Genomic DNA, 57671 nt, shown 5'->3' with positions numbered 1-57671 from the left:
CTTCCCATGCGTCGCATCCTGTTCGCCCTGGCACTGGGCCTGACCACCACCTCCACCGCGCTGGCCGCGCCGGCGATGCACTACGACGGCCAGCCGGCGACACCGGCCAGCAGTGCCGAGCGCGAGATCGCCGGCCTGTTCGACCGCTGGAACGCGGCGCTGGCCACCGGCAACCCGCAGCGCGTGGCCGACCTGTACGCCCGCGACGGCGTGCTGCTGCCCACGGTGTCCAACCAGGTGCGCGCCAGCCGCGCCGAGATCGAGGACTACTTCAGCCACTTCCTCGCCGCCAAGCCGCGCGGTGCCATCAACTATCGCCAGGTGCGGCTGCTCGACGACGACAGCGCGGTCGACGCCGGCGTCTACACCTTCACCCTGAACAATCCCGACGGCAGCACCCGCCAAGTGCAGGCGCGCTACACCTTCGTGTACGAAAAGCGCGACGGGCGCTGGCTGATCATCAACCACCATAGCTCGGCGATGCCCGAGCCGGTCGCCGCCGCGACGGCCAGCGCCGCCGTGAAGTGAGCGTCGCGGCTGGTGCCGCCGCGTTGGTGCGGCGCACTTGAAAGCGGACTCCGGCAGCGCCATCCACAAGGCATCGCCGTCGTTGCCAGGAGTCCGTGCCATGTTGGGAATCGGTGCCTTCAAGCAGCGCCTGCCGCGCCCGGGCGAGAGCCTGCCGGGACGCGCGCAGCCGCTGCCGCTGCACAACCGCCACTTCGTCAACGGCCATCCGTTGCGCGATGCCTTCGCCGGCCTGGAGCAGGTGCAGTTCGGCCTGGGCTGCTTCTGGGGCGCCGAACGCAAGTTCTGGTCGCTGCCGGGCGTGTTCAGCACCGCGGTCGGCTACGCCGGCGGCGAGACGCCCAATGCCACCTATCGCGAGGTCTGCTCGGGCCAGACCGGCCACACCGAGGCGGTGCTGGTGGCGTTCGACCCGCAGGCCGTGCGCTTCGAGCAGTTGCTGCAGACCTTCTGGGAAAGCCACGACCCGACCCAGGGCATGCGCCAGGGCAACGACACCGGCACCCAGTACCGCTCGGCGATCTACTGCACCACCCAGGCCCAGCACGAGGCCGCGCTGGCCAGCCGCGATGCCTACCAGCAGCGCCTGGACGCCGCCGGCTACGGCCCCATCACCACCGAGATCCGCTTCCCGGCGCCGCCGTTCTACTACGCCGAGGACGAACACCAGCAGTATCTGGCCAAGAACCCGGGCGGCTACTGCGGCCTGGGCGGGACCGGGGTGAGTTGTCCGATCGGGCTGGAGGCCTGAGCGAGCGCATCTGCGCATGGTGTGCGCAGGATGCTGTCGCCATCGAGGGTCACGGCGACCGCGGGTGACGTATGGCCGCGAGCCCGTTACTTCGCGGCTCGCGAATCGCGCGTGCTCGCGGCGGCCGGCCGCAGCCGCGCCGCATAGCCGGAAAGCTGCAGCGCCTTGCGCGGCGACAGGTCGGCCTTGAGGCGCTCGATCGCCGCGTCGCCGTCGCGGCTGCTGCCGAGCGCGTAGTCAGTGCGTGCCAGTTCCAGCGTCGCGCGCTGGCGGACCGTCAGGTTGCCGAAGGGATCGAAGAAGGAATCCACCCGTGTGCGGTCCTGCACGCCGGTCCAGCCGAACGCCAGTTCGACCGGCGTGTCCTCGGCGAGCCGTGCGTAGCGCCGCCGCGCCTCGGCCGGTGCGATGCGGCCGCTCAGCAGTGCCAGGCGCGTCTGCAACAGCGCCGTTTCGGCGGCTGGCGCGTCGGCCGCGTAGGCATCCAGGACGCGGTCCATCCACGCCCAATCGATGTTGCCGGTGTCGGCCTGGGTGCCGAGCAGGTTGAAGGCGAGGATCGCGGCGCGCTGCGTCGCGGTGGTGGCGCGCGCGACCGCGTCTGCGGTGGGGCGCCCCAGCGTCGACGGCTGCACCAGCGCGATCGCCGGGTCGTGCGCGAGGATCGCTTCCAGGTCCGGCTTGTGGAAATAGCCGACCACGACCAGCACGGTCTTGCCCGGGTGCGCCAGCGCCGCTGCGCGGATGCGCTGGGCCTGCAGGAAGGTGCGGTACAGGTACAGGCGTCGCGGCAGGTCCTGGTCGGCACGGGCCGCCGGCGTCTGCGCCCACTTCTGCACCACGGCCACGTTCTCGGCCGCATCCGCCGCGAAGAAGTCGCGCTGCAGGGCGGCCTTGTCGGGGAACGACAGGAAGCCCTGGAAGCCCTGTTCGCGGCGCAGTTCCAGCGGGGTGTCCAGGTCTACGCCGAAGCCGAGCCTGGCGTCCTCCACCGGCGGCATCCAGTCGATCGGACAGAGGGCGACCGGATGCGCCGCGGCGTACGGCAGGATCACGCCCTGCACCTCGTAGGTGTACTCGTAATAGTCGCCGCGCGCCGCCTGCTCCGGCGGTCGCTCGAGACAGATCGCATCCGGCGCGAGGTGCTCCAGGAACGCGGCAAGCACGCCCGGCTGGTCGCGCTCGGAGACCAGTTGCGCGGCGTGCTCCACGCCCAGGATCGCGACCCGGGTCGGTGCCGGCGTGGCGGCCATGCCGCTGGCACTGGCGGCAGCCAGCGTCAGCGAAAAAAAACAACGCGCCATCCATCCGCGCATGCACTCTCTCCTGTCCAAGCGGTGGAAGCACCCTGCCGGCGCGCTGCTGTGCGTGACCGCCGTTACATCACGCCCGCCGCGGATCGACCGCGACGCCGCGCGCAGCCGCCGATGGCGGATTGCAGGGCGTGGCGACAAGTGTAGTCATGGCGTGCCGCCGCCGTCTGCATGACAGGTGGCACTGGTCGCGCTAGACGAACTCGGCCGCGAACATCTGCCGCATCTGCGTGATCTGCTCCTCGCGTTCGGGGTGCAGCAGGCGCAGGCATTCCTCGGCGAAGCTGACCGGGCTGGTGCCCGGTGCGGTGATCAGGCCGCCGGCGCTGACAACGCGGCGTTCCTGGTAATGCGCGCTGCCGGCATAGACGCCGGCGTGCTCGCGCAGGAAGACTTCGGAGTTGCTTGTGTGCGGGCGGGTATCGAGCAGGCCCGCGTAGGCCAGCGCCAGGGTCGCGCCGCAGATCGCCGCCACGCCGCGGCCGGCCTCCAGGCGCTGCTGCAGCAATGCGCTCAGTCCGGGAATCTCGCCGGCCTGCCAGCGGTCGCTGCCGGGCAGCAGCCACAGGTCGGCGTCCAGTGGCGCCAGGTCCGACAGCGCATGGGTGGGGTGCAGGTCGAGTCCGCCGATCGAGGTGATGGGCTTGCCGTCGATGCTGGCGATCTGGAGCGTATCGCCGAACCAGGCCCGCGCCGCCGGCAGGATGGTGCCGATCTCCCAGTCCGCCACGCCGTCCACCATCACCACTGTGATCGTTGCCATTGCCTTGCCTCTGCACTCGGGCGCGCAGCATAGCCCGGGAAAAGTTGCGGCCGCGCCAACGGGGTGTCGAAAGCGCCGCAGGTGATATGTGCCGCACCTACGTCTATTTTCGGCGTTCGTTGGGGCGTGCACCTTCGCGCTCGCGCAGTGCGACCGCGTGCAGACGTCATCGAATCGATCGGGAGACGGCAGCGAGACGGGGACTCGCTCTTCCCGATTCCCCAGTCCCGTTTCCCTATTCCCGGCACCCAAGCGCAGCATCACCGCGCTTGGGGTGCAGGCAACACTCAGCCGACCAGCTTCTGCCGGATCGTGTCGCGCAGGGTCTGCAGGTCCTTGGCGAAGGTGTCGATGCCGCCGGCCAGCTTCTCGGTGGCCATCGGATCGGCCGCCAGGTCGGCGGCGAAGCGCTTGGCGTCGATCGGCTCGATCTTGGCGCCGTCGGCCTGGCCGGGCGAGAGCTTGCGCGGCAGCGGGCCGTGGTCGGCGTCGAGCTTCTCCAGCAGGTCCGGCGAGATGGTCAGGCGGTCGCAGCCGGCCAGCGCCTCGATCTGCGCGGTGGAACGGAACGAGGCGCCCATGACCACGGTCGCCGAACCGCGCCGCTTGAACTCGTCGTACACGCCGCGCACGAACTGCACGCCCGGGTCTTCGTCGATGGTCGCCGGGGTCTGGCCCTTGGCCACGTACCAGTCGAGGATGCGGCCGACGAAGGGCGAGATCAGGAACACACCGGCCTCGGCGCAGGCCAGGGCCTGGGTGCGGTTGAAGATCAGGGTCAGGTTGCAGTCGATGCCGTCCTTCTGCAGCTGCCGCGCGGCCTCGATGCCTTCCCAGGTCGCGGCGACCTTGATCAGGATCCGGTCCTTGGGGATGCCGCGCTCGGCGTACATGGCGATGAACTTGTGCGCCTTGGCGATGGTGGCGGCGGTGTCGTGGGCCAGGTCGGCGTCCACTTCGGTGGACACGCGGCCGGGCACCAGCGCGCTGAGCTTGGCGCCGACGCCGATGGTCAGGCGGTCGGCGATCTCGTCGACCAGGGCGGCGTGGTCGCCGTCCTGGCCGCGCGCCCAGGCCAGCGCCTCGTCGATCAGGTCGGCATAGACCGGCAGGTCCAGCGCCTTCTTCACCAGGGTCGGGTTGGTGGTGCAGTCCACCGGCTTGAGCCGCTTGATCGCGTCGTAGTCGCCGGTATCGGCCACGACCACGGACAACTCGCGCAACTGGGCGAGCTTGGAGGGGGCGGAAGAGGTCATCGGTATCTCTCGGGAACGAGTGGGAACAAGGATAGGGCCGCGCACGTTAACGCGCTGCGCGCGCGTTGTCGTCGTCGGCGCGCTGCACCGCGGTCACGCGCAGGCGCAGCGGGCGTCCGCCGGGCGCCTGCCAGTCGATCGACTGGCCCACGGCCAGGCCGAGCAGGGCGCTGCCGACCGGGGCCAGCACCGAGATGCGCGCATGCGCGGCATCGGCTTCGTGCGGATAGACCAGGGTCAGCTGGTGGCGTTCGCCGTGCAGTTCGTCTTCGCATTCCACACGCGTATGCATGGCGACGATGCCGGGAGGAAGTTGCTCCGGCGCCACGACGGTGGCGCGGTCGAGCTCTGCGCCCAGCGCGAGCGCGGCCGGGTGCTGGTGCAAGGCAGGGGAATCGAGCAGGGCTTCCAGGCGCGCGAAATCGCGGCTGGAGACGATCAACGAGGGCGGCAGGCCGCTGTGGTGTTGCGAGGTCATGGACAGACTCCGTTTGGATGGCACAACGCACGGGGGCGGCACCGTGCCGCCCCCTGTTGCCATTGTGCAAGCAAGCCGGCGCCGATGCGACGCCGTGGCCGGGTCTGCCCCGCTCAGGCCACCTGGCGCGGCGCCTGGTTTGGCAGCGGCGCCTGCGCCGGCAGAGTGAACAGCTCTTCGGGCAGCGCGCCGAACAGGTGCGCCAGTTGCTGCAGGAATGCGCCCATCGCCGAGCTGCGCCGCCACAGCATGGCGATGCGCCGGCTCGGCCCGCCGTCGGCCGCGAACGCCAGCAGCCGCAGGTTGGGCGGGTTGGCCACCGGCGGCTGCACCGCCAGCAGCGGCAACAGGGTCACGCCGACGTTGGCGGCGACCATCTGCCGCAGCGTCTCCAGGCTGGTGGCCTGGAACTCGGCCTTTTCCAGCGCGCCGGACAGATGGCACACGTCCAGCGCCTGGTCGCGCAGGCAGTGCCCGTCCTCGAGCAGCAGCAGGCGCTGCGCGTGCAGTTCCTCCAGGGTCAGCGGGGTCGGCCGCCGCGCCAGCGGATGCTGCTCGGGCACCGCCAGCACGAACGGTTCCTCGAACAGGAATTCGGCGTGCAACTGCTCGTCGTGCAGCGGCAGCGCCAGCAGCGCCGCGTCCAGCCGGCCTTCGCGCAGGCGGGTCAGCAGCACGTCGCTCTTCTCTTCGATCAGCAGCAGTTCCAGCTGCGGGAAGCGCTCGCGGATGCGCGGGATCACGTGCGGCAGCAGGTACGGACCCAGCGTGGGAAAGATGCCCAGGCGCACGGTGCCGGCTTCCGGATCCTGGCTGCGCCGCGCCGCCTCCTTCATCTGCTCGATCTCGGCGACGATGCCGCGCGCGCGGCTGGCGGCCTCGCGCCCGGCCGGGGTCAGCATGACCTTGCGCGGGGCGCGTTCGACCAGCGGTACGCCCAGTTCGTCCTCGAGTTTCTTGATCTGCGTGGACAGCGTCGGCTGGCTGACGAAGCAGGCCGCGGCGGCGCGCCCGAAATGCTTGTGATCGGCCAGCGCCACCAGGTATTTCAGATCACGCAGGTTCATCGACGGGGTCCTCGGGACGCAGCGGCGGGAGGTGTCGCAGGGTCACAGCATAGAGCGTCTGGCGCAGATGGCGGCGAGACAGATGGCGTGCGCGGTGCAGGCCGCGCGCGCCCTGTCCCGCGCCGACAGTGCGGCGCGGGATGGGGGCGTATCAGGCCGCTTCGGCGACGCTGCCGCTGGCGACCGGGGCGCTGTGGCGGATCAGGTGGTCGAACGCGCTCAGCGCCGCCTTGGAGCCTTCGCCCATGGCGATGATGATCTGCTTGTACGGCACCGTGGTCGCATCGCCGGCGGCGAACACGCCCGGCAGCGAGGTCTGGCCGCGGTCGTCGACCACGATCTCGCCGCGCGGCGACAGCGCCACCGTGCCCTGCAGCCATTCGGTGTTCGGCAGCAGCCCGATCTGCACGAAGATGCCTTCCAGCGCCACGCGATGCACATCGCCGCCGACGCGGTCCTTGTAGACCAGGCCGGTGACCTTCTGGCCGTCGCCCAGCACCTCGGTGCTCTGCGCGTTGACCAGGATGTCGACGTTGCCCAGGCTGCGCAGCTTGCGCTGCAGGACTTCGTCGGCGCGCAGCTTGCTGTCGAACTCGACCAGGGTGACGTGGCTGACGATGCCGGCCAGGTCGATCGCCGCTTCCACGCCGGAGTTGCCGCCGCCGATCACCGCCACGCGCTTGCCCTTGAACAGCGGGCCGTCGCAGTGCGGGCAGTAGGCCACGCCCTTGTTGCGGTACTGGTCTTCGCCGGGCACGTTCATCTGCCGCCAGCGCGCGCCGGTGGACAGGATCACCGTGCGGCTCTTCAGCGAGGCGCCGTTGGCCAGCTTGACCTCGACCAGGCCGTCGGCGCCGGCCGGCACCAACTGTTCGGCACGTTGCAGGTTCATGATGTCCACGTCGTACTGGCGCACGTGCTGCTCCAGCGCCGCGGCCATCTTCGGGCCTTCGGTCTCCTGCACGGAGATGAAGTTCTCGATCGCCATGGTGTCCAGCACCTGACCGCCGAAGCGCTCGGCCGCCACGCCGGTGCGGATGCCCTTGCGCGCGGCGTAGATCGCCGCGGCCGCGCCGGCCGGGCCGCCGCCGACCACCAGCACATCGAACGGCGCCTTGGCCGCGATCGCCGCCGCATCGCGCTTGGCCGCGCCGGTGTCGAGCCTGGCCACGATCTGCTCCAGGGTCATGCGGCCCTGGTCGAACACTTCGCCGTTGAGGTAGACGGTGGGCACCGACATGATCTGCCGCGCCTCGACCTCGTCCTGGAACAGCGCGCCGTCGATCGCCACGTGCTGGATGTTCGGATTCAACACCGCGGCCAGATTCAGCGCCTGCACCACGTCCGGGCAGTTCTGGCAGGACAGCGAGAAATAGGTTTCGAAGCGGTACTCGCCGGGCAGGTTGCGCACCTGCTCGATGAGCTCGGCGGTGGCCTTGGACGGATGGCCGCCGACCTGCAGCAGCGCCAGCACCAGCGAGGTGAACTCGTGGCCCATCGGCAGGCCGGCGAAGCGCAGGTGGATGTCATGGCCCGGGCTGTTCAGCGCGAACGACGGGGTGCGCTCGCCGCTGTCGCGGTGCACGTCCAGGGTGATCCTGTCCGACAGCAGCACCAGATCCTCGAGCAGGTCGAGCATCTCGCGCGACTTGGCGCCATCGTCCACCGACGCGGTGATGTGGATGGGCCGGACGACCCGCTCCAGGTAGGCCTTCAACTGGGTTTTCAGATCGGCATCCAACATGGCGGACTCCTGACGTTGGGCAAAGCGAGGGGGAGGCGAGCTGCCGGAGCAGCGCGCCGCGAACAATGGGAGGAGGGATGAACCGCAGCCGGCGCCGGCGCGCGATGCCGGCTGCGGTTCACCCCCACCCCCGCCGCGAGGCGGAGATGGGAGCGCGGGCGGCTTAGATCTTGCCGACCAGGTCCAGCGACGGCTTCAGGGTCTTCTCGCCTTCCTTCCACTTGGCCGGGCACACCTCGCCCGGGTGGGCGGCGACGAACTGCGCGGCCTTGAGCTTGCGCAGGGTCTCGGTGACGTCGCGGGCGATGGCGTTGTCGTGGATCTCGAGGGTCTTGATCACGCCTTCCGGGTTGATCACGAAGGTGCCGCGCAGGGCCAGGCCTTCTTCCTCGATGTGCACGCCGAAGGCGCGGGTCAGCTGGTGGGTCGGGTCGCCGACCAGCGGGAACTGGGCCTTGCCCACCGCCGGCGAGGTCTCGTGCCACACCTTGTGCGAGAAATGGGTGTCGGTGGTGACGATGTAGACCTCGGCGCCGATCTTCTGGAACTCGGCGTAATGCTCGGCGGCGTCTTCCACTTCGGTCGGGCAGTTGAAGGTGAAGGCGGCCGGCATGAAGATCAGCACCGACCACTTGCCCTTCAGGTCCGCGTCGGTGACTTCGATGAATTCGCCGTTGCGGTAGGCGTTGGCCTTGAACGGCTGGACCTGGGTGTTGATCAAAGACGACATGGAGTTTCCTCGTGGTTGCAATAGGGGCGGGGGATGGAACGAGGCTCATGATAGGGGGCGCCGATAGATCCCTCAAATCGATTGATGGAATTGAATAGATAGGTTTCCTCTATCGATTCCCAAGCCTGGCTCTTTGCTGCACTGCCGCGCGATGGCGCCAGCCGCCCATGGCGCATAGGCGTGGTGTCCTTCTACCACGTTGGCTTTTCCAGGCTCGCTGCGTCATCGTGACAGCGATGAATGCGCCCACCCCCGAGTCCCTGCTGCGCGCGGCCTGCACCCAGGTCGAGCGCGGCGACGCCGAAGCCCTGCTGCTGCACGCCCTGCAACGCGACCGCGCGTGGCTGTTCGCCCATGCCCGCGAGCCGCTGCCCGGCGATGTGGTCGCCGGGTTCCAGGCCTTGCTGGCGCGGCGTGCGCAGGGCGAGCCGGTGGCCTACCTGACCGGCCGGCGCGGCTTCTGGACCCTGGACCTGGCGGTCGGGCCGGCCACGTTGATCCCGCGCGCGGACACCGAGCGGCTGGTGGAGCTGGCGCTGGAGCGGCTGGATGGGGCGCCGGGCCGGCGTGTCGCCGACCTCGGCACCGGCAGCGGTGCCATCGCCCTGGCCCTGGCCAGCGAGCGCCCGCAGGCGCAGGTGACGGCCACCGACCTCAGCGCAGCCGCCCTGGCGGTGGCGCAGGCCAATGCGCAGGCGCACGGCCTGGGCAACGTCGCCTTCGTCCACGGTGCCTGGCTGGCGCCGCTGGCCGGCCAGCGCTTCGACCTGATCGCCAGCAACCCGCCGTACATCGCCGATGGCGATCCGCACCTGCAGCAGGGCGACCTGCGCTACGAACCGGCCAGCGCGCTGGCGTCCGGCCCGGACGGCCTGGACGATATGCGCCGGATCGTCGCCGCGGCACCGGCGCATCTGCTGCCCGGCGGCTGGCTGCTGCTGGAACACGGCTGGGACCAGGGCGTGGCGGTGCGCGCACTGCTGGACGCGGCCGGCTTCGCGCAAGTGGCGACCCACCAAGATCTGGAAGCGCGCGAACGGGTCACGCTGGGGCAGTGGCCGACCAGTTGAGCGACAGGGTCTGTGGGGCGCGCGACCGTTGCCGATGGCGGGCACGCGATGCGCGCCGTGCCGGGAAGCGCCCCCGCGCTGCGCCGAGCGGTCGTGTCGACTCGCCCCAGGCTCCCAGGGAGCGCGGTGCATTCGTCTGCGAGTCCAGGCCACGCGCTGGGTAGAATCGGGGGTTTCCCTGCAGGAGGCGCCATGCGCACGCTGTATCCCGAGATCGAGCCGTTCGACAGCGGCATGTTGCCGGTGGACGCACGGCATACCCTGTCCTACGAACAGTGCGGCAATCCGCACGGCAAGCCGGTGGTGCTGCTGCATGGTGGTCCGGGCGGCGGCTGCAACGCCAAGATGCGCCGCTTCCACGATCCGGCCAAGTACCGCATCGTGCTGTTCGACCAGCGCGGTTCCGGCCGCTCCACGCCGCATGCCGACCTGGTCGACAACACCACCTGGGACCTGGTCGCCGACATCGAGCGGTTGCGCACGCACCTGGGCATCGATCGCTGGCAGGTGTTTGGCGGCAGTTGGGGCTCGACCCTGGCGCTGGCCTACGCGCAGACGCATCCGCAGCGCGTCACCGAACTGGTGCTGCGCGGCATCTTCATGCTGCGTCGCTGGGAGCTGGAGTGGTTCTACCAGGAAGGCGCCAGCCGCCTGTTCCCGGACGCGTGGGAGCACTACGTCGCGGCGATCCCGCCGGTGGAGCGTGCCGACCTGATCTCCGCCTTCCACCGGCGCCTGACCAGCGACGACGAGGCCACCCGCCTGGCCGCGGCCAAGGCCTGGAGCGTGTGGGAGGGTGCCACCAGCTTCCTGCACGTGGATGCCGATTTCGTCGACAGCCACGAAGATCCGCACTTCGCGCTGGCGTTCGCGCGCATCGAGAACCACTACTTCGTCAATGGCGGCTTCTTCGAGGTCGAGGACCAGTTGCTGCGCGACGCGCACCGCATCGCCGACATCCCCGGGGTGATCGTGCATGGCCGCTACGACGTGGTCTGCCCGCTGGCCAATGCCTGGGACCTGGCCAAGGCCTGGCCGAAGGTGTCGCTGCAGATCACGCCGGCGTCCGGCCACTCGGCGTTCGAGGCCGAGAACGTCGACGCGCTGGTGCGCGCCACCGACGGCTTCGCCGCCTGAGCCCGGGGCCGCGCGTGCCGCGGGGAGCTTGCGCTGGGCCGGCCGCCTTGGCCTGCCGGGCGCCGACGCGCTAGGGCTGCAGCGCGTCGGCGTGCGCCGCCAGTGGCATGCCGGGCGGCGGCGCATCCAGTCGCGCGTGTTCGGTCTGTTCGGTCCACACCACGAACGATTCCAGCACGTTGTGGCCGAAGGTGTTGCTGATCGCCACGTCGGCGGCATCGCGGCCGCGTGCGATCAGCACCCGGCCGATGCGCGGCAGGTTGTGGCGCGCATCGAAGGTGTACCAGCGGCCGTCGAGGAAGGCCTCGAACCAGCCGGAGAAATCCATCGGTGCGTCCGAAGCGGGCACGCCGATGTCGCCGAGATAGCCGGTGCAATAGCGTGCCGGGATGTTCATGCAGCGGCACAGGGCGATCGCCGCATGGGCGAAATCGCGGCACACCCCGCGGCCCTCCTGCAGCGCCTGCGCCGCGCTCTTGGTGGAGCGCGCATGCGCGTAGCCGAAGGCGATCTGCGCGTGCACGTAGTCGCAGATCGCCTGCACCCGCGCCCAACCGGTCGGCGCGCTGCCGAACAGGTCCCAGGCCATGCCGCTGAGCAGGTCGGTCTCGCAATAGCGGCTGCCGAGCAGGTACACCAGGGCATCGTCGGGCAACTGCTCCACCGGCGTCTGCGCCGCGTCGTAGCGGTACTGGTCCGGCAGCCCGCTGTCGCGCACCACCGCATCGGCACGCAGGGTCAGCGTGCCGGCGGGCGCGTGCAGGCGCGTGCAGCGGTTGCCGAAGCTGTCGCGATAGGTATGCAACGGCACTGCCGGCACGCTGTGCAAGGCGGTGGCGGCGACGATGTCCTCGCGCCGGCTGTCGTGGATGTCCAGCATCGCCAGCATCGGCGTCGCCTGCGCGAAACGGTAGCGGATCTCGTAGCCGAGGCGGATGAGCATGGGGAGTCCGGTGCGGGGCGGGGTGCCGGCGCGGACCGGTCAAGCCTGAGGGTGCGCAGGACGCGCTCAGCTTGGTGTGAAGGCCGGTGGCCGCCGCTTCAGCATGCTGAGCGGCGCGGCGCCCAGTGCCTGTCGAACGGCCGTCGTGGCGATCGCAGCGTGGTGGAGCGAGGGGGCGACTGCACTGGGTACGCATCGTGGCGGCGGCGCTGCCCGGCGCGAACGGCATGGGGGCGGGCGGCGGTCGACGCTCGGGGGCCGCGCAGTGCAAGGCGAGGTGACGTCAGCGGCGTCGTGCTGGGCCTCGCAGGTTGCAACGTCGGCACCTGGCGTAGACTGCGCTGCCGCACGCTGCCTGCCCGACGCCGCATGATCCCGCTGTTGACCCTGGGCGAGACGCTGGACGCCTTTGCCGCCTGCAACGACGAGGGCCACGTACACGAGGCGTTCGGCTGGGTACATGCCACCGGCGAGGATCCGCTGCAGGCGCGCTTCTGGTTGCCGCCCGACGAAGCCACTGCCTTCGGTGACGATGGCGCACCGCCCGCGGCGGCGCGCGCGCTGGGCCTGGCGCCCTACCTGGAACCGGCGACGTTCGCCGATGTGCTCGACGTGCAGAAGCGGCAAGGCCCGCTGTCGACGCTGCAGGACTACGCGCAGGCGTTGGCCCACTACGCCGAGTACGACGCGTTCCTGCAGGTCGAGGGCGTGGACGAGGCCCTCGGCGAGGCGGACGAAAGCGCATGGCAGCAGGCGCGCGCGGCGGGTGTCGGTACAGGCATCTTTGCCTCGTTCGACCTGGTGCTGTCGCGCTGTCCGCCCGACCGCGTCAAGCCGGTGGCGCAGCGGATCGCACGCCTGCTGGACTGGCCGATCGGCCAGGCGCTGGCCGCCTGCCGCGCTGGGCCGCTGACGCTGGGCGAGGCACTGGACCGTCGCCGTGCCGCGGCGATCGCGGCCGATTTCGCTGGGCTCGGCGTTCCGCTGCAGGTGCAGGGCTACAAGGCGTTTCCGTGGATGCCGGTGCCGACGCTGGCATAGTGCATCGTCTCTGCTGCGCATTGCCGTGTCATCGGCGGTGCAGCGGATTCACCAGCTCCCGGCCAGCAGCGCTTCCGTCAACACATGCAGCTTGGCCGAGCGCTGTCGTGACGGCGGATAGATCATCGACAGCGTGCGGCTGCGGCCTTCGAATGCCTGCAGCACACGTTGCAGGCGTCCGTCGGCCAATGCATCGGCCACTGCGAAATCCATCACCTGCACGATGCCCATGCCGGCGATGGCGCCTTCCACCAGCGGATCGCCGTGGTCGAACACCATCCGTGCCGGCGGCGCGAATCCGCAGCGTTGCCCGTCCTGCAGGAATTGCCAGTTCACCAGGCGCCCGCTGCGCGGATTGCGGATCGCCAGGCAGGCGTGATCGCGCAGCGTCTCGAGATCGGCGGGCGCGCCGCGTGCGGCCAGGTAGGCGGGACTGGCGACGGTCACCCAGCGTAGCGGCCGCAGCGGCCGTGCGACGATGCGCCTGTCGGCGATGGGGCCGGTGCGCAGTGCCGCGTCGAAGCCTTCCTCGACCAGATCGACCAGGCGGTCGCTGAGCACGGTCTCCACGCGCAGCTGCGGATACCGCGCCAGCAATGGGGCCAGCAGCGGCACCAGCACCTTGCGGCCGAACATCGACGGCGCGCTGATCCTGAGCGTGCCGGACGGCGTGCAGGAGCGGTCCGCCAGTTGCCGCTCGGCCTCGTCCAGGCCGCCCAGCAGCGGCGCAACCTGCTCGACGAACTGGCGCCCGTCCGGGGTCAGCCCGACGTTGCGGGTCGTGCGTTGCAGCAGCTTGACCCCCAGTGTCGCTTCCAGCCTGCCGATCGCGCGGGACAGGCCCGATTGACTGACGCCGAGTTGGCCGGCGGCGACAGTGAAACTGCGCGCTTCGGCCACGCGCACCAGCATGCGCACCGCGTTGAGATCCATGCCTTTGCTATTCATGCAAAAAAGCATGACACATATGAAGAAAACAGGATTTATCGTTGATTTCGCATCAATGAGACTGACGGCTCCTCCCCATGTCCCGATGCCGATGCACTCTGTTTCCCATCCGCGCAGGGCGTTAGCGCTGCTCGCCATCGCGCAACTGCTGATCGCCCTGGACGCCACCATCATCTTCGTCGCCCTGCACGACATGGGCCGGGCGCTGCAGATCGACGCGCAGCGCCTGCAATGGGTGGTCAGCGCCTACACCGTGGCGTTCGGCGGTTGCCTGCTGCTCGGCGGCCGCGCAGCCGATCTGTTGGGGCGGCGCCGCTTCTACCGGCTGGGCATGCTGTTGTTCGCGCTGGCCTCGTTGCTGGGCGCGCTGGCACCCGACGCAGCGCTGCTGATCGCCGCGCGGGCCGCGCAAGGCGTGGGCGCGGCATTGTTGTTTCCGGCGACGCTGGCCTTGATCAACACCCTCTATGCCGAGGGCGCGGCGCGCAATCGCGCGTTGGCGATCTGGAGCACGGCCAGCGCGGTGGGGCTGGCGCTGGGCACCTTGCTGGGCGGCGCGCTGACGCAGGCTTTCGGGTGGCCGGCGGTACTGGCGGTCATCGTGCCGCCGGCCATCGCCTGCGCGGCGGCGGCAGGGCGGTGGTTGCCGGCCGACGGCCTGCGCGCGCATGGCCGCACCTTCGACCTGGCCGGATGCGCCACCGTGACCGCCGGCGGCAGCCTGCTGGTCGCCACCCTGGTGCAGGGTCCGGAATGGGGCTGGAGCGCACCGGCCACGCTGTGCTGCCTGCTGGCATCGGCGCTGCTGCTGGCGGGGTTCGTATGGATCGAGCAACGCAGTCGCGATCCGCTGATGCGCTTGGCGCTGCTGCGTCTTCCCGGTCTGCGCGCCGTGCTGGGCCTGACCTTCGCTTTCATGAGCAGCTACGGCGTCCAGTACTACTTCCTGGCGCTGTACTTTCAGGACGGCTATGGCTGGAGTCCGCTGCAGGCCGGGATGGCGTTCCTGCCGCCGACGCTGGTCTGCGCCTTCGGCATCCGCATCGCCGAGCGCTTGCTGCAGCGGCGTTCGCCGCGGCAGGTGCTTGCCTGGGGATTTACCGCGGGCGCGCTGGGCATCGCCGCAGCGACCGCCGCCTTGCCGCATGGCGCGGGCTATTGGCCGTTGCTGCCGGGCATTGTCCTGCTCAGTGTGGGGCAGGGCATGAGCTGGACAGCGATGTGGGTGGTGGCCGGACAGGGCGTGCCGGCGCCGCAGCAGGGCGTGGCCTCGGGCATGGCCGCCACGGCGCAGCAGATCGGCGGCGCCGTGGGCCTGGCGGTGCTGGTGATGGTGGCCAATGCGGCGCGCGGCGCGCAACCGGCCGCCAGTGCGGCGGCGCTGCACGGGTTGGTGCAGGCGCAGTACGGCGCGGCCCTGTTCGCGCTCCTCGGCGTGGCCATCGCGTTGTGCCTGCGCTGCCCGCACGGCGAGTGCGGTGCAGCGCCCCGCCTGTCGCGCGAGGCATGACCGATCGGCCGGGTCTGCCTCCGCCTCGGCTCAGCCCAACGCCAGCAGCTGCGGCTGCAGCGCGCTGAAGATCCGCGCCAGGCGCTGCGCCCAGGCCTGCTGGCCGGCGGCGTCGGCGATCAGGTCCTGGCGGATCTCCAGTTCCACGTGCGGCAGGCCGCGGCCTTCGCCGTGCACGGGGACCGCGTAGTCGCTGCTGTCGCTGACCGCGTACGGCGCGTTGTCGCCGACCAGCAGGTCGTCTTCCTCGCGCAGCGCCTGCAGCAGCGCGTGGGCGAAACGCGTGTCGCGGTGGTAGAGCACGCCGGCATGCCAGGGCCGCGGCACGCCGTCCATCACCGGGGTGAAGCTGTGCATCATCACCAGCACGGTGGGGCGGGCGGCGGCGCGGCGTGCGTCCAGTTCGGCGGCGATGCGCGCGTGGTAGGGCGCATGCACGGCGTCGATGCGCTGCTGCCGCTGCGCCGCCGTGAGCCCGGCATTGCCCGGCACCACGGTGTGGTCGCTGACCGGCGGAATCAGCGTCGGCGAGGCCAGTGGGCGATTGCAGTCGATCAGCAGCCGCGAGTAGGTCTGTTCGATCGCCCAGGCGTCGAGCAGCGCGGACAGCGCGCGGGTGGTGCCGGCGATGCCGATGTCCCAGCCGATATGCCGGTCCAGGTGCGCCTGCGCCAGGCCGAGACCGTGCAGCGCGTGCGGGACCGCCTGGCCGGCGTGGTCGGCCAGCAGCACGAACGGCGAAGCGCCGTGCGCGCGGTGGATGCGGAACACCGCCGGGTCGTCGGCGCCCAGCAGCGGCGGCAGATCGGAACGGGGTGCCTCAGCCACGCGGCGTCCCGTCTAGTTCGTGTTCGATCATCCACAGGCCGGCCCACAGCTTCGCGTCCAGTGCGTAGCCTTCGCCCATCTTCTGCACCAGCCACGCGGCGGCGCGCGCGCGCGGCACCGAATGCACGGTGATGTCCTCGCTGGCGTCGCCGCCGCCGTTGCCGACCTTGCGCAGGCCGGTAGCACGCACGAAGGCGATCTTCTCGTTGCTGGCGCCGGCCGAGGTCGGGCCGATCAACAGCACCTCGGCGTGGTCGGCGGTCCAGCCGGTCTCCTCTTCCAGTTCGCGCACCGCCGACACTTCGATCGATTCGCCGGCATCGATGTCGCCGACCAGGCCGGCCGGCATCTCGATGGTGCGCGCCTGCAGCGGCACGCGGAACTGTTCGACGAACAGCACTTCGTCGTCCGGCGTGACCGCCACGATGATCGCGGCCAGGCCGCCGGCGTGCACGCGCTCGGAATACTCCCAGGTGCCGCGCACGACCATGCGCTGGTATTTGCCTTCGTAGACGACGCGGGGCGGGGAATCGTGGCGGGGCATGGGCAGCTCGCAAGATGGCGGAGGAAGAAGGCGCGGTCGCGCGCGGCGCGGTCCGGCGATGCGGTGCAGTGTAGAGCGTGCACTGTGTTTTTTTGATGCGTGCCCTGCGGTCAGCGCGGTGGGCGGGCGCGACGCGGCGCCGGCGCTCAGCCGGCCACGAACTCCAGGCCCGTCGCCTGCAGCAGCCGGCGTCGGGTCAGCGGCCCGAAGCGCAGCGCCTCGCACAGGCCGTGCAGCATGTCGGCATCGGCCGCGCCGCGCGCGAAATCCGCGGTGGCGGTGTGCAGCGGCGCGTCCAGGGCGATGGTGGTCAGTTGCCGCCACAGCAGCGCGTGTTCGCGTTGCTCGCGCAGGCGCACGGCCATCTGCGCGGCGCCGCGCAGGCGCAGGAACGCCACTTCGTCGACCCGTGCCAGCAGCGTGTCCAGGTCGCCGAAATGCGCCAGCAGGATCGCCGCCGACTTGGCGCCGATGCCGGTGACGCCGGGGATGTTGTCGATCGCATCGCCGGTCAGCGCCAGGTAGTCGGCGATCTGGTGCGCATGCACGCCGTGGCGCGCCTTGACCCCGGCCGCGCCCCAGCGCTGGCCGCGGCCGTAGTCCCATTGTTCGTCGAACTCCAGCAGCAACTGCGACAGGTCCTTGTCGGCGGAGACGATCACGCCGTGGAAGCCGTTGCCGCGGGCGCTGTGCAGGGCGCTGCCGATCAGGTCGTCGGCCTCGTAGTCGTGGTGCGCCAGCACGCCCAGGCCGAGGGCCGCGCACAGCGCCTTGCAGTGCGCGAACTGGCGGCGCAGCGCGTCCGGTGCCGGCGCGCGGTTGGCCTTGTACGCGGTGTACAGCCGATGCCGGAAGCAGCTGTCCAGCGCCTCGTCGAAGGCGATCACGATGTGCTGCGGTCGCTCGCGCTCGAGCAGGTCGAGCAGGAAGCGGGCGAAGCCGTGCACCGCATTGGTCGGCCAGCCCTGCGCGTCCTGGAACTCGTCGGGAATCGAATGCCAGGCGCGGAACACGTACAGGCTGGCGTCGACCAGGTACAGCGGCCGCGACACGGGCAGGCCTGCGTTCACGGCGTCCAGTCGCTGAGCAGCGCGCGCGGGTCCGGCCGCTCGCGCTCCGGCACGTCGAGGCGGGCGGTGCCGATATGGATGAAGCCGGCGACATGCTCGTGCTCGGCCAGGCCCAGTCGCGCGGTCACCGTTTCGTCATACGCCATCCAGCCGGTCAGCCACTGCGCGCCGAAGCCGTAGGCCTGCGCCGCCTGCAGCAGCGCGAAGCACACCGATCCGGCGGTCATCCACTGTTCGATCTCCGGCACCTTGTGCCCGGGCTGCAGGCACGCGATGACCGCGATCACCAGCGGCGCGTGGGCGAAGCGTTCGCGGTCCTTCTCCACCGCCGCCGGCGCCGCGCCGGGATCGCGCTGCAGGGTGCGCGCGGCGAGGATGTCGCCCAACGCCTGACGCGCCGGGCCGGCGATGCGCAGGAAGCGGAACGGCACCAGCTTTCCGTGATCGGGGACACGCACTGCCGACTGCAGCATCGCCAGCAGCGTCTCCGCGTCCGGTCCCGGCTCGCCCAGCTGCTTGGATGGCACCGAACGGCGCGCATCCAGCGCTTGCAGCGAATGAATTGTGCGCATAGTCTCGATTCCGTGGGGCGGGCGCGGAATTATAGTCGGGCGCTCGCAGGCGGCAGCGGATGCCGCGGTTACACGGACAATCACGTTGCGTTGCTGATCTGCCGCTAGCTTCCGAATTGACGTCGGTCTCACTGCCGCCTGCGTATCACACTGCCATGACCCTTGCTGAATACGCTGAAGAGTTGTCGCCCAGCCGCAATGCGGATCTGCTCGAGCAGGTCCGCGACGTGGTGTCGGTTCCGCTCGCCGGCGCGTTCGGCGAGGTGCTGGATGTGCTCGCCGAGGCGCTGTTCCGCATGGCCGAGCGCGCCGGGCCGGCGCAGAACGACTATTTCGAGGCGATCCAGTTGTTGCGCCAGCAGCGCGAGCCGATCGCCGCGCGTTTCCGCGCGCATCTGGCCCAGGCCTGGCAGGCGCTGGAAGCCGGGCGCCCGTTGTCGGTGGAGCGCAGCCTGGCGCGCGAGCGCGGCGACCTCAGCCTGGTCTCGGAACAGGAGTTGGACGTGCGCCTGGCGGTGCGCAACCTGGCCGGCGCGATCCAGCACCGCTGGCGGCCGGAGCTGATGCGGCTGAACCGGTTCCTCGGCTTCATCGCCGGCGGCCAGCGCATCGATGCCGACAACAACCCGTTCGGCCCCGAGCACGTGGGCGCGGCGGTGTACGCGGCGCTGCACGGACTGGTGCTGGCGCCGCAGGTGCAACTGGCGATCGTCAAGATCTGCGAACAGGAACTGCAGGAGCGCGTCGGCGAGCTGTATGCGCAACTGGAGCAGCGCCTGAACGAGGTCGCGCGCGCCCGCGCGCTGCCCAGCGGGCGTCCGCGCCGTCGTGCCATCCCGCGCCTGGGCGCGAGCGAGGACGAGGCGGCGCCGGACTGGATCAGCCGCTTCTTCGAGAACTGGGACACCGCCGCGCCGTTGTCGGCGGCGCAGCGCCGTGCCGCGCGCGCGCTGGACGCGCACGCGCGCAACGAGCAGGAAGTACTGCCGCCGGCGCTGCGCGCGCTGCTGCACGAGGCGCAGCCGGAGGCGGGCCCGGGCGACGGCCGGCGCTGCCTGTCGCCGCGCGAGGTGCTGTCTGTGCTGTCGCTGCTGCAGACCATGCCGTTGGCCGGATTCGCCGCGGTCTGCGAACACGGCGGCCCGCTGGCGCAGGGCCTGCGCCGGCAGATCGCCGGGGTCGGCGCCTCGCTCGGCCTGGACCCGGCCAGCACCTGCCTGGACCCGGCCGATGCCGACACCCTGGATCTGGTCGGCCTTCTGTTCGACGTGATGCTCGAGGAATGCGTGCTGCAGCCGGCGCAGCGCGAACTGCTGGGGCAGATGCTGGTGCCGATGGCCAAGGTGGCGCTGATCGACGGCCGCCTGTTCGTGCGCGACGGCCATCCGGCGCGGCGCCTGCTCAACCTGCTGGCCGACGCCTGCGACGGCAATGCCGGCAACACCGGCCCGGAGCAGGCGCTGCTGGCGCAGGCGCAGGCGGCGGTGGAGCGGGTGGTGCGCGATTTCGACGAGCACCTGGCGGTGTTCCTGGCGCTGGAGGCCGAGTTCGGCAGCGCCTACGAGCAGTACCGGCGCCGGGTGGAGATCGCCGAGCGCCGCGCGGCCGAACTGCAGCGGGCCGAGGAGCGCCGCGAGGTCGCCCGGCAGCGCGCCGCGCAGGCCCTGCACGAGCTGCTGCAGCAGGCCGGCGACGACCTGACCCTGCCGCTGCCCATCGAGGCGTTCCTGCGCCAGTCCTGGTGCCAGTACGTGCAGCAGTCGGCCTTGCGCGACGATGGCCAGGGCAGCGCGCTCGCCGCGGCGCTGGCGCTGGGCGATGCGGTGCTGGCGCAGTGCCGCCAGGCCCAGGCCGGCGTGGCGCCGGCGGAAGGTTGGCTGCAGCCGCAGCATGCCGAGCTGACCCGGCTGTGGACCAGCGTCGGCCTGGACGCCGCGGCGGCCGAAGCCGCCTGGCAGGCCCTGCACACGGCGCTGGACGACCTGGCGCATGCGCGGCCGCTGCAGGCCGCGCTGCCCGCGACGGGCGTGGACGTGCCCGAGCCGCCCGCCGCCGAGACCGTGCCGGCGCTGCCGGAACCGGCCCAGGCCACCGATTTCGACCACATCACCGCCGATTACTTCCGCAACCTGCCGTTGGGGACCTGGCTGGACTTCGTCGACCGCGAAGGCCGCGTGCAACCCGGCAAGCTGACCTGGGTGAGTCCGATCTCGGCGCGCCTGCTGTTCGTCAACCGTCGCGGCGGGCGACTGTGCGTCGCCTCGGCCGAGGCGCTGGCGGTGATGGCGCGGCTGGACCGGCTGCGCCTGCATCGCGACGACGATGCCTTCTACAGCGCCATGCAGGGCGTGGTCGACCGCCTGGAACGGGTGGCGGTCGCGGCCTGAGCGGTTGCGCATTCAGGCCGCGCTGCACACGCGGTTACGCTGCCGACCGCTACGATTCTGCTCGGGGTCACGTTCTGGAGCGAGAAATGCGTAGCCCGTCACGGTCGATATTCAGCTACCTTGCCTACCATGCAGGAGCGGAAACAGGGGCCGCGTCTGTTTGTCCTCCACCATTCCTCCATCTGGCGCCGTCCATGGCGCGGAGCCGTCGCGCATGAGTTTCAGCCCCAGCCCGCACGCACACCCGGCGCGTGACCCGCGCCTGTTGACGCAGGCGCGCGAGGGCATGCTGCCGGTGCTGGGCCAGGCCTTCGCCGAGGCGCTGGCGCACTTCGACGACGTGCTGTTCGACCGCGCCGAGAGCGCGGGTGCGTCGCAGCTGCTGTTCCTGGACGGGATGCGCGAGTTGCGGCGCCGCCGCGACGAGATCGCTGCGCGCTTCCGCGCGCAACTGCATACCGCCTGGGAGGCGCTGGAGGCCGGCGCGCCGTTGTCGGCCGAAGTCGCCCTGGCCGGCTATGGGCAGGGCCTGAGCCTGATCTCCGAACACGAACTGGAATCGCGGCTGGCGGTGCGCAACCTGGCCAGCGTGCTGCTGCGCGAGTGGAAGCCGGTGCTGACCCGCATCGACCGGCGCCTGGGCTGGATCGCTGGCGGCCTGGAACTGGATGCGGACACCAACCCGATCGGCCCCGAACACATCGGCGTGGCGGTGCATGCCGCGTTCTCCACCAGCGACCTGGCCCCGGAAGTGCGGCTGGTGCTGATCAAGCTGTGCGAGCGCGACTTCACCGCCGGGGTCGGCAAGCTCTACCAGGACCTGGACGACAGCCTCGCCCAGGCCGGGGTGATGCCGGAGATCTCGCGGCCACGCACGCCGCCGCCGCGCCGCGCGCCGCCGCCGGAGCAGCGCCCGCCGCGCGACACCGGGGCTGCGGCCGATGCCGGCATCGGCGCCGAGCTGGGCGAGGACGAGGAACACTACGCGCCGGCCTGGGCCAATCGCTTCGTCAACCGGTGGGCCGAGCGCCGCGGCAGCCTGCAGGCCGGCGAGCGCTACGAGGACTCCGAGGCGCGCCTGCCCGGCGGCAGCCAGGGCGTGTTGCTGGAGGCGCTGCACGAACTGCTGCAGCAGACCCGCAACGCGCGCGAGAGCGCCACCTCCGCGGCGACCGCGGCGGTCGGCCAGCAACGGCCGCTGAGCCAGCGCGAGATGATGTCGGTGCTGTCGCTGCTGCAAGCCACGCCCAGCGCCACCCTGCGCGCGGCGATCGGCGACGACAGCGAGTCATTGGCGCAGCGGCTCAAGAGCGAGGTGCTGTCCAACGCCACCCAGTTCGGCGTGGACCCGGCGCATGCACGGCTGGATCCGGTCGACGAGGATGCGATCGACCTGGTCGGCATGCTGTTCGACGTGATGCTCGACGAGCGCGACCTGGAAGGCCGTTCGCGCGAACTGATCGGCCGGCTGGTGGTGCCGTTCGTCAAGGTCGCGCTGCTGGACCGGCGCATGTTCGTGCAGAAGACCCATCCGGCGCGGCGCCTGCTCAACTCGCTGGCCGAGGCCTGCGAGGGCAACACCGGCGAGAGCCAGGCCGAGCGCGTGCTGATGGGCAAGGTCGAGGAGATCATCGACCGGCTGGTGGCCGACTTCAACGAGAACCTGGCGATCTTCCTGACCCTGGAAGAGGAATTCCGCGATTTCCTGGTGCAGCACCGCCGCCGCATCGAGATCGCCGAGCGTCGCGCCGCCGAGACCCAGCGCGGCCAGGAAAAGCTGGAACTGGCGCGGCAGCGCGCCGAGGCCGAACTGCAGCTACGCCTGCAGGGGCGACAGTTGCCGCAGGCGCTGCAGGATTTCCTGCGCCAGCCGTGGCAGCACCACCTGACCATGGCGATGCTGCGCGAAGGCGAGGGCGGCCCCGGCGTGCGCGATGCGCTGGCGCTGGCCGACGGCCTGCTCGAGGAAGCTGCCGAGGCGCAGCGGCACATCGTCGGCAAGCCCTGGCTGCAGGCCTGGCAGGGCGCGCTGCAGCGGGTCTTCGCCAGCGTCGGCCTGCACGCCGAGGCGGCCGCGGCGGCGATCGATGCGCTGCACGACACGCTGCAGGCGGTGGCCGAACTGCGCCCGGAACTGGAGCGGCCGCTGCCGGAACTGCCGCAGGTGGCGCTGCCGCAACCGCCGGTGCAGGAGGCGCAGCCGGTGGAGGTGGCGCCGCCGCAGACCATGGACGATTTCGACAATGCCGACGCCGACCGCTTCCGCGCGATGCCGATCGGCACCTGGCTGGATTTCGTCGACCGCGACGGCAAGATGCAGGCCGGCAAGCTGTCGTGGGTGAGCCCGATCTCGTCGCGCCTGCTGTTCGTCAACCGCCGCGGCGTGCGCTTCTGCGTGGCCTCGCCGGAAGAACTGGCGGTGATGGTGCGGCTGGGCCGGCTGCGCGCGCATGTGGACGACGGCGCCTTCGACAGCGCCATGCAGGGCGTCATCGACCGGCTGGATCCGCACAGCCCGACCTTGCACTGAGGCGCGCTGGCGCCGTCCGCCTGCGCTGCGACGGCGTGGCGCCTTTTCTCTCCTAGGCGGTGCGGTGGCAGCGCAAGCGCGTCATCGGCGGCCAGTAGCGGTCGCCAACGCAACATATACCGCGTGCGACCGCATGCAGCGGCGAACTCAATACAGCGGCGTGCCCGCCTTGTACGCGGCCACGAACGACTGCCAATCCAACTGCACCTGCGCGGCGTAGTCGAACGCGAACTGGCGCAGTTCCGATTTCAGCCCGCTCTTGCTGGTGGCCGCCTGGTCGATCTGCTTGTCGATGCTGTAGGGCACCACGTTCGGGTCGTAGTCCTGGTCGGCCAGGGCGTGCGCCGAGGCCAGGGCCTGGCCCAGGTAGGTGGCGGCGGTGGCGAGCTTGCCGGCGCTGTCCAGCGCGGTCGGGTCCAGGTCCTGCTGGAACGGCGACTTCTCGTGCACGTAGAACGGGGTGCCGTTGACGCTGGCGTAGCCGACCAGCACGTCGGCGTCGATGGTCTGCGCCTTGGCGGTGCGCGCCACCCGCGCGCCCTCGTTGTTGTCGTAGGTGGAGGCCGGCATCTGCGACGGCGCCGCCACCGCGACCACGCTGGCCGCTTCCTGCTTCCACTCCAGGATCACGTCGTCGCTGGTCGACGCGCTCGGGCCTTCGATGAGCACGTACAGGCGCAGGCGGCCGAGGCTGCCGGTGCCCGAACCCAGCTTCTGGTGAACGTCCTTGATGGTGTAGTAGCTGGCCGCATAGCGCTTGGACGCGGCGATCGAGCCGATGTAGCCGTTCATCGCCGCGGCCACCGCCGAGGCGGTGCCGGTATCCACCGCGACCAGGTTGTCCAGGTCCTGGAACTGGCGCTTGCCGCCGCTGACCACCGTGTATTTGGACAGCAGGCTGCTGCGGCTCTTGCCGTCGGCGCTGTCGATGGCCTTGGCGACGGCGCCGCTGGTGTTGCGCTTGCTCAACTGGAAGCTTTCCTCGGCGTCACTGCCGCGGAAATCGGCGATCTTGTCCAGGTAGGCGCCGACCATGGTGTCGATGGCGTCGCCGATGTCGCTGTCGGACAGGCCGTTGTCGCGGCCGGCCAGGACCATGCTCGCGGCCAGCCGGCGCAGGTCCCACACGTACTGGCCGAGGTGGCCTTCGTCGAAGTCGGCGACCTTGAACACCGCCTTGCCGCTGCTGTCGCGCGCCGCATCGAAGTTGCCGAGGTGGGTGTCGCCGCCGAGCCAGGTGTAGCCGGTCTGCGGCGAGGTCCACAGCGAACCCGGCAGGGTCGTCATGTCCTGGTAGAAGATGTGGTCGGTGCCGCGGTAGAAGGCGTAGGCGCTGGTGGCCATGGTCGCCATCTTGGTGTCCAGTTCGGCGCGCTGCGCGGCGTAGGGATGGTTGTAGTCGTGGATCTGCTGCACCACCCAGGCGTCGCGCTTGCTCGCTGCCGTCGCGCCCCCGGCGCATGCGGCAAGGGTCAGGCCGATCAGCAGCAACTGCGGCAGGCGGGTGGACATCGCAGGTCTCCAGGCGCGGACGAAGGAACCTGCAGTCGACCACGCGTGCATTGCACGCAGATGAACCGCCCATCGCTCCTAGAAGTAGCGCAGCCAGGCCTGGTCGCGGCGCCGCGCCTTGAGCCGCGCGAACGCGGCGGTGGGCCAGTACAGGGCCAGCCCCAGCGCCGCGGCGATCGCCCACAGCGCGGCCACGCTGTCCACGCCGAAGACGGCGCCGTGATTGGCGCCCCACAGCGCCAGCGCGGCCAGGTAGGCGAGCTTGAGCACGTACAGGTGCAGCAGGTAGAAGAACATCGGCGCCGCGCCGATCGCCGCCAGTGGCGCCAGCCAACGCGCCACGGCGGGGTGTTCGTACAGGCGCAGCAACAGCAGGCCCACGCCCAGGGTCAGCAGCAGGAACTGCAGCGACGGCGGGTACTTGGTGACGTTGAAGAAGCTCATCGCGGTATGCGCGAGGTCGTCCTGCGCCTGCCAGGGCGCATCGCCATAGCCGTTGTGCCAGCGCAGCAGGTGGAAGCCGGCCAGCGCGCCCAGCCCCCAGGCCAGCAGGCGCTGCTGGCGTTGCGCCGGGTCGGTGGCGGCGCCGTACCAGGGGCCGGCGGCGTAGCCGAGCGCGATCACCCCGATCCACGGCAGCACCGGGTAGGAGGTGCGCAGGCGCAGCTCGCCCAGTTCCAGCCAGCGCCGGTCGTGCAGCACCGCCCAGGCGGCCGCGAGCGGGCCGTCGCCCTGCACCTGCACGGCGTCCAGCAGGTGGTGGCCGGCGACCAGCGCCGCGCCCAGCAGGGCCAGCGCCGGGCGCGGCAGCCACAGCAGTGCGGCGAGGGCGAGCATGCTCAGGCCGATCGCCCAGATCACCTGCAGGTACAGCGCCTGCGGCGGGAAGGCGCCGCTCCAGGCCAGGTTGACCAGGGTCAGCTCCAGCACGATCAGGAACAGGCCGCGCTTGAGCAGGAAACGGGCGGCCGCCGCGCGCCCGTCGGCCTGCCTGGACGCAGACAGCCACGCCGACAGGCCGGTCAGGAACACGAACACCGGTGCGCACAGGTGGGCCAGGGTGCGCGCGACGAACAGCGCCGGCGCGGTGCCTTCCACGTCCATCGGGTCGCCGACCGGGTGGTGCAGGTAGAAGGTCTCGCGTACGTGGTCGAGCAGCATCAGCAGCATCACCGTGCCGCGCAGCAGGTCGATCGAGGCCAGGCGTGTGTTGGCCGTGGCAGCGGCGGGCAGGACGAAGGATGCGGGCGCGGCGGAAACGGAAGCAGCGGGCGGCATGCGTGACGGCGGGTGTCGAGTATTGAAACAATATAACATCTGCGCGTCGGGCGCCGGCCGCGTGCGCCGTCGCGCCCCTGGTTGTCACGCGGGGCGATGGCTCATCGTGCCGACGGCGCTCACGCAGGCAGGGCGAGGGGGCGCGATCCTTCGCGACGCGGGCAGCTGTCCCCGGATCGCGTCGTCAGGCCGCCGCGCCTGCACCGCCGCGGCGGCGCAAGGCTCAGTCCTCGCCGATGTCCTCGTTCCACACGTCCGGGTGCGCGGCGATGAAGCCGCCGAGCAGGTCGATGCACTCCTGGCTGTGCAGGTCGATGACCTCCACGCCGCTCTCGCGCAGCCAGTCGATGCCGCCCTGGAATGTCACCGATTCGCCGACCACCACCGTGCCGATGTTGAACTGCCGCACCAGGCCGCTGCAGTACCAGCACGGTGCCAGGGTGGTGACCATGATGGTGTCCTTGTAGCGGCGCTGGCGTCCGGCCTTGCGGAAGGCGTCGGTCTCGCCGTGCACGGACGGGTCGCCCTCCTGCACGCGGCGGTTGTGGCCGCAGCCGAGCAGGCGGCCGTCGCGGTGGTACAGGGCGGCGCCGATCGGGATGCCGCCCTCGGCCAGGCCCTGGCGGGCTTCGGCGATGGCGGTGTCGAGCAGGGCGCGGTAGTCGGGCGTGGTCAGCATGGCAGGGCCGGGGGAAGGGAGTGGCCGGCAGTCTGGCCCAGGCGGCCGGCGGCTGTCATCCCGGGCGGCGCTTCACCGGCACGCGGCGGCCGGCAGTGCGATAATCCCGTCATGAGCGAATCCCCCTACAAGACCGGTACCACCCATTTCGGCTTCCGCGACGTCGCCGCCAAGGACAAGCAGAAGCTGGTCGGCGAGGTCTTCACCTCGGTCGCCGGCAACTACGACCTGATGAACGACCTGATGAGCATGGGCATCCATCGGGTCTGGAAGCGCTATTTCGTCGCCACCGCGCAGGTCAAGCCGGGCGACCGCGTGCTCGACCTGGCCGGCGGCACCGGCGACATCGCCGCGCTGCTGAAGGACCGGGTCGGCGCCGACGGCGAGATCGTGCTGGGCGACATCAACGCCGGCATGCTCTCGGTGGGCCGTGACCGCCTCACCAACCGCGGCCTGGTCGCGGGCCTGGACTACGTGCAGTGCAACGCCGAGGCGCTGCCGTTCCCGGACCAGAGCTTCGACCTGGTGACCATCGCCTTCGGCCTGCGCAACGTCACCGACAAGGACGCGGCGCTGCGCGAGATGTACCGCGTGCTCAAGGTCGGCGGCCAGGCGCGGGTGCTGGAGTTCTCCGAAGTCACCGCCGACTGGTTCAAGCCGCTGTACGACTTCCATTCGTTCAAGGTGCTGCCGCGCCTGGGCAAGCTGTTCGCCAGGGACGCCGACAGCTACCAGTACCTGGCCGAGAGCATCCGCAAGCATCCGCCGCAGGATGCGCTGAAGGGCATGATGGAAGAGGCCGGCTTCGCCCGCAGCCACTACAAGAATCTCACCGGCGGGATCGTGGCGATCCATTCGGGCTATAAGATCTGAGAAGCCGGGAATCGGGAATCGGGATTCGGGAATCGCAAAAGCGGGCGATCGGTGGCTGACTGATCGCGGGGCTGTGTTGTGTTCTTGTGGGAGGGACTTCAGTCCCGACGCGCGGTCCTTCAGTGCCGGCGCAAGCACACGCCGCAGGGGCGCTGAAGGCGATGATGGAAGAAGCCGGCTTCGCCCGCAGCCACCACAAGAACCTGGTCGTCGGCATCGTGACGGTCCATTCGGGCTACATGATCTGAGTAGACCCGGGATTGGGGAGTGGTAATCCGCGATTCGTCAGTGCGCATCGCACTGCGGTTGCGAATCTCCACTCCAGAATCCCCAATCCCGGCCTTCCGGTAGACTGCGGGTTTTCCTCGAACCGGTTACTGCCATGCGTTCCCCGTTCCTGTTGTTGTCCCTGGCCGCGATGGTCGCGTCCGGGTGTTCCCGTGAAGCACCTGCGCCCGATGCGGCCGCACCTGCCGCCAAGCCAGCGCCCGCCGCGGCCAAGCCCGCCGACCGCAGCCACGACGAGACCTCCTACGCCGAGCCGTCCAAGGTCGTGATCAAGGATCTGGCGCTGGATCTGAAGCTGGATTTCGACAGCAAGCAGATCGGCGGCACCGCCACCTACACGCTGGACTGGAAGGACAAGAGCGCCAAGCAACTGGTGCTGGATACGCGCGACCTGACCATCGAGAAGGTGCAGGCCGACGACGGCAAGGGCCAGCAGGCGCCGCTGCAGTACGCGCTGGCGCCGGCCGACAAGATCTACGGCAGCAAGCTGACCATCGAGGCGCCGACGCAGCCGCAGACGATCAGCATCACCTACCACACCGCGCCGACCGCCTCGGGCCTGCAGTGGCTGGAGCCGTCGATGACCGAGGGCAAGAAGTTGCCCTTCATGTTCAGCCAGTCGCAGGCGATCCACGCGCGCTCGTGGGTGCCGCTGCAGGACACGCCGAGCGTGCGTTTCACCTACAGCGCGCACGTGGTCTCGCGTCCTGACGTGATGGTGCTGATGAGCGCCGACAACGATCCCAAGGCGGTGCGCAACGGCGACTACCGCTTCAAGATGCCGCAGCCGATCCCGTCCTACCTGCTGGCCATCGCCGCCGGCGACCTAGTGTTCAAGCCGATCTCCGCGCGCTCGGGCGTGTGGGCCGAGCCGGCGATGGTCGACAAGGCGGCCAAGGAGTTCGAGGACACCGAGAAGATGATCGTGGCCGCGGAGACGCTGTACGGCCCGTACCGCTGGGGCCGCTACGACATGCTGGTGCTGCCGCCGTCGTTCCCGTTCGGCGGCATGGAGAATCCGCGCCTGACCTTCGCCACCCCGACGGTGATCGTCGGCGACAAGTCGCTGGTGTCGCTGATCGCGCACGAACTGGCGCATAGCTGGTCCGGCAACCTGGTGACCAATGCCAGCTGGAAGGACATCTGGCTCAACGAAGGCTTCACCACCTACGTGCAGGCGCGCATCACCGAGGCACTGTACGGCCCCGAAGCGGCGGAGATGGAGCGCGAGATCGACCAGACCGATCTGCTGGCCGAACTGAAGGGCATGAGCCCGGCCGACCAGGCGCTGGCGCTGCCGGCGCTGACCGAGCGCGATCCGGACGAGGCGCTGAGCCAGGTCGCCTACGTCAAGGGCGCATGGTTCCTGCAGTTCCTGGAGCAGCGCTTCGGCCGCGACACCTTCGATCCGTTCCTGCGCGGCTGGTTCGACGACCACGCGTTTCAGAGCGCCAACACCGACCAGTTCGTCGAGTATCTGAAGACCCACCTGCTGTCGAAGAAGCCCAACGCGGTGACCGCGCAGGAGCTGCATGCGTGGCTGGACGAGCCGGGCATTCCGGCGTTCGCGCAGAAGGCGCGTTCGCGCAATTTCGCCATGGTCGACACCGCGCGCATCGCCTGGAGCGGCAGCGGCACGCTGCCGGGCAAGCAGGTGACCGATGCGTGGAGCACCCAGGAATGGACGCGCTTCCTGAGCGGCCTGGGCGACAAGCTCACCCCGGCGCAGCTCAAGCAGCTCGACGACGCCTACCACTTCACCGGCACCGCCAATGGCGAGATCGCCATGCGCTGGTATCCGCTGGCGATCCGCAGCGGCTACCTGGACGCGCGCCCGGCCGCCGGCGAATTCATTGCCCGCGTCGGCCGCCGCAAGCTGATCCTGCCGATCTACGCCGAACTGGTGAAGACCCCGGACGGACTGGCCTTCGCCGAGGAGGTGTTCGCCAAGGCCAAGCCCGGCTACCACCCGATCACCACGGTGTCGGTGCAGGAAATGCTGGACAAGGCCAAGGCCGGCAACACCGCGCACTGACGCCCGTCGCCTGCTGAAGACCGCGCACACGGCGCCGGGAGCGATCCCGGCGCCGTGTGCGTTTGCAAGGCCTGCATGATGCGGCGGGCGTGCCATGCGGAAGCGGCGATCGCTGCAACAGTTCGGTGCGCGCACGCTGCGCCAGATGCTCATGCGCGGCGTCGCCTGCGCGTCCTGCACGATGCGCGCCTGTCCAGTGCGGCGTTAACGAATTCCACACATGCCGCTGCTCGCACGCAGCGACCCGTTGCCACGCATTCGCGATATCCTCGGCAGTCCCGATGGTCCCCGGTCCGTGCGCGCATGACCCCGTTCGCCACCGCCTCCCTGGTCTCCGCTGCAAGCGCCATTGCCACGGCAGGACATTGCCGATGCCGATGCGAGCGGAATCGCCTGCGTGTGTCGAGGGGCTGCTGAGATGACCGACGCGCATCTGCTGTCCGGTTCCCTGCTGGCCGCGCTGCCGGATGCGCGTGGTGGCGAAATCTTCACCGAACTGCTGCGGCGCTCCGGTTGCCGCGCCGAGCGCATCGTCTCGTACGGGCAGACCACGCCGCAGGACACGCCCTATGTGCAGGCGCACGACGAATGGGTGCTGCTGTTGCGCGGCAGCGCGCGGGTGGCGCTGGGCGAGCGCGAGGTCGCGCTGGCACCGGGCGATCATCTGTTCATCCCGGCCGATACGCCGCATTGGGTGACCTTCACCGATCCCGACCAGCCGACGGTGTGGCTGGCCCTCCATCTCGGCGAAGCCGACGTGGTGGTGTGAGCGCATGATCCGTCTCCGCCTTCCGGTGTCGCCATGCTGGTGCTGACAATGGCCTGGCTGCTGCTGGCCGGCGTGCTGCTGCTGGTGGCCGCGCTGGTCGGCGTGGTGCTGGTGCTGCGCGATCCGTTCCTGCTGGTGCGCCTGGAGAGCCTGCGCCAGCGCCGCGGCAGCGGGCTGCAGCGGCGCCAGGCGCAGGTCGCCGGACACAGCTGGACCTATCTGGTGCGCGCCGCGGCCGATCCCGCCGCGCCGACCCTGCTGCTGGTGCACGGCTTCACCGGCAGCAAGGAGAACTGGCTGCCGCTGGCGCGCGCGCTGGGCACGCGCTATCACCTGGTGATCCCGGATCTGCCCGGCTGGGCCGAGAGCCAGCGCATCGCCGGGCAGGACTACGGGTTCGTCGCGCAGGCCGAGCGCGTGGCCGCGTTCGCCGCGCAGTGCGCACGGCGTGCGGGCAGCGAATGCGTGCTGCTCGGGCATTCGATGGGCGGCGGCATCGCCGCACTGGCCGCGGCGCGCCATCCCGCCGTGTTCGACCGGGTCGGCCTGTTCAACGCCGCCGGCGTGCGCTTCGCCGACAACGTCTTCGGCCAGGCGGTGCTGGACGGGCACAATCCGTTCGCGGTGCACGATGCTGGGTCGCTGCAGCGCTACATCGACACCGTGTTCCTGCTCGAGCGCGCCAAGCCGCGCATCCCGCGCTGGGCGGTGCCGGCGGTGGTGGCCTGGCGCCGCCGCGAGGCCGCGTTCGAGCAGCAGGTACTGGCGCGCATCGGCCGCGGCGAGGAGGCGTTCCTGCCGTTCGAGGAGGCCGCGCGCATTCGCCAGCCCGCGCTGCTGCTGAATTGCGTGCAGGACGCGGTGATCGACGCCAGCGCGCTGGCGCTGTACGCGCAACGCCTGCCGCAGGCGATCCAGGTGCTGCTGGACGGCAGCGGCCACATGTCCATCGTCGAAAAGCCCGCCGAGGTCGCGCAGGCCATCGACGCCCTGATCCAACGAGGAACCCCACGATGAAACGCATCCTGCTCGGCGCGCTGTGCGCCGTCGCCCTGGCCGCTTGCGGCGATCACGAGGCCGAGCGCAAGGCGCAGGCCGCGGCCGAAGCGCAGGCCAAGGCGCAGGCGGCCGACGACCTGGCCAAGCAGTACGATGCCGCGGTGAAGTCCGGCAACTGGGATCTGGCGCGGATCCATGGCGCGGCGCTGCTGCAGCAGTATCCCGGGTCGGATGCGGCCGAACGCATCCAGCCCGGCTATGCCGAGGTCAAGGCCAAGGGCGAGGCGGCGCGCGAGCTGCGGCGCATGCAGGCGGCCTGGCAGTACTCGCAGGTGCCGGCCGGCAAGGGCGTGCAGCGCTCGGCGATGCTGTACAGCCGCGACAAGGTCGATGTCGACGGCAGCGGACCCAAGCCGGTGCAACTGGTGTTCCGCGACCACCCGGAATGGAAGCGCAGCGCCTACCTGGTGCTGCAGTCCGGCGATTTCCGCTGCGCCGGTGGCTGCAAGGTGGAACTGAAGGCCGACGACGCGCCGCCGCACGCGGCCGCGGCCTGGCGGCCCAAGACCGACGAGGCCATCGCCATGTTCATCAGCGACGACAAGGCGCTGTGGAAGCTGGCGCGCAAGACCACGGTGCTGCAGATCACCTTTCCGGTGAAGGCCGGCGGCACCCGCACCGCGGTGTTCGAGACCGGCGGTCTGGACGGCGCGCAGATGCCGGGCTGGGATTGAGCGCGATGCACGCCGCCACGCCGCCGTCGGCGCAAGCCCTGCGCCAGGTCCGCCACTGGGTGTTTGACATGGACGGCACGCTGACCCGCGCCGTGCACGATTTCGCGCTGATCCGCCGCGAACTGCAGATCCCGCCGCAGGCCGACATCCTGCAGCACCTGGCGGCGTTGCCGGACGCGCAGCGCGCCAGCAAGCACGCCTGGCTGCTGGAGCATGAGCGGGTGCTGGCCCAGGAGGCCACCGCGGCCAACGGCGCGCCGGCGCTGCTGCGCACCCTGCGTGCGGCCGATTGCCGGCTGGCGGTGCTGACCCGCAACGCGCGCGAGCTGGCGCAGTTGACCCTGGAGGAGATCGAGGTCGACGACCTGTTCGAGGAGGTGGCCATCCTCGGTCGCGACGAGGCCCCGCCCAAGCCGCATCCCGGCGGCCTGCTGCAATTGGCCGAGCACTGGGGCGTGGCCCCGCAGGCGCTGGCGATGGTGGGCGATCACGCCTACGACCTGCAGTGCGGGCGCCACGCCGGTGCGACGACCGTGCTGTTGCATCCGGACAACCCCTGGCCGGCGCTGGCCGACCTGCACTTCGCCGATTGCGCCGCGCTGCTGGCGTGGTGGCAGGACGGCGTCGCGCCGCAGCCCCACTGACCGCACGCCGCGGCGGCTGACGGCTGCCGCGGCCTCACTTTCCCCTGCCGCGCACCAACGCACGGGCCTGGATGGCGCAGGGTGTGCCACCGAGACGTGTGCTCACACTGCGCCACGGGCGATGCAACGGCGTGGCACAAAGTGTCACGTTCTCGAGACGCCTGCGGCCGCCTGGATGGACGCCTTCAGGGCGGCACCTGGCGTCGTGATCCGCACGTCAAGGGATGTTGCATCGCAGCGCTGCGATGGCATGGACGTTGCTCGCATACACCCACGCTTCAGGTTCCGTGGCACACGCCGACCCAGGTGCAGCTGTCGCGGCTCTTCAACGAGGGGAGTAGAACGATGCACAGTCATTCACGTCGTACCCAGGCTTGTACGTTGCTCGCGCTTGCCACTGCGTTGGCGCTGGCGGGTTGCAAGAAGCAGGAAGAGACCCCGGCACCAGCCGCACCGGCCGCCGCCGCACAGCAACCGCCGGCCGCTGCGCCGGCCGCCGTCGCCGATACCGACAGCGAGTTCGCCACCAATGCCGCCAACCCCGACAACTGGGGTGGCATCGGTCGCGACTTCGGCCTGAACCGGCATAGCCCCTTGGCCGAGATCAACCGCGACAACGTCAAGAACCTGAAGATGTCGTGGGAGATGAAGACCGACGCCACCCGCGGCCACGAAGGCCAGCCGCTGGTGATCGGCAGCACCATGTACATGGTCAGCGCCTATCCGAACAACGTGTTCGCGATCGACCTGTCGCAGGAAGACAACGGCAAGGTGCTGTGGAAGTACACCCCGCAGCAGGACGAGCGCGCGGTGGCGGTGGCCTGCTGCGACACGGTCAACCGCGGCGCCTCCTATGCCGACGGCAAGGTGGTGTTCGGCAGCCTCAGCGGCGACGTGATCGCGCTCGATGCCAAGACCGGCAAGGAAGTGTGGAAGCAGAAGCTCGCCTATCCGGAGAAGGGCGAGACCATCACCATGGCCCCGATCATCGCCGACGGCAAGGTGGTGGCCGGCATCAGCGGCAACGAGTTCGGCGTGCGTGGGCGTGTCGCCGCGTACGCGCTGGCCGACGGCAAGCAGGCCTGGTCCTGCGAGGCCACCGGCACCGACAAGGACATCTGCCTCGGCCCGGACTTCAACAAGGCCAATCCGCAGCACGGCCAGCTCGGCGACCTCGGCCAGAAGACCTATCCCGACGAAGGCTGGAAGCGCGGCGGCGGCGCGGCGTGGGGCTGGTACAGCTACGACCCGAAACTCAAGCTGGTCTACTACGGCACCGGCAATCCCGGCCTGTGGAGCCCGTCGTACCGCTGCGGCAAGACCACGCAGAAGGAATGCGATACCGGCGAGTACGACAACAAGTGGTCGATGACCCTGTTCGCGCGCAAGATCGACACCGGCGAGGCGGTGTGGGGCTACCAGAAGACCCCGTTCGACCAGTGGGACTACGACGGCATCAACGAGCCGATCCTGGTCGACCTGACCATCGACGGCAAGCAGGTGCCCTCGGTGGTGCAGTTCGACCGCAACGGCTTTGCCTACGTGCTCGACCGCCGCGACGGCACCCTGCTGCGCGCCAACAAGTTCGTGCCGGCCAACTGGGCAGAGCGCATCGACATGAAGACCGGGCGCCCGGTCAAGGTCGCGGCGCACTCGCCGCTGGAGCGCGGCCGCAAGGTCGAGGCGTTCCCGTCGGCGATGGGCGGCAAGGACCAGCAGCCGTGCTCGGTGGATCCGGCCAACTCGGCGGTATTCTTCTGCGGCACCAACAACTGGCACATGGAGCTCGACCCGCAGGAGCGCGGCAACACCATGATGGGCCTGCCGTACGTGTTCGCCAACGTGCTGATGAAGCCGAACGAGCCCGGCGCGCTGGGCATCGTCAAGGCGTTCGACGTGGTCGAGGGCAAGTCCAAGTGGGAGATCAAGGAGAAGTTCCCGGTGTGGAGCGGCACCCTGGTCACCGACGGCGGGCTGGTGTTCTACGGCACGCTGGACGGCTGGTTCCGCGCGGTGGACAAGGACACCGGCAAGAAGCTGTGGGAGACCAAGCTGCCCTCGGGCATCATCGGCAACCCGATCGCCTACAAGGCCAATGGCCACCAGTACGTGGCGGTGTTCTCGGGCATCGGCGGCTGGATCGGCCTGCCGGTCGCCGCCGGCCTGGATCCGGGCGATCCGTACGGCGCATTGGGTGCCGCGGGCCTGGCCTTCAGCAATGGCTTCGACAAGATTCCGTTGGGCGGCATGGTGCACACCTTCCGCATCGACGGCGCCGGCAAGACCGTCACGCCTACCACGACCGCCACCGCGGCCGCGGCCGCGGGCGGCGGCAGCGCGGCAGTTGCCGCCAAGACGGTGCGATGAGCCGGCGGCGCCGCGTCCAGGGTGCGAGCGGGTGCCGCATGGCGCCTGCCTCGTGGCGCCTGCCTGCGGGCGCGCGCGCCGTGTTGCTGTTGTGCAGCCTCGGACTCGTCGCCGCAGGCTGCACGCGCGAGCCGTCGTCCGCGACGGCTCGCGCTCCTGCTGCCCCGCCCGCCGCTGCGGCGCCGGCCTCCGCCGCGCCCGCCACGACGCTGCCGGCCGATGCGCCGGTGCTGCGGGTCTGCGCCGATCCCGGCAACATGCCGTTGTCCGATCGCGCAGGCGAGGGCTTCCAGAACAAGATCGCCCAGGTGGTGGCCGCGGAGATGGGCCGGCGCCTGGAATACGAATGGCGCAGCTACTACCAGCGCGGCCTGGCGCGCAGCACGATCAACGCCGGGCGCTGCGACGTGCTGATGGACATGAACAGCGACTTCGAGATGGGCCTGCCCACGCGCCCGCTGTATCGCTCCACCTATGTGCTGGTCACGCGCAAGGGCCTGGATCTGCGCCCGGCGTCGCTGGACGATCCGGCGCTGAAACGACTCAAGGTCGGCGTGTTCCAGAGTTCGCCGGCGCGGCAGGCGCTGTTCGACCATGGCGTGCAGGGCGAGGTGCAATACCTGTTCTACGACTCGGCCAGCGCACCGCAGGAGCATCCCGGCAAGCTCGCCGAGCAGGTCGCCGCCGGCAAGCTCGATGCCGCCGAATCCTGGGGGCCGGTGGCCGGCTACTACGCCGCGCGCGGCGGCCTCGGCGTGGTGCCGCTGAATGTCATCGACAACGAAGTGCTGGAGTATTCGATGGCGTGGGCGGTGTCGCGCAAGAACGCGGACCTGCGCGATGCGCTGAACGCGGCGATGCAGCGCAGTGCCGGCAAGATCGGCGCGATCCTGCGCGACTATCACGTGCCGCTGGTGGCCTGCGCCGATTGCATCGTTGCCGGCGACCTGCGCTCGCACGGTCCCTATACGGTGCCCGACGACCGGGACGACACGCCGAGCGCGCAGGCCTCCTCGGACATGCTGGCGCAATTGCAGCTGCGCATCGCCGGCGGCGCCGATCCCAACGAGGAACTGGCGCACGCGCTCGATGCCGGCGACGGCGTGCGCGTGGCCTGGCTGCTGCGCCATGGCGCCAGCGCCGACACGCCCAACCAGCTCGGCGAGCCACCGCTGCAGCAGGCGATCCGCAACCAGGCGCCGCTGCTGGTCGGCGAACTGCTGGCCGCCGGTGCCAAGGTCGAAAACCGCGACAGCAATGGCTGGACGCCGCTGATGAAGGCGGCCTGGTCCAACGATGGCAAGAGTGTCGCGCAGTTGCTGGCGCATCGCGCCAAGGTCGAGGCGGTGTCCGCCGACGGCTGGACGCCGCTGGACCTGGCCATCTCCTACGCCGATGCCGACGTGGTGCAGGCGCTGCTCGATGCCGGCGCCAGCGTGCGCCACGCCAACCCGGCCGGCTTCACCCCGGTGATGTTCGCGGTGGCGCGCAACGAGCCGAAGATCCTCGATTTGCTGCTCAAGCGCGGCGCCGAGCCCGACCGCGCGAATCGGGCCGGCGTCACTCCCTTGATGCTCGCTGCCGCCGCCGGTCGCGAGGACAGCGCCCGGCGCCTGCTCGCCGCCGGCGCCAGCGCCGATGCGCGCGACGCCGACGGCAAGACGCCCGCGGCGCTGGCCCAGCAACGCGGCAATGCCGAACTCGCCCACCTGTTGACGGAGGCCCAGCACCGACGCACGCAATGACCGCTTTCTGTCGTCCCGCACATGCCGCCCGCGCGGCCTGCTCTTCCCATCGTGCACTCCGCAAAGGTTCTGTCCCCATGCGTCCTGCTTCCGTCCGCCGTCGCGCCGTCTCCGTGCTGCTGCCCATGTCCCTGTTCGCCGCGTTCCTGTTGCTGGCCGCCTGCGGCAAGCAGGAGACGCCGCCTGCGCCTGCGCCCGCGGCTGCGCCGGCCGCCCCTGCCGCAGCGCCTGCGCCTGCGCCGGCCGCGCCTGCCGCGCCCGCTGCCGCGGCACCTGCACCTGCACCCGCTGCGGCGGTCACGCCGATTCCGAAGGGGCCGCCGGTCAAGGTCACCCCGGAGCTGGTCGCCGAAGGCAAGGCGATCTTCAACTCCGCCGGCTGCACCGCCTGCCACGGCGGCACCGGTGGTGGCGGCATGTGCCCGCCGCTGACCAACGACATCTGGGTGTACGGCAGCGACGACGACACCTTGCGCACGCTGATCACCGAAGGCACCGCCGGCATGGCCGCGCACGGCAAGACCCGCATCGGCCACGAGAAGGTGGTCGGGCAAATGCCGCCGTTCGGGCCGGTGCTCAAGCCGGGCGATACCGAGAAGCTGCTGGCCTTCATCCACTCCATCAACAAGACCGCGGGCGCCACGCAATGAGCAACGCGTTGCGACTGGCCGCGGTCGTTGCGCTGTCGCTGTGCGCCGCGGCCTGCCAGCGTGCCCCTGCGCCAGCCGCAGGGGCCGACGCCGCGAAGGCTGCGCCAGCGCCGACGGCTGCTGCCGCGGCGCTGGCCTACGTCCCGAACCAGCGCAGCGGCACCATCTCGGTGATCGACACCGACAGCGACCGCGTGGTGCGGACGCTGTCGGCGCAGGGCCAGCTCGGCAAGCGCCTGCAGCAGGTGGTGCCGGGTCCGCCCGGGCATCTGTACGTCATCGACGCGCAGGGCCATCGCCTGCTGGATCTGGATACCGTGCAGGACCGTGTGCTGCGCAGCGTCGACATCGGCGAGAACGCCGAGGGCGTGGCCGTGTCGCCGGATGGCCGCCAGCTGGCGGTGTGCGTGGAAGGGCAGAACCAGGTGATGCTGATCGATCCGGTCGGCTTCACCATCGGCGCGCACATCGCCACCCGCGGGCAGGCGCCGGAACACTGCGTCTACACCCCGGACGGCGCGTTGCTGCTGACCAGCAACGAGGGCTCCAACGACCTGGACGTGATCGACCTGAAGGCCGGTGCCTCCATCGGCGTGATCGCCACCAGCGGGCATCCGCGTGGCATGGCGTTCGCGCCGGACGGCAAGACGGCGTACGTGGCGCAGGAAGCGGCCAACGTGGTCGACGTGATCGATCTGGCGGCGCGCAAGCGCGTGGCCAGCATCCCGGCCGGGCAGCGCACCGCCGGCATCGCCATCGCCCGCGACGGCAGCCGCGTGTACGCGTCGAACGGCGCCGGCACGGTCAGCGTGATCGACCCGGCCGCGCGCCGGGTGCTGGCGGAGATCCCGGTCGGGCAGCGTCCCTGGAATCCGGCGCTGAGTCCCGACGGCAAGAAGCTGTACGTGGCCAATGGCCGTTCCAACAGCGTCAGTGTCATCGACACGGCGGCGATGAAGGAGATCAAGCAGATCGCGGTGGGCGAGATGCCATGGGGTGTGGTCGTGGCGCAGTGAGGTGAGGCGAGCGGCGCTTTCGGGCGCCGCGACGGGAGGCGGGGAGAGCCGGAATGAAGACGCGAGCCGCGGTCGCCTGGGCGGCGAACCAGCCGCTGGCCATCGAGGAAGTGGATCTGCAGCCGCCCAAGGCCGGCGAGGTGCTGGTGCGCATGGTCGCCAGCGGCATCTGCCATGGCGACGACATCGCCTTGTCCGGCATCGATGCCGAGGCGGCGTTTCCGGTGATCCTGGGCCAGGAAGGCGCCGGCGTGGTCGAGGAAGTCGGTGTCGGCGTCACCAGCGTGCGCCCGGGCGATCACGTGATCCCGCTTTACATGCCCGAATGCGGCGTGTGCAAGTACTGCCGTTCCAACCGCACCAACCTGTGCCAGGCGATCCGCAGCAGCCAGGACCGCGGGCTGATGCCCGACGGCAGCAGCCGCTTCTCGCTGCACGGGCGCCCGCTGCTGCACTACATGGGCACCAGCACCTTCGCCGAGTACACCGTGCTGCCGGAGATCGCGGTGGCCAGGATTCATCCGGCCGCGCCGCTGGACAAGGCCTGCCTGCTCGGCTGCACGGTCACCACCGGCATCGGCGCGGTGCTCAATACCGCGCGGGTGCGTCCGGGCGAGAGCGTGGCGGTGTTCGGGCTGGGCGGCATCGGCCTGTCGGTGGTGCAGGGCGCGGTGATGGCGCGCGCCGAACGGATCATCGTGGTCGACATCAACCGCGACAAGTTCCCGCTGGCGCGCGCGCTGGGCGCCACCGATTGCCTGGACCCGAAGGATTTCGGCGCGCCGGTGCAGCAGGTCATCGTCGATCTCACCGACGGCGGCGCCGACCACAGCTTCGCCTGCGTCGGCGACGTGCGCGCGATGCGCGCGGCGCTGGAGTGCTGCCACAAGGGCTGGGGCGAAAGCATCATCCTCGGCGTGGCGCCGAGCGCGCAGGAGATCAGCACGCGGCCGCTGCAACTGGTCACCGGCCGCGCCTGGCGCGGCAGCGCGTTCGGCGGGGTCAAGGGCCGCAGCGAACTGCCGGCCTATGCCGAGCGCTACCTGGCCGGGGAGATCCGCATCGACGAACTGATCAGCGAAACCCTGCCGCTGGACCACATCAACCGCGGCTTCGAGGCGATGCGCGCCGGCCGCGGCATCAAATCGATCGTTCTCTACTGAGCCTCAAGGAACCGGCATGCCCCATATCCCAGGACCCAGCACCCCGTCGGCGAGCCTGCTCGCCCTGGCCGTCGCCACCGCCATCGGCCTGCTCGCCGCACCGGCGCGCGCGCAGACCACGGTCAACGCCGACGATGCGCAGATCACCGCGCTGGACCGGGTCGAGGTCACCGCCACGCCGATTCCCGGCACGCTGATCGATGCCGATCTGCTGCCGTACACGGTGCAGACCGCCAATGCCGACGACATCGCGCGCAGCCAGGCCGGCAACCTCACCGACTTCCTGCTGCGCGAGATGAACGGGGTGGACACCAACGAGGTGCAGGGCAGTCCGTTCCAGACCGATCTGACCTTCCGCGGCTTCCGCGCCTCGGCGCTGCCTGGCGCCTCGCAGGGCGTGTCGGTGTACCTGGACGGCGTGCGCATGAACGAGCCGTTCGCCGACATCGTCAGCTGGGACATGATGCCGGAGGCGGCGATCCGCAGCGTCGCGTTGATGCCGGGCTCCAACCCGCTGTTCGGCCCCAACACGCTGGGCGGCGCGCTGGCCTTCACCACCCAGTCCGGCCTCACCGCGCCGGGCCTGCGCGCCGACCTGTCGGTGGGCAGCGGCGCGCGCAAGCGCCTGGATGCGTCCTACGGCTACGCCGGCCGCGACGGCCTGCATGCCTTCGTCGCGGTCACCGGCTTCGACGAAAACGGCTGGCGCGACGCCTCCGCCGGCCGCCTGGGCACCGTGTTCGGCAAGCTCGGCCGGCAGGGCGACAGCACCGACTGGGACGTGTCGCTGCTGCACGGACGCAGCCGCCTGGTCGGCAATGGCCTGCTGCCGAGCGATCGATACACCGACGAGGGAACCGAGCCGGGGCTGTACGAGGCCGACCGCGCCGCGGTCTACACCTCGCCGGACCTGACTCGCAACCGCAACACCCTGCTCACGGGGCAGTTCGACCATCGCTTCGACGAGCGCACCGCGCTGCATCTGCTGGCCTACTACCGGCAGGGGCGCCGCGACACCGTCAACGGCGACATCAACGACGACTACGAGGCATTCGTCGACGACTGCGCCGACGGCTACGCCGCCGACGGCACGCCGCTGGATGCCGGCTGCACGGTCTCGCGCGCCGATGCCGACGCCCTGCACAGCGGCGTGCTCAACACCACGCAGATGCGCCAGCATGCCGAGGGCGTGGCGCTGAACCTCAGCCGCCAGGCTGGCGCGCACGCGTTGAGCATCGGCGCCACCTACGACCGCAACCGGGTGCGCTACCGCCAGTACGAACAGGAGGCGTTCGTGCAGGACGATCGCTCGGTGGTCGCCGATCCGGACGAGGACCGGGAGTTCTTCTCCGGCGTCGACGGCCGCAGCAGCACCCTGGGCCTGTTCGCCGCCGATACCTGGGAGTTGAGCGAGGCCACCCATGTCAGCGCTGCGCTGCGCTGGAACCGCGTCGCCGTCGCCAACACCCTGTCCACCGCCGACGACGGCGTGCTGCCGCGCGAGCGCTTCGTGTTCGCCAAGGCCAATCCGTCGCTGGGCATCACCCAGCGCCTGGGCGGCGGTTTCACCGCGTTCGCCTCGGCCTCGCAGAACAGCCGCGCGCCGACCGCGATCGAGCTCGGCTGCGCCGACCCGGAGCAACCGTGCCGGTTGCCGACCGGGCTGCAGGCCGATCCGCGCCTGGAGCAGATCGTCTCGCGCACCTACGAGCTCGGCCTGCGCTGGAACCCGTCGCCGGCGCAGACGCTCAACGTCTCACTGTACCGCGCCGACAATCGCGACGACATCCTGTTCCTGCGCGCACCCAATTCCCAGCAGGGCTATTTCGACAACGTCGACCGCACCCGCTACCAGGGCGCCGATCTCAGCTACCGCGGCAGCCACGGCGCGCTGCGCTGGTTCGTCGGCTACAGCTACCTGGACGCCACCTATCGCAGCGCCGGCGAACTGCTCTCGGGCGAGCGTACCGTGACCTTGCGCCCGGGCACCCGCATCGCCGGCCTGCCGCGCAACACGCTGAAGCTGGGCGTGGAGTGGCAGGCGCTGGCGCAGCTGGCACTGGGCGCGGACCTGCGCGCGGTGTCGCGGCGCGTGGCCAGCGGCAACGAGGACGGCCTGGTCGAGGATCCCGAGGAAGGCGAGGCGCCGGCGCGCCACGACCTGTCCACCGGCGGCTACGCCTTGCTCGACCTGCACGGCACCTGGGAGCTCGCCGAGGGGCTGTCGTTGTATCTGCGGGTCAACAACGTGTTCGACCGTCGCTACGAGACGTATGCGGCCATCGCCGAGGATCTGTTTCCGGGCGGAGCCCTGGCGCGTCCGCAGGACGCCGCGGTCGAGGACGGCCCCTCGCGCTTCGTCGCGCCTGGGGCGCCGCGGCAGTACCAGGTCGGCCTGCGCTGGCGGTTCTAGCGGCGGTCGTGCGCTGTTGCGGCTTCGCGTTATCCGGCTGGTGCCTGCGACTGGTAGCCGACCGGCTGCGGCGACTGTCGCGGCTGAAGCCACTCTTGCCCGAATCGCTGCTCGCTGCGCCGCGACCGAGCGCAACGCGTGTCAGGATTGCTTCGGTCGCGACATCGCAGCTGAAACGCATCTGCCTTCGACAGCAGTCGGGACTGAAGTCCCTCCCACAGTCTGCGATCCAATCGACCTGCGGGCTGTTGTCGTATGAGCGGCTTCAGCCGCGACATCGAAGCCAAACATCCCCCAGCCGCCTCAGCGGTTGGGACCCAAATTTCCCGAAGTACTCGCGCCACCGCCAGGCAAGGAACGACAGGCGAGGCCTCATTCGCGGCACGCAGCAACCCCTTGAATCGCGACGCTACCTCGACTCACACCGTCGCCAACCCATGCTTGCGCAGCTTGCGATACAGGGTGTTGCGGCTGATGCCCAGCGCATCGGCGGTGCGGCTGACGTTCCAGCGGTGGCGCTCGAGCTGCTGCTGCAGCACGCTGCGCTCGGCGCTGTCCAGGGCGACGCGGCCGGGCACGCCGTCGCCGGCATGCGCATCGTCGCCGAGCAGGCACGGGCCGCTGTCGGCGTCGACGATCTCCTGCGGCAGGTTGGGGATGCGGATGACGCCGTCGGCGCACAGCACCGCCGCGGTGCGCAGCACGTTGCGCAACTGCCGCAGGTTGCCGGGCCAGGCATAGCTGAGCAGCTTGTGCAGGGCATCCTCGCTGATGCGCACCGGCTGCTCGCCGCTCTCCTCGCGCAACAGGGTGCGGATCAGTTCGGCCTTGTCGCTGCGCTCGCGCAGCGGCGGCAGGTGCAGCACCACGCCGTTGAGGCGGTAGTACAGGTCCTCGCGGAAGCCGCCGCTGCCGACCATCTGCGCCAGGTCGCGGTGGCTGGCGCTGATCACGTGCAGTTCCAGCGGCACCGCGCGGTCGCTGCCCAGCGGGGTCACGCTCTGTTCCTCCAGCACGCGCAGCAGGCGCGTCTGCAGCGGCAGCGGCATGTCGCCGATCTCGTCCAGGAACAGGGTGCCGCCGCTGGCCTGCAGCAGCTTGCCGTGGCGTCCCTCGCGCGCGGCATCGGTGAAGGCGCCGCGCGCATAGCCGAACAGTTCGCTCTCGATCAGCGCCTCCGGGATCGCCGCGCAATTCACCGCCACGAACGGCCGATCGGCCCAGGGCGAGCTGCGGTGCACCGCCTTGGCGAACTCCTCCTTGCCGGTGCCGGTGGCGCCGCACAGCAGGATCGACACGCGGTGCTTGGCCAGCTTCAGCGCGTTGTCCAGGTTGTGCAGCATGCGCGGATCGGAGCCGACATGGTCGTTGGCGCGCGTGGCCTGGTCATCCGCGCTGCCGGCGCGCGCACGGCTGGCGGGGGTGCGTGCGCGTGGCGGCTGCGCCAGGGCGAAGAAGCGGCGGCCGTGGCAGGCGCAGCGGATCGACCACAGCGTGCTGGCGTCGTTGCGCGCGCGCTGCTCCAGCGTGTCGAAATCCAGCTGCATCACCTGGGCGATGTCGCGCCCGACCAGCGGGGAGCGGTCGGGCTTGCCGAGCTGTTCCAGCGTCGCCTCGTTGACCGCGAGCACGCGGCCGTCGCCGCCCACCGCGATCAGCGCTTCGTGCAGCAGCCCGGCGAATTCCGGGCGGCTGTGGAAGCGCAGGATCCAGGCATGCCGGTACTGTTCCAGGAAGTACGCGCGGGCGATCTGCGCCGCCGACATGCGCACCAGCGCGCCGGTATGGCATTGCACCAGCTTGGTATCGCGCGCGTCGGGCGTGGAAGCGTCCAGCACCGCCAGCAGGCGGCCTTGCGGATCCAGGATCGGCGCGCCGCTGCACGACAACGGCAGGTGCCGCTCCAGGTAGTGTTCGCCGCGGTGCACGCTCAGCGCGCTGCCCTCCACCGCGCAGGTGCCGATGCCGTTGGTGCCCTGATAGCGCTCGGCCCAGCTGGCGCCGCAGAACAGCCCGGTCTCGCGGAACGCACGCAGCAGCGCCGCATCCTGCACGCTGTGCAGCACCGTGGCCTCGGTGTCGGCGAACACCACCGCGTAGCTGCCGCCGGCGATCTGTTCGTAGAGATTTTCCATCTCCACCTTGGCGATGCGCAGCAGCGCCTCCAGCCGCTGCTGGCGCTCGCGCAGCTCGCCGTCGTCGTGGACCATTGGCGAGGGATGGGTGTCCGGGTCCAGGCCGTACTCGTCGAGGCAGCGCCGCCACGAGCGCGCCAGCACCGGCGGCAGGGACTCGATCTGGCGGAAATGGCGCATGCGCGCCAGCGGCGCACAGTCGGCCTCGGCGGCGGATGCTGCGACGACCTTGGCTTGCGCGAGGCTTGCGACAGTCGACTCGGACATGGGCGCGCTCTCGTCCCCCCAGGGGGCCCCTGGGGCAAGTGACGCACAAACCGGACCGGCGCTCAACCCGCAGTGCAGCAAAGGCGGGGAGTGGGGAATCGGGAATGGGGAATGGTAAGCGCGGCTTGGCTGGGGCGGATCCCGTTCCGCCTTGCGGCGAAAACAAAAAACCGCGCAAAAGCGCGGTTCTTCGTGGTCTCAGGACGCCAGGTTCCCGCTTTTACGATTCCCCATTCCCGATTCCCCACTCCCAGCCTTACAACGCATAGCCGAACTGCTGCTTGAACTGGTCGTTGAATTCGTCGAAGTCGAAGCGCTGGTTCTGGGTGCCTGGGTGCTCGACCTTCAGGGCGCCCATCAGGTTGCCCATGCGGCCGATGGTCAGCCAGTCGCAGCCGCGCTGGATGCCGAAGATCAGGCCGGCGCGGAAGGCGTCGCCGCAGCCGGTGGGGTCGACCACGCGGCGCTCGTGCGCCGGCGGGATGTCGTAGGTCTTCTCGGGGGTGTGCACCAGCGCGCCCTTCGGGCCCTGGGTGGTGATGTAGGCCTGCACGCGCGAGACGATGTCCTTCTCGTCCCAGCCGGTGCGCTCCTGCAGCAGGTTGGACTCGTAGTCGTTGACCACCACGTAGTCGGCCTGCTCGATGAACTGGCGCAGTTCGGGGCCGTTGAACAGCGGCATGGCCTGGCCGGGGTCGAAGATGAACGGCACGCCGCCGGCGCTGAACTCCTCGGCGTTCTGGATCATGCCCTCGCGCCCGTCCGGGCCGACCAGGCCCAGGGTCACGCCCGGCACGTCCTTCACGTGGTTCTCGTAGCTGCGCATCATCGCCCCCGGGTGGAAGGCGGTGATCTGGTTGTTGTCGTGGTCGGTGGTGATGAACGCCTGCGGGGTGAACAGCTCCTCGATCACCTTGACCCGCGACAGGTCGATGCCCAGCGCCTGGAAATGCTCGCGGTACGGGCCGAAGTCCTGGCCCACCGTGCCCATCGGGATCGGCTGGCCGCCCAGCAGGTGCAGGTTGTAGGCGATGTTGCCGGCGCAGCCGCCGAACTCGCGGCGCATCCGCGGCACCAGGAACGACACGTTCAGGATGTGCACCTTGTCCGGCAGGATGTGGTTCTTGAACTGGTCCGGGAACACCATGATGGTGTCGTAAGCGAGAGAACCACAGATCAGTGCAGACATCGGGCAGGCCTTGGCGGAGGAATGAGCCCGCATTCAGGCGGGCGAGGGGCGGGGTCGCCGCGGCGCAAAGGGTAACGGCTGCGGCCCGGCAGGGCCAGAACCACGATCCGTCGCGGTCTCGCCGATACCACGCAACGCGTGGTTTTAGCGAGAATTTTCCTTGCCCGCACCCAGGCGGATTGCTAGGCTAGCGGACTTCGTTTTCTGCCCATTTTTTCGCCATTCTGGCGACGGCGCGCGCCCCAGGACCCAATCCCCCGATGTTCAAGAAACTCCGCGGCATGTTCTCCAACGACCTGTCCATCGATCTGGGCACGGCCAACACCCTCATCTACGTGCGTGGCCAGGGCATCGTGCTGAACGAACCGTCGGTGGTGGCGGTGCGGCAGGACCGGGCGATCGGCGGCACCCGCTCGGTGGCCGCGGTCGGCGCCGAGGCCAAGCAGATGCTCGGCCGTACGCCGGGCCACATCACCACCATCCGCCCGATGAAGGACGGCGTCATCGCCGACTTCACCTACACCGAGGCGATGCTGAAGCACTTCATCAAGAAGGTGCACAAGTCGCGCTTCCTGCGGCCCAGCCCGCGCGTGCTGGTGTGCGTGCCGGCCGGCTCCACCCAGGTCGAGCGCCGCGCGATCAAGGAATCGGCCGAGGAGGCCGGTGCCCGCGACGTGTACCTGATCGAGGAACCGATGGCCGCGGCGATCGGCGCCGGCATGCCGGTCACCGAGGCGCGCGGCTCGATGGTCATCGACATCGGCGGCGGCACCACCGAGGTCGCGGTCATTTCGCTGAACGGCATCGTCTATTCGCAGTCGGTGCGCATCGGCGGCGACCGCTTCGACGAGTCGATCACCAACTACGTGCGCCGCAACCACGGCATGCTGATCGGCGAGGCCACCGCCGAGCGGATCAAGCTGGAAATCGGCTGCGCCTACCCGCAGGCGGTGGTGCAGGAGATGGAGATCTCCGGCCGCAACCTCGCCGAGGGTGTGCCGAAGATGATCAAGATCAACTCCAACGAAGTGCTGGAAGCGCTGCACGAGCCGCTGTCGGGCATCGTCTCGGCGGTCAAGCTGGCCCTGGAGCAGACCCCGCCGGAACTGTGCGCCGACGTCGCCGAGCGCGGCATCGTGCTGACCGGCGGCGGCGCGCTGCTGCGCGACCTGGACCGGCTGATCTCCGAGGAAACCGGCCTGCACGTGCAGGTCGCCGACGATCCGCTGACCTGCGTGGCCCGCGGCGGCGGCCGGGCGCTGGAGCTGGTGGACATGCACGGCAACGAGTTCTTCGCGCCGGAGTGATGGTGAGGCCGGGAATCGGGAATGGGGAATGGGGAATCGAATGCCCCATCCGCACCGATGCCCCAGTGCCCGCGTTCACCGCCGTATCCGCGCCCCGGCCCGATCGAGCCGGGAGCGCGCCGTTGTTGTTCGATTCCCCATTCCCGATTCCCCATTCCCGGCTTTAGCCCGTGCCTCCTTACGCCGGTCCTCCCGTCACCGCCCGCCCCGGCGAATCCGCCAGCACGCCGCGCCTGCTGGCCTACCTGGCGCTGGCGCTGGTGCTGATCGTGCTCGACGCGCAGGCCGACTGGCTGGCCCGCCTGCGCAGCCAGGCCACGGTGCTGGTGCAGCCGATCTGGGCGCTGGCCGGCCTGCCCGGGCGGCTGGGCACCCAGGTGCAGGAGAACGCGGCCAGCCACGCGCAACTGGTCAAGGAAAACCGCGCGTTGCGCAACGAGCTGCTGATCGCCAAGGCGCGCCTGACCCGGCTGCAGACCGCGGCGCTGGACAACGCGCAGCTGCGCGAACTGCTGGGCGTGGCCGAGCGCCGCGGCCTGGATGTGCAACTGGCGCCGATCCTGGACATCGACCTGGACCCGACCCGGCAGCGGCTGGTGCTCGATGCCGGCAGCCGCGACGGCGTGCACGTCGGCCAGGCGGTGATCGACGCCGGCGGCCTGATGGGCCAGGTGATCGCGGTGACCCCGTTGCACTCCACCGTGCTGCTGCTGACCGACCCCGACCACGCGGTACCGGTGACGGTGGCGCGCAACGGCGTGCGCCTGATCGTCTACGGCCGCGGCGGCAGCCTGGAGCTGCGCGACATCCCGCTCAGCGCCGGCGTCGAGGTGGGCGACGAGATCGTCACCTCCGGCCTGGGCGGCCGCTTCCCGGCCGGCTTCCCGGTCGGCACCATCTCCGCCCTGCGCCCGGACGACACCCATGCCTTCCTGGTCGGCCAACTGAAGCCGGCGGCGAAGCTGGACCGTGGGCGGGATGTGTTGTTGCTGAAGAGCCGGGAATGGGGAATCGGGAATCGGGAATTGGCGAAGCCGGCGTCCGCGGCAGCGGAAGGGGCCTCGCCCGTGGTTGGCGCAGCGCAAGGCGGTGACAAGGCCGCGCAGCATTCGGCTCCGACCGTCGCAACTGGGACGACCGCACCGGCCGCACCGGCCGCGCACCCGTCCGCCACCGTGCCCACCCCGCCGCCGACCAAGCCGGCACGCGCGACATCCGATTCCCGACTCCCCATTCCCGATTCCCACCCGGCTCCAAAGGAGACGGGCCAATGAGCCGCCTGCGCAGCAAAGGCTGGGTGCTTCCGGTCAGCGTGATCGTGGCGCTGCTGCTGGGGTTGATGCCGTTGCCGCTGGTGGTGCAGCCGCTGCGGCCGTACTGGCTGGCGCTGGTGGTGGCGTACTGGGTGATCGAGACCCCGGACAAGGTCGGGCTGGGCTTCGCCTTCGCGGTCGGGGTGCTGGCCGATCTGCTGTACGGCGGGGTGCTCGGCGAGCAGGCGCTACGCCTGGTGATCCTGAGCTTCATCCTGCAGCGCTTCCGCGCGCGCATCCGCTTCTTCCCGATGTCGCAGCAGGCGCTGGCGATCGGCGGCCTGCTGGTCAACGACCGCATCGTCGCCGCGGCGGTGCACCTGGCCGTCGGCGAGCCGACGCTGCCGTGGAACTACTGGTGGGCGCCGCTGCTGGGCATGGCGCTGTGGCCGCCGCTGTTCGTGCTGCTGGACGCGCTGCGGCTGGGCCGGCGGAGCAAGTAGCATGGCCCTGCATCCGCGCCGCGCGCAGAAGAACCCGCACGCCGAGGCCGAGCAGTTCCGGCGCCGCGCGGCGCTGGGCTTCCTTGGCGTGCTGGTGGCATTGCTGGGCCTGGGCGGCTGGTACTTCAAGCTGCAGGTGCTGGACCACGACGTCTACGCCACCCGCTCCGACGCCAACCGCATCAAGCCGCGGCCGGTGGTGCCCGGGCGCGGCATGATCTACGACCGCAACGGCCGCCTGCTGGCCGAGAACGTGCCCGCGTTCCGGCTCGACGTGACCCCGGACAAGGTCGCCGACATGGACGCGCTGCTGGCCGAGCTGGGCAAGGTCATCGCGCTGTCGCCGGAAGACATCGAACGTTTCCAGGCCGCGCGCAAGGCCAGCCGCAGCTTCCGTCCGATCACCCTGAAGCTGCGCGTCAGCGAGGAGGAGCGGGCGCGTTTCGCGGTGGACCGCTGGCGCTTCCCGGGCGTGGAGCTGGAACCCTACCTGACCCGGCACTACCCCTACGGCGACCTGTTCGCGCACATCATCGGCTACGTGGGCCGCATCGACGAGAAGGACCTGGAGACGCTGGGCGAGGGCAACGCCGCGCTGACCCACATCGGCAAGTCCGGGCTGGAGCGCTATTACGAAGAGGAACTGCGCGGCAAGGTCGGCTACGAGCAGGTCGAGACCAACGTGCAGGGTCGTGCGATCCGCACCGTCGGCCGGGTGCCGGCGCAGTCCGGCGCCGACCTGCGCCTGTCCATCGACGCCGACCTGCAGCGCGCGATGGTCGCCGCCTTCGGCGACTACCAGGGCTCGGCCATCGCCATCGATCCGCGCACCGGCGAGATCCTGGCCATGGTCAGCCTGCCGTCCTACGACCCCAACCTGTTCGTCAACGGCATCTCCCACGCCGATTTCCAGGCGCTCAACAGCGACCCGTCGCGGCCGCAGTTCAACCGCCTGGTGCTGGGCGGCGTGGCGCCCGGCTCCACCATCAAGCCGTTCATGGGCCTGGCCGGCCTGGACAGCGGCACCCGCCGCCCGGAGGACAAGATCCTCTCCACCGGCATGTTCTACCTGCCCGGAGTCAGCCGCGGCTGGGGCGACTCGCACCGCGGCGGCCACGGCTGGACCGACCTGCGCAAGTCCATCGCGCAGTCGGTGAACACCTACTACTACAAGCTGGCCATCGACATGGGCATCACCAAGGTCGACCAGTACATGACCCGCTACGGCTTCGGCGTGCCCACCGGCATCGACCTGGTCGGCGAGACCGGCGGCATCGTGCCGTCGCCGGCCTACAAGGCCAAGAGCCGCAAGGAAGCCTGGTACCCGGGCGACACGGTCAACATCGCCATCGGCCAGGGCGACTGGAAGGTGACGCCGCTGCAACTGGTGCGCGGGGTCGCCGGCATCGCCGACGGACAATTGCGCACGCCGCACCTGGTGATGGCCACGCGCCAGGCCTTCGACCAGCCGTGGGCGCCGGTACAGCCGGAGCCGAGCAAGCCGATCAGCGACAACCCCAGCAACCTGCAGGCGGTGCGCGAGGGCATGATGGACACCATGCGCCCGGGCGGCAGCGGCTATGCCATCACCGTCGGTGCGCCGTACCAGATGGCCGGCAAGACCGGTACCGCGCAGGTGGTCAGCCGCAAGGGGCTGGCCGCGGTCGATCCGCGCAGCCTGCCGATGCACCTGCGGCACCGCTCGCTGTTCGAGGGCTTCGCACCCGCCGAACGGCCGACCATCGCCCTGGCGATCGCGGTGGAGGGCGGCGGCTACGGCGCCAGTACCGCCGCGCCGATCGCACGCAAGATCTTCGATGCCTGGCTGCTCGGCCGGCTGCCGCCCGGCGTCGAGCCGCTGGACAGCCTGCGCGGCGCCACCGCCTTCGGCAGCCACCTGTATTACGCCGAGGATCCGGGCTCGCGCGCCGCCGCCGATGCGGTGGCGCTGGCTGCCGGCGAACGCCCGGTGCTGATCGGCCAGGCCGAGGTGGATGCGGCGGTGGTGCCGCTGCAGTCCGCGGCGCCGGCGATCCCCGACGAGATTCCGGACGAGCGATGAAGGATTTCCTGCGCTGGCTGGTCGACATCGGCGGCCGCTTCACCCGCACCCTGGACTGGCCGCTGTGCCTGGCGCTGGGCGCGCTGATGGCGATGGGGCTGGCGGTGCTCAAGAGCGCCGGCGGCATGCACCTCGTCATGGCGCAGGGCGCGCGCTTCGCCATCGGCGCGGCGGCGATGTGGAGCCTGTCGCGGGTGTCGGCGCTGCGCCTGCGCGCCTGGACCCCGCTGATCTACGCGCTGTCGATGCTGCCGCTGCTGGCGGTGTTCGTGCTGGGCACCGGCAAGTACGGGCGGCAGTGGCTGGACCTGAAGGTGTTCTACCTGCAACCTGCCGAATTGCTGAAGATCAGCATGCCGATGATGGTGGCCTGGTACCTGCATCGCATGCCGCTGCCGCCGCGCATCCCCACGGTGCTGGTCAGCGCGGTCATCATCGGCATTCCCACCGCCTTGATCATGCTGCAGCCGGACTTCGGTACCGGCGTGCTGATCGCCGCCAGCGGCGGCTTCGTGCTGCTGCTGGCCGGCCTGCCGTGGTGGTGGGTGGGCATCGCCGTCGGCGGCGTCGCCGCGGCCGCGCCGGTGGCCTGGCTGTGGCTGCTGCGGCCCTACCAGAAGGACCGCATCATGATGTTCCTCAACCCGGAGAACGACGCGCTCGGCGCCGGCTGGAACATCATCCAGTCCAAGATCGCGATCGGCTCCGGCGGCCTGCACGGCAAGGGTTGGGGCCTGGGCTCGCAGTCGCACCTGAACTTCATCCCCGAGCAGACCACCGACTTCGCCTTCTCCGTGCTCAGCGAGGAGTTCGGCTGGATCGGCGTGGCCACCGTGCTGACCCTGTACCTGATCGTGATCGGGCGTTGCCTGTGGATCGCCTCGCAGGCGCGCGACACCTTCTCGCGCCTGCTGGCCGGCGCCACCGGTCTGGCGTTCTTCGTCTACGTGCTGGTCAACGGCGGCATGATCTCCGGGCTGCTGCCGGTGGTCGGCGTGCCGATGCCGCTGATGAGCTATGGCGGCACCTCGGCGGTGTCGCTGCTGGCCGGGCTGGGCCTGGTGATGGCGGTGAAGGCGCACCGTCCGGTGCACGGGTACTGAGCGAGCCGCACGGCCGCCGCCGCGCGCTGGCTTAACCGCTCCCTTGCAGGCAGATGTCCGCAGGATGGCAGCGCGTGTCACGCGTGTCACAATTCGCGTCGATGCCACGTGACGCGCGCCGCTCCCCCCGGCCCACACGCGCGCAGGAACGTTCCGGGTAGGCAGGTGCGACCCCGCGCATCCATCCCAGCCCACCGTCGTCGAGGAGCCGCGCGCAGCACGTCCGCCGACCCGGGCCCAGGCCTGCGCGTCCGCGTGCGTTCGCCGCAACGCCGTTTCCTCGCGTCTCGTGGTTGTCCCGATGTCCGGCACTGCCGGGCTGGATGCGTCTTGATGAAATTCCTGCGTGTGTTGCTGTTGACGAGCGTGGTGCTGGGCCTGAGCGGCTACGCACTGCTGCGCTATTACTTTCCGCCGGGGGCGCTGCATGCCCGCGGCTACGGCCGCGCGACCCTGGTGCATCCGCAGGGCACGCCGCAGGGCCTGGTGATCCTGCTCGCCAGCGGCAGCCCGGCGCAGCGGCAGGCCGCCGCGCAGCGCATCGCCGCCAGCGGCGCGCTGGTCGCGGTGGTCGACGGCCAGCGCTATCTCAAGCACCTGCGCCGTGGCGGCCACGGCTGCGACAAGGCCTGGCACGACGCCGAGCAGTTGAGCCGGCGACTGCAGCGGCAGTTGCACGGCGACAGCTACTACCTGCCGGTGCTGGCCGGCACCGGCACCGCCGCGACCCTTGCCGAGCGCATCGTCGGGGCCGCGCCGACCGCGACCCTGGGCGGCGCCATCGGCGTGGCGCCGGCACCCACCGAGGTCTGCGCCGGCACCGCCGCCGCCACCCCGGCGCAGGGTTTTGTCGATACCGTGGCGGCGCCGGCCGATGGCGGCGTGGATGCCGCGCTGGCGGCGCGCGTCGCCGCGCACCTGCACGCGCGCGGCCGCGGCGGTGCGCTGGACGACCTGCCGCTGACCGAACTGCCGTCGAACATCCCGGGCGCGCCGCTGGCCATCGTGCTGTCCGGCGACGGCGGCTGGCGCGACATCGACAAAGGCATGGCCGAGGCGCTGCAGCGCCGCGGCATCGCCGTGGTCGGCTGGGACAGCCTGCGCTACTTCTGGCGGGCCAAGCCGCCGGCGCGGGCCAGCGCCGACCTGAGCCGGGTCATCGCCTATTACCAGCAGCGCTGGCATCCGCAGAAGATCCTGCTGGTCGGCTATTCCTTCGGTGCCACCACCCTGCCGTTCATGGTCAACCGGTTGCCGTCGGCGCAGCGCGAGCAGGTCGGCCTGGTGGCCTTGCTGGGCCTGGAGCACAAGGCCGATTTCCAGATCCGCGTGCGCGGCTGGTTCAATCTCGGCGACGCCGACGATGCCTTGCCGGTGCAGCCGGAAGTGGCGCGCATCGCCCCGGCGCAGTTGCTGTGCGTGTACGGCGACAAGGAAACCGATACGCTCTGCCCGCAATTGCGTGCGCGCGGCGCGGAGGTGGTGGTGTTGCACGGCGGTCACCATTTCGACCAACACCCGGCGGGCCTGGCGACGATCGTCGACGACCGCTGGCAGCAGCTGTCCGCCGACGCGCGCCTTCCCGTGGCCGAACTGCGCGCGCCGCGTCCTGCCGCGGCCACGGCATCGCCCGCCGCCGCGCTGCCGCCGTCGCACGCCGCGCTGCGGCAATGAGCCTGCGCATGCGCGTTGCGCTGGCGTGCGGCGGCCTGCTCGCCGCCGCGGCGTTCGCCAGCGCCGCGGCCACCGGCGATGCTCGCAGCGTCGTCGAACCGCGCCTGCCGCCGGTGTGCATGACCCTGGATGCGACCCTGCAGGCGCAGCAACGCCGCTTCGCCGATGCGCTGGAGCGCCGCCCGCCGGACACCGCACGCATCCAGGCCGCGCTCGACCGCTGCGCCGACGGCGCGCACGGCGCGGTGCTGCTGCGCGCCGGCAGCGGCAACGCATTCCTCAGCGGGCCATTGACGATCCGCAGCAACACCACGCTGGTCATCGACAGCGGCGTGACCCTGTTCGCCTCGCGCCTGCCGGCCGACTATCAGGTCCCCGGCCGCAGCGCCTGCGGCCAGGCCGCGGACCGCAGCGGCAGTTGTCGCGCGTTGATCACTCTGCACGGGCGCGCCCTGGGGGTGATGGGCGTGCGCGATGCCGCCGGTCACCAGGGCAGCATCGACGGCCGCGGCGACCTGCCGATGCTCGGCGGCAGCGACAGCTGGTGGCAGTTCGCGCGCAGCGCCAAGGCCGCCGGCCTGACCCAGAACGCCCCCGACCTGATCCGCGCGCAGGACGTCGCCGATCTGCAGCTCTACCACCTCAACCTGGTCGACGCGCCGTACTTCCACTTCTTCGTGCACGGCGGAGACGGCGTCACCGTCTGGGGCGTGCGGGTCAGGGCACCGGCCAACAGCCCCAACACCGACGGCCTGGATCTGGACAGCGTGCGCAACGCCACCCTGGCCGACAACGACGTGATGGCCGGCGACGACGGCATCGCGATCAAGACCAGCGCCGCGCGCTCGGCCGACATCACCGTGCGCGATTCGCGTTTCTACGGCACCCACGGCATCTCCATCGGCAGCGAGGTGATGTACGGCGTCGACAACGTGCTGGTGGACGGCAACCGCCTGGTCGGCCACGACGCCGACGGCATCGTCGCCACCGACAACAACGGCCTGCGCATCAAGACCGGCCCGGCCAAGGGCGGCCCGGTGCGCGACGTGCTCTACCGCAACACCTGCCTGTTCGGCGTGGCCAGGCCGCTGGTGATCACGCCGCGCTATGGTCACGACCACGGCGGCAGCCGCAGCGGCAGCGTGCCGACCTTCGCCGGCATCGTGGTCGACGGACTGCGCGCGCAGGACACGCCTGCCGGCAAGGGCAGCACCGTGCAGGGCGACAGCGCCGCGACGCCGCTCGACCTGGTGCTCGCGCACGTAGACGTGGATGTCGCCGCCCTGCATGCCAGCAACGCGCGCATCGGCGTGGACCAGTCCAACCTGCAGTTGAGCCAGGACAGCAGCGCCACCTCCACCTATGCGATCACGCTGGCCGGGTTGGTCCCCGCCTGCGCCAGCGCGCCGGTGTTTCCGGCGCTTTAGCCCGCTGCGCGGCAAACCCGTCGCCCTCCATCCCTCGGCAGTCCAGGCTGTTTTGTGCGAGGCGCTGTCAGGGGCGATGCGCGGGGCAGGGCGGTGCGTGCCGAGGTTGCGCATGGTCCGCTGCGCCGGGTGCCGCCCGGCGTTCCGAGAGAGGCATCAGATCCAAGGCCTTGCGCTGCCGCGGAGGCACGCCCGGCGCCATTTCACGCTCCAGCGGCGGCAAGCGCCGCGGGACGTGCGGGAGCACGCTGGAAGAGAATGCTGCAGGCGCACTTGACCTGCGGCAAAGTTCTTTTGTTTCATGGCGTTATTGGTAGAAATTCATCTTGAATCTGTTAGTCTGCCGGCATGATCCGACGCTCGCTGATTTGCCTGCTCACGCTTGGCCTGGTCGCATGCGCGACCCAGCCCAAGGCGCCGCCGTCGCCGCCGCAGGCCAGCGCGCCGCCGCCGGCCCCACGCCCGGCACCGCCGGTCGAAGCCGCACCCGAGGCGGTGCAGGCGCCGCCGGTGGACCTGACCCCGGTGCCGTTCGAAGTCGCCCGCGCCAACTTCGTGCGTGACACCGCGGCCAAGTACGGTATCGAGCCGTCGCAGATCGAGGCGACGCTGGCGCAGGCGCAGTTCAAGGATGCGATCGTCGCGGCGATGTCGCGCCCGGCCGAGCGGGTCAAGCCGTGGAGCGAATACCGGCCGATGTTCATCAGCCAGGCGCGCATCGACGGCGGTCGCGCGTTCCTGGCCACGCACCGCGACGAATTGCAGCGGGTGCAGGCGCGCACCGGCGTGCCGGCCGAGACCATCGTGGCGATCATTGGCGTGGAGACCAGCTACGGCAAGAATGCCGGCTCCTACCGCGTGCTGGACGCGCTGTACACGCTGGCGTTCCGCTACCCGCGCAGCGGCGACCCGGCCAAGCTCGAGCGCGAGGTGCGCCGCGAGCTGTTCTTCCGCGATGAGCTCGGCCAGTTGTTCGCGCTGGCGCGCGAGGAGAACCTGGACATCACCGGCCTGATCGGCAGCTACGCCGGCGCGATGGGCCTGGGCCAGTTCATGCCCTCCAGCTACCGCCAGTTCGCGGTCGACGGCGATGGCGACGGCAAGCGCAACCTGTTCACCGACTACGACGATGCGTTCTCGTCGATCGCCAACTATTTCGTGAAGAAGGGCGGCTGGGTGCGCGACGGGCTGGTCGCGGTGCCGGCGACGCTGCGTCCGGGGGCGGAGGAATTCAATCCGACCGACTGGACGCCGACCTATACCCTGGCCGACCTGGCCGCGCGCGGCTACACGCCGACCGCGCCGGTGCCGGCGACGGCGGGCACCGCCACGCCGATCACCCTCGACGGCAGCACCGGCAAGCAGTACTGGCTGGGCTTCCAGAACTACTACGCGATCACCCGCTACAACAATTCCAAGATGTACGCGATGGCCGTCTACCAACTGTCCCAGGCCATCGCCGGCAAGGAGTTACCACCGGCATGAACCCGAACGCGCTGCTCCGGATCGCTCCCGTCGTCGCTGTGCTGGCGCTGGCCGCCTGCAGCAGCGCCCCGAAGAAGACCGCCGGCGGCGCCGGACCCGGCATCCGGGTCGAGGGCAAGGGCCCGGCGCACGTCGCCACCGGCTGCCCCTCGACCTCGCCCTACGCGCCGGCCAAGGAAGACCCGTCCAAGCGCGGCAACTACACCGCCGGCGGCCTGTACGCGCCAGGCGTGCGCGACAGCACCCCGGACTACGTGCCCAACGTCGCCTGCATTCCCGAGCCGCTGGTCACCGACGAGCCGCGTTCGGCGATCGGCAACCGCTCCCCGTACATGGTGCTGGGCCGCGAGTACGTGGTCATCGACGATCCGCACAGCTACGTCGAGCGCGGTACCGCCTCGTACTACGGCAGCAAGTTCCATGGCCGCCTGACCTCCAACCGCGAGGTCTACGACATGTACGCGTTCACCGCCGCGCACAAGACCCTGCCGCTGCCCAGCTTCGCCCTGGTCACCAACCTGGACAACGGCCAGTCGGTGGTGGTGCGGATCAACGATCGCGGCCCGTTCCACGACGATCGGCTGATCGACCTCAGCTATGCGGCGGCGGTCAAGCTCGGCATCACCGGCAAGGGCACCGGCCGCGTGGAAGTGCGCGGCCTGACCCCGGCCGACAACGGCGACCTGCTGGCACGGCGCACTCCTGGCCGGCGCCCGGCGACGCTGCTGGCCAGCGCGTCCACCGCGACCGCCACGCGCGATCCCGCGGCGGTACGGCGCGCGGCGGACATGGACAATCTGGTCAAGACCCTGCCGGCGACGTCGGCCGGAACGGCCAGCGGCACGGCGGCCGCGGCCGCGCCGGCGCGTGCCGTGCCGGTGGCTGCCGTGG

General features: G+C 70.4%; 46 protein-coding genes and 2 pseudogenes. 30 read left to right on the top strand and 18 right to left on the bottom strand.

All coding sequences use genetic code 11. The features are described 5' to 3' along the window. Window positions 1-6 precede the first annotated feature (6 nt). Together J7357_RS13235 and msrA are read left to right on the top strand one after the other, a co-directional pair. Entirely contained in the window at window positions 7-528 is a 522-nt protein-coding gene (locus J7357_RS13235) for an SgcJ/EcaC family oxidoreductase (RefSeq protein WP_209247103.1), read from the top strand. Between the two features lie 100 nt (window positions 529-628). After that, entirely contained in the window at window positions 629-1279 is a 651-nt protein-coding gene (msrA, locus tag J7357_RS13230) for a peptide-methionine (S)-S-oxide reductase MsrA (protein ID WP_209247101.1), read from the top strand. A gap of 86 nt (window positions 1280-1365) precedes the next feature. Here msrA and J7357_RS13225 read toward each other — a convergent pair whose 3' ends face one another. The 7 genes from J7357_RS13225 to ahpC all read right to left on the bottom strand — a co-directional run bounded on the left by J7357_RS13225 (window position 1366) and on the right by ahpC (window position 8630). Further along, a complete protein-coding gene (locus tag J7357_RS13225; protein ID WP_244667503.1) occupies window positions 1366-2595 on the bottom strand; it encodes a hypothetical protein in 1230 nt (409 codons plus the stop codon). A gap of 190 nt (window positions 2596-2785) precedes the next feature. Continuing rightward, window positions 2786-3355 (bottom strand): type 1 glutamine amidotransferase family protein, encoded by a 570-nt coding sequence (locus J7357_RS13220; protein ID WP_209247099.1) that lies wholly within the window; start codon window positions 3353-3355, stop codon window positions 2786-2788. 287 nt (window positions 3356-3642) lie between these two features. Continuing rightward, complete coding sequence (gene tal, locus J7357_RS13215; protein WP_209247098.1) at window positions 3643-4611, bottom strand: transaldolase; 969 nt, start codon at window positions 4609-4611, stop codon at window positions 3643-3645. A gap of 46 nt (window positions 4612-4657) precedes the next feature. After that, complete coding sequence (gene rnk / locus J7357_RS13210) at window positions 4658-5089, bottom strand: nucleoside diphosphate kinase regulator (RefSeq protein WP_209247097.1); 432 nt, start codon at window positions 5087-5089, stop codon at window positions 4658-4660. Between the two features lie 113 nt (window positions 5090-5202). Further along, window positions 5203-6156, bottom strand: coding sequence for a LysR substrate-binding domain-containing protein (locus J7357_RS13205; protein ID WP_209247096.1), 954 nt, complete (start codon window positions 6154-6156; stop codon window positions 5203-5205). A 151-nt stretch (window positions 6157-6307) separates the two neighbouring features. Continuing rightward, window positions 6308-7900 carry an alkyl hydroperoxide reductase subunit F gene (gene ahpF, locus J7357_RS13200; protein ID WP_209247095.1) on the bottom strand — a complete coding sequence of 531 codons (1593 nt, stop codon included), beginning with the start codon at window positions 7898-7900 and terminating at the stop codon, window positions 6308-6310. Between the two features lie 163 nt (window positions 7901-8063). Continuing rightward, complete coding sequence (gene ahpC, locus J7357_RS13195; RefSeq protein ID WP_043093067.1) at window positions 8064-8630, bottom strand: alkyl hydroperoxide reductase subunit C; 567 nt, start codon at window positions 8628-8630, stop codon at window positions 8064-8066. A gap of 236 nt (window positions 8631-8866) precedes the next feature. On the opposite strand from ahpC, the gene prmC reads away from it, so the two are divergent. Both prmC and pip read left to right on the top strand, forming a co-directional pair. Further along, on the top strand, window positions 8867-9700 hold the full coding sequence (gene prmC, locus J7357_RS13190; protein WP_209247094.1) for a peptide chain release factor N(5)-glutamine methyltransferase: 834 nt from the start codon (window positions 8867-8869) through the stop codon (window positions 9698-9700). Between the two features lie 192 nt (window positions 9701-9892). Beyond that, entirely contained in the window at window positions 9893-10837 is a 945-nt protein-coding gene (gene pip / locus J7357_RS13185; protein WP_209247093.1) for a prolyl aminopeptidase, read from the top strand. Between the two features lie 70 nt (window positions 10838-10907). On the opposite strand, the gene J7357_RS13180 is transcribed toward pip, so the two are convergent. Then, window positions 10908-11780, bottom strand: coding sequence for a transglutaminase family protein (locus J7357_RS13180; protein ID WP_209247092.1), 873 nt, complete (start codon window positions 11778-11780; stop codon window positions 10908-10910). Between the two features lie 369 nt (window positions 11781-12149). Here J7357_RS13180 and J7357_RS13175 point away from each other — a divergent pair, with 369 nt between their 5' ends. Then, window positions 12150-12821, top strand: coding sequence for a hypothetical protein (locus tag J7357_RS13175; protein WP_209247091.1), 672 nt, complete (start codon window positions 12150-12152; stop codon window positions 12819-12821). A gap of 48 nt (window positions 12822-12869) precedes the next feature. Here J7357_RS13175 and J7357_RS13170 read toward each other — a convergent pair whose 3' ends face one another. Next, window positions 12870-13754: a LysR family transcriptional regulator gene (locus tag J7357_RS13170; protein ID WP_209247293.1), complete on the bottom strand. Its 885-nt coding sequence runs from the start codon at window positions 13752-13754 to the stop codon at window positions 12870-12872. A 106-nt stretch (window positions 13755-13860) separates the two neighbouring features. Between J7357_RS13170 and J7357_RS13165 the strand changes: the two genes are divergently transcribed. After that, window positions 13861-15279: an MFS transporter gene (locus tag J7357_RS13165; protein ID WP_209247089.1), complete on the top strand. Its 1419-nt coding sequence runs from the start codon at window positions 13861-13863 to the stop codon at window positions 15277-15279. Window positions 15280-15309: 30 nt separating this feature from the next. Here the strand turns inward: J7357_RS13165 and J7357_RS13160 are convergent, their stop codons facing one another. The 4 genes from J7357_RS13160 to J7357_RS13145 form a co-directional block, all read right to left on the bottom strand. Further along, on the bottom strand, window positions 15310-16107 hold the full coding sequence (locus J7357_RS13160) for an N-formylglutamate amidohydrolase (protein WP_209247087.1): 798 nt from the start codon (window positions 16105-16107) through the stop codon (window positions 15310-15312). Then, window positions 16100-16651 carry an NUDIX hydrolase gene (locus J7357_RS13155; RefSeq protein ID WP_019801603.1) on the bottom strand — a complete coding sequence of 184 codons (552 nt, stop codon included), beginning with the start codon at window positions 16649-16651 and terminating at the stop codon, window positions 16100-16102. Before J7357_RS13155 ends, J7357_RS13160 begins: the two co-directional genes overlap by 8 nt. 146 nt (window positions 16652-16797) lie before the next feature. Then, window positions 16798-17721 carry a 5'-3' exonuclease H3TH domain-containing protein gene (locus J7357_RS13150; protein WP_209247086.1) on the bottom strand — a complete coding sequence of 308 codons (924 nt, stop codon included), beginning with the start codon at window positions 17719-17721 and terminating at the stop codon, window positions 16798-16800. Further along, window positions 17718-18293 (bottom strand): nitroreductase, encoded by a 576-nt coding sequence (locus J7357_RS13145; protein WP_209247084.1) that lies wholly within the window; start codon window positions 18291-18293, stop codon window positions 17718-17720. The genes J7357_RS13150 and J7357_RS13145 overlap by 4 nt, the downstream gene beginning before the upstream one ends. Before the next feature lie 155 nt (window positions 18294-18448). Here J7357_RS13145 and J7357_RS13140 point away from each other — a divergent pair, with 155 nt between their 5' ends. Continuing rightward, the gene (locus J7357_RS13140) at window positions 18449-20680 is read left to right on the top strand and encodes a DUF1631 family protein (protein WP_209247082.1); all 2232 of its coding nucleotides are present in this window, start codon (window positions 18449-18451) and stop codon (window positions 20678-20680) included. Window positions 20681-20894: 214 nt separating this feature from the next. Beyond that, on the top strand, window positions 20895-23210 hold the full coding sequence (locus tag J7357_RS13135) for a DUF1631 domain-containing protein (RefSeq protein WP_209247080.1): 2316 nt from the start codon (window positions 20895-20897) through the stop codon (window positions 23208-23210). A gap of 147 nt (window positions 23211-23357) precedes the next feature. Here J7357_RS13135 and J7357_RS13130 read toward each other — a convergent pair whose 3' ends face one another. The 3 genes from J7357_RS13130 to J7357_RS13120 all read right to left on the bottom strand — a co-directional run bounded on the left by J7357_RS13130 (window position 23358) and on the right by J7357_RS13120 (window position 26679). After that, a complete protein-coding gene (locus tag J7357_RS13130) occupies window positions 23358-24722 on the bottom strand; it encodes a DUF2252 family protein (RefSeq protein WP_209247078.1) in 1365 nt (454 codons plus the stop codon). Between the two features lie 78 nt (window positions 24723-24800). Continuing rightward, window positions 24801-26000 carry a heparan-alpha-glucosaminide N-acetyltransferase domain-containing protein gene (locus J7357_RS13125; protein WP_209247076.1) on the bottom strand — a complete coding sequence of 400 codons (1200 nt, stop codon included), beginning with the start codon at window positions 25998-26000 and terminating at the stop codon, window positions 24801-24803. A 223-nt stretch (window positions 26001-26223) separates the two neighbouring features. Beyond that, window positions 26224-26679: a nucleoside deaminase gene (locus J7357_RS13120; RefSeq protein WP_010341927.1), complete on the bottom strand. Its 456-nt coding sequence runs from the start codon at window positions 26677-26679 to the stop codon at window positions 26224-26226. Window positions 26680-26790: 111 nt separating this feature from the next. Between J7357_RS13120 and ubiE the strand changes: the two genes are divergently transcribed. The 13 genes and pseudogenes from ubiE (at window position 26791) to J7357_RS13055 (ending at window position 42375) form a co-directional block, all read left to right on the top strand. After that, complete coding sequence (ubiE, locus tag J7357_RS13115; RefSeq protein WP_209247074.1) at window positions 26791-27552, top strand: bifunctional demethylmenaquinone methyltransferase/2-methoxy-6-polyprenyl-1,4-benzoquinol methylase UbiE; 762 nt, start codon at window positions 26791-26793, stop codon at window positions 27550-27552. A gap of 149 nt (window positions 27553-27701) precedes the next feature. Then, window positions 27702-27800 (top strand): annotated as a pseudogene (locus J7357_RS13110) (class I SAM-dependent methyltransferase); the annotation flags it as partial. 134 nt (window positions 27801-27934) lie between these two features. Next, on the top strand, window positions 27935-29875 hold the full coding sequence (locus tag J7357_RS13105; RefSeq protein WP_209247072.1) for a M1 family metallopeptidase: 1941 nt from the start codon (window positions 27935-27937) through the stop codon (window positions 29873-29875). Window positions 29876-30293: 418 nt separating this feature from the next. Then, window positions 30294-30644, top strand: a complete 351-nt coding sequence (locus J7357_RS13100; RefSeq protein WP_209247070.1) for a cupin domain-containing protein — start codon at window positions 30294-30296, stop codon at window positions 30642-30644. 33 nt (window positions 30645-30677) lie between these two features. Next, window positions 30678-31661 (top strand): alpha/beta fold hydrolase, encoded by a 984-nt coding sequence (locus J7357_RS13095; RefSeq protein ID WP_209247068.1) that lies wholly within the window; start codon window positions 30678-30680, stop codon window positions 31659-31661. Continuing rightward, entirely contained in the window at window positions 31658-32377 is a 720-nt protein-coding gene (locus J7357_RS13090) for a hypothetical protein (protein ID WP_017910020.1), read from the top strand. Before J7357_RS13095 ends, J7357_RS13090 begins: the two co-directional genes overlap by 4 nt. A 5-nt stretch (window positions 32378-32382) precedes the next feature. After that, window positions 32383-33021: an HAD family hydrolase gene (locus J7357_RS13085; RefSeq protein ID WP_209247067.1), complete on the top strand. Its 639-nt coding sequence runs from the start codon at window positions 32383-32385 to the stop codon at window positions 33019-33021. A gap of 345 nt (window positions 33022-33366) precedes the next feature. After that, complete coding sequence (locus J7357_RS13080) at window positions 33367-35388, top strand: methanol/ethanol family PQQ-dependent dehydrogenase (RefSeq protein WP_209247065.1); 2022 nt, start codon at window positions 33367-33369, stop codon at window positions 35386-35388. An 80-nt stretch (window positions 35389-35468) separates the two neighbouring features. After that, window positions 35469-37133, top strand: a pseudogene (locus J7357_RS13075) (quinoprotein dehydrogenase-associated putative ABC transporter substrate-binding protein); the annotation flags it as partial. A gap of 125 nt (window positions 37134-37258) precedes the next feature. After that, window positions 37259-37783, top strand: coding sequence for a c-type cytochrome (locus J7357_RS13070; RefSeq protein ID WP_343237414.1), 525 nt, complete (start codon window positions 37259-37261; stop codon window positions 37781-37783). Then, entirely contained in the window at window positions 37780-38799 is a 1020-nt protein-coding gene (locus J7357_RS13065) for a beta-propeller fold lactonase family protein (protein WP_209247058.1), read from the top strand. Before J7357_RS13070 ends, J7357_RS13065 begins: the two co-directional genes overlap by 4 nt. 53 nt (window positions 38800-38852) lie before the next feature. Beyond that, window positions 38853-39962, top strand: a complete 1110-nt coding sequence (locus J7357_RS13060; protein WP_209247057.1) for an S-(hydroxymethyl)glutathione dehydrogenase/class III alcohol dehydrogenase — start codon at window positions 38853-38855, stop codon at window positions 39960-39962. 16 nt (window positions 39963-39978) lie between these two features. After that, window positions 39979-42375: a TonB-dependent receptor gene (locus J7357_RS13055; protein WP_209247055.1), complete on the top strand. Its 2397-nt coding sequence runs from the start codon at window positions 39979-39981 to the stop codon at window positions 42373-42375. 419 nt (window positions 42376-42794) lie between these two features. Here J7357_RS13055 and J7357_RS13050 read toward each other — a convergent pair whose 3' ends face one another. Further along, entirely contained in the window at window positions 42795-44777 is a 1983-nt protein-coding gene (locus J7357_RS13050) for a sigma-54-dependent Fis family transcriptional regulator (RefSeq protein WP_209247053.1), read from the bottom strand. 256 nt (window positions 44778-45033) lie between these two features. Further along, window positions 45034-45966: a carbohydrate kinase family protein gene (locus tag J7357_RS13045; protein WP_209247051.1), complete on the bottom strand. Its 933-nt coding sequence runs from the start codon at window positions 45964-45966 to the stop codon at window positions 45034-45036. Between the two features lie 260 nt (window positions 45967-46226). Between J7357_RS13045 and J7357_RS13040 the strand changes: the two genes are divergently transcribed. From J7357_RS13040 to J7357_RS13000, 9 genes are all read left to right on the top strand, one after another. Then, window positions 46227-47273: a rod shape-determining protein gene (locus tag J7357_RS13040; RefSeq protein WP_010343692.1), complete on the top strand. Its 1047-nt coding sequence runs from the start codon at window positions 46227-46229 to the stop codon at window positions 47271-47273. A gap of 170 nt (window positions 47274-47443) precedes the next feature. After that, window positions 47444-48547, top strand: a complete 1104-nt coding sequence (gene mreC / locus J7357_RS13035; RefSeq protein WP_209247049.1) for a rod shape-determining protein MreC — start codon at window positions 47444-47446, stop codon at window positions 48545-48547. After that, on the top strand, window positions 48544-49029 hold the full coding sequence (gene mreD, locus J7357_RS13030; RefSeq protein ID WP_010343694.1) for a rod shape-determining protein MreD: 486 nt from the start codon (window positions 48544-48546) through the stop codon (window positions 49027-49029). Before mreC ends, mreD begins: the two co-directional genes overlap by 4 nt. A gap of 1 nt (window position 49030) precedes the next feature. Continuing rightward, on the top strand, window positions 49031-51091 hold the full coding sequence (mrdA, locus tag J7357_RS13025) for a penicillin-binding protein 2 (protein ID WP_209247047.1): 2061 nt from the start codon (window positions 49031-49033) through the stop codon (window positions 51089-51091). After that, window positions 51088-52194 (top strand): rod shape-determining protein RodA, encoded by a 1107-nt coding sequence (rodA, locus tag J7357_RS13020; protein ID WP_010343696.1) that lies wholly within the window; start codon window positions 51088-51090, stop codon window positions 52192-52194. Before mrdA ends, rodA begins: the two co-directional genes overlap by 4 nt. 333 nt (window positions 52195-52527) lie before the next feature. After that, entirely contained in the window at window positions 52528-53868 is a 1341-nt protein-coding gene (locus J7357_RS13015; RefSeq protein WP_209247045.1) for a virulence factor family protein, read from the top strand. 8 nt (window positions 53869-53876) lie between these two features. Beyond that, a complete protein-coding gene (locus J7357_RS13010) occupies window positions 53877-55295 on the top strand; it encodes a glycosyl hydrolase family 28 protein (protein WP_209247043.1) in 1419 nt (472 codons plus the stop codon). Window positions 55296-55643: 348 nt separating this feature from the next. Next, on the top strand, window positions 55644-56780 hold the full coding sequence (gene mltB, locus J7357_RS13005; RefSeq protein ID WP_209247041.1) for a lytic murein transglycosylase B: 1137 nt from the start codon (window positions 55644-55646) through the stop codon (window positions 56778-56780). Then, the coding region (locus J7357_RS13000) for a septal ring lytic transglycosylase RlpA family protein (RefSeq protein ID WP_209247039.1) at window positions 56777-57671 on the top strand (895 nt) is incomplete at its 3' end. The genes mltB and J7357_RS13000, both read left to right, overlap by 4 nt.

The organism is Xanthomonas sp. D-109, assembly GCF_017746095.1.
Lineage (GTDB): Bacteria > Pseudomonadota > Gammaproteobacteria > Xanthomonadales > Xanthomonadaceae > Xanthomonas_A > Xanthomonas_A sacchari.
Note: the sequence above shows the minus strand (reverse complement) of the source record. Positions and strands in the feature narration are given on the sequence as shown.

What these genes read in the sequence shown, in the direction of transcription:
- J7357_RS13235 (WP_209247103.1), top strand. Translation starts at nt 7, where the DNA reads ATGCGTCGCATCCTGTTCGCCCTGGCACTGGGCCTGACCACCACCTCC.
- msrA (WP_209247101.1), top strand. Translation starts at nt 629, where the DNA reads ATGTTGGGAATCGGTGCCTTCAAGCAGCGCCTGCCGCGCCCGGGCGAG.
- J7357_RS13225 (WP_244667503.1), bottom strand. Translation starts at nt 2,595, where the DNA reads ATGCGCGGATGGATGGCGCGTTGTTTTTTTTCGCTGACGCTGGCTGCC.
- J7357_RS13220 (WP_209247099.1), bottom strand. Translation starts at nt 3,355, where the DNA reads ATGGCAACGATCACAGTGGTGATGGTGGACGGCGTGGCGGACTGGGAG.
- tal (WP_209247098.1), bottom strand. Translation starts at nt 4,611, where the DNA reads ATGACCTCTTCCGCCCCCTCCAAGCTCGCCCAGTTGCGCGAGTTGTCC.
- rnk (WP_209247097.1), bottom strand. Translation starts at nt 5,089, where the DNA reads ATGACCTCGCAACACCACAGCGGCCTGCCGCCCTCGTTGATCGTCTCC.
- J7357_RS13205 (WP_209247096.1), bottom strand. Translation starts at nt 6,156, where the DNA reads ATGAACCTGCGTGATCTGAAATACCTGGTGGCGCTGGCCGATCACAAG.
- ahpF (WP_209247095.1), bottom strand. Translation starts at nt 7,900, where the DNA reads ATGTTGGATGCCGATCTGAAAACCCAGTTGAAGGCCTACCTGGAGCGG.
- ahpC (WP_043093067.1), bottom strand. Translation starts at nt 8,630, where the DNA reads ATGTCGTCTTTGATCAACACCCAGGTCCAGCCGTTCAAGGCCAACGCC.
- prmC (WP_209247094.1), top strand. Translation starts at nt 8,867, where the DNA reads ATGAATGCGCCCACCCCCGAGTCCCTGCTGCGCGCGGCCTGCACCCAG.
- pip (WP_209247093.1), top strand. Translation starts at nt 9,893, where the DNA reads ATGCGCACGCTGTATCCCGAGATCGAGCCGTTCGACAGCGGCATGTTG.
- J7357_RS13180 (WP_209247092.1), bottom strand. Translation starts at nt 11,780, where the DNA reads ATGCTCATCCGCCTCGGCTACGAGATCCGCTACCGTTTCGCGCAGGCG.
- J7357_RS13175 (WP_209247091.1), top strand. Translation starts at nt 12,150, where the DNA reads ATGATCCCGCTGTTGACCCTGGGCGAGACGCTGGACGCCTTTGCCGCC.
- J7357_RS13170 (WP_209247293.1), bottom strand. Translation starts at nt 13,754, where the DNA reads ATGGATCTCAACGCGGTGCGCATGCTGGTGCGCGTGGCCGAAGCGCGC.
- J7357_RS13165 (WP_209247089.1), top strand. Translation starts at nt 13,861, where the DNA reads ATGCACTCTGTTTCCCATCCGCGCAGGGCGTTAGCGCTGCTCGCCATC.
- J7357_RS13155 (WP_019801603.1), bottom strand. Translation starts at nt 16,651, where the DNA reads ATGCCCCGCCACGATTCCCCGCCCCGCGTCGTCTACGAAGGCAAATAC.
- J7357_RS13145 (WP_209247084.1), bottom strand. Translation starts at nt 18,293, where the DNA reads ATGCGCACAATTCATTCGCTGCAAGCGCTGGATGCGCGCCGTTCGGTG.
- J7357_RS13140 (WP_209247082.1), top strand. Translation starts at nt 18,449, where the DNA reads ATGACCCTTGCTGAATACGCTGAAGAGTTGTCGCCCAGCCGCAATGCG.
- J7357_RS13135 (WP_209247080.1), top strand. Translation starts at nt 20,895, where the DNA reads ATGAGTTTCAGCCCCAGCCCGCACGCACACCCGGCGCGTGACCCGCGC.
- J7357_RS13130 (WP_209247078.1), bottom strand. Translation starts at nt 24,722, where the DNA reads ATGTCCACCCGCCTGCCGCAGTTGCTGCTGATCGGCCTGACCCTTGCC.
- J7357_RS13125 (WP_209247076.1), bottom strand. Translation starts at nt 26,000, where the DNA reads ATGCCGCCCGCTGCTTCCGTTTCCGCCGCGCCCGCATCCTTCGTCCTG.
- J7357_RS13120 (WP_010341927.1), bottom strand. Translation starts at nt 26,679, where the DNA reads ATGCTGACCACGCCCGACTACCGCGCCCTGCTCGACACCGCCATCGCC.
- ubiE (WP_209247074.1), top strand. Translation starts at nt 26,791, where the DNA reads ATGAGCGAATCCCCCTACAAGACCGGTACCACCCATTTCGGCTTCCGC.
- J7357_RS13105 (WP_209247072.1), top strand. Translation starts at nt 27,935, where the DNA reads ATGCGTTCCCCGTTCCTGTTGTTGTCCCTGGCCGCGATGGTCGCGTCC.
- J7357_RS13100 (WP_209247070.1), top strand. Translation starts at nt 30,294, where the DNA reads ATGACCGACGCGCATCTGCTGTCCGGTTCCCTGCTGGCCGCGCTGCCG.
- J7357_RS13095 (WP_209247068.1), top strand. Translation starts at nt 30,678, where the DNA reads ATGCTGGTGCTGACAATGGCCTGGCTGCTGCTGGCCGGCGTGCTGCTG.
- J7357_RS13090 (WP_017910020.1), top strand. Translation starts at nt 31,658, where the DNA reads ATGAAACGCATCCTGCTCGGCGCGCTGTGCGCCGTCGCCCTGGCCGCT.
- J7357_RS13085 (WP_209247067.1), top strand. Translation starts at nt 32,383, where the DNA reads ATGCACGCCGCCACGCCGCCGTCGGCGCAAGCCCTGCGCCAGGTCCGC.
- J7357_RS13080 (WP_209247065.1), top strand. Translation starts at nt 33,367, where the DNA reads ATGCACAGTCATTCACGTCGTACCCAGGCTTGTACGTTGCTCGCGCTT.
- J7357_RS13070 (WP_343237414.1), top strand. Translation starts at nt 37,259, where the DNA reads ATGTCCCTGTTCGCCGCGTTCCTGTTGCTGGCCGCCTGCGGCAAGCAG.
- J7357_RS13065 (WP_209247058.1), top strand. Translation starts at nt 37,780, where the DNA reads ATGAGCAACGCGTTGCGACTGGCCGCGGTCGTTGCGCTGTCGCTGTGC.
- J7357_RS13060 (WP_209247057.1), top strand. Translation starts at nt 38,853, where the DNA reads ATGAAGACGCGAGCCGCGGTCGCCTGGGCGGCGAACCAGCCGCTGGCC.
- J7357_RS13055 (WP_209247055.1), top strand. Translation starts at nt 39,979, where the DNA reads ATGCCCCATATCCCAGGACCCAGCACCCCGTCGGCGAGCCTGCTCGCC.
- J7357_RS13050 (WP_209247053.1), bottom strand. Translation starts at nt 44,777, where the DNA reads ATGTCCGAGTCGACTGTCGCAAGCCTCGCGCAAGCCAAGGTCGTCGCA.
- J7357_RS13045 (WP_209247051.1), bottom strand. Translation starts at nt 45,966, where the DNA reads ATGTCTGCACTGATCTGTGGTTCTCTCGCTTACGACACCATCATGGTG.
- J7357_RS13040 (WP_010343692.1), top strand. Translation starts at nt 46,227, where the DNA reads ATGTTCAAGAAACTCCGCGGCATGTTCTCCAACGACCTGTCCATCGAT.
- mreD (WP_010343694.1), top strand. Translation starts at nt 48,544, where the DNA reads ATGAGCCGCCTGCGCAGCAAAGGCTGGGTGCTTCCGGTCAGCGTGATC.
- mrdA (WP_209247047.1), top strand. Translation starts at nt 49,031, where the DNA reads ATGGCCCTGCATCCGCGCCGCGCGCAGAAGAACCCGCACGCCGAGGCC.
- rodA (WP_010343696.1), top strand. Translation starts at nt 51,088, where the DNA reads ATGAAGGATTTCCTGCGCTGGCTGGTCGACATCGGCGGCCGCTTCACC.
- J7357_RS13015 (WP_209247045.1), top strand. Translation starts at nt 52,528, where the DNA reads ATGAAATTCCTGCGTGTGTTGCTGTTGACGAGCGTGGTGCTGGGCCTG.
- J7357_RS13010 (WP_209247043.1), top strand. Translation starts at nt 53,877, where the DNA reads ATGCGCGTTGCGCTGGCGTGCGGCGGCCTGCTCGCCGCCGCGGCGTTC.
- mltB (WP_209247041.1), top strand. Translation starts at nt 55,644, where the DNA reads ATGATCCGACGCTCGCTGATTTGCCTGCTCACGCTTGGCCTGGTCGCA.